Here is a 57671-nt window from a genome sequence, read left to right on the forward strand (position 1 = left end):
TTTACCCGCCATTCCCAGATCGTCAAATCCACGTTTCGCAACCCGAATTCAACCGACACCGAGAAATGGTGAGGGCACCCGAACGCGAGCACACGATCGTTGATCGTGGGATCTCGTAAGGGTTTCCGTCAGGACGGCCGCTCCGGGCCCCTCGCGGGTCCCGTCTCGCTCGCCCGTCTCCCTGGCGGCTCGGAAAACATTACCTGCCCATCCCCGCAACACCAAACCCGGGGCGGCGCGACGGCCGTCACATTCCCCCAAAGGGTGGAAGGAGCGAGCCCGCCCGCCAGGAAGACGCCCACGGGAAGCGAGGCGCGGGGAAGCAAAGCGCGCAGGGAGGCCAGACGCGGGGAAGCGAAACGGGGTGAGGCCAGGCGCGGTGAGGCCAGGCACGGAAGCGGGACGCGGGGAGGCCAAGGGTGAGGCCGGGCCCAAGGGAGGCCAGGCGCGGGGAAACGAGGCGCCCGCGAGGTCAAGCGTGAGAGGCCGGACCCAAGGAGGGCCGGACGCGAGGCAGACCGCATGCGAGCGGAGGCCGGGCGCGCGGGAGGACGGATGAGGGGTCAGCGACGGGCGGCGAGGGCCAGACGTACGCGGTTCGGGCTGTTGGTCTTGGTCATCAGGGCGGTGATGTGGGTTTTCACCGTGGTGATGCCGATGTGCAGGTGGTCGGCGATCTCGGTGTTGGTGAGGCCCTCGGCGACCAGGTCCAGGACCTCCTGCTCCCGCACGGTGAGCCCGGCGATGCGGGGTGCGGGGTCCGATCGGGCGTCGACCGCGCGGCGGACCAGGCGCCGCAGCACCTCCTGGCTGAACGGGCTCTCCCCGGCGGCGGCCTGGCGGATCCCGTTGAGCAACTCGGCCGGCGGGGCGTCCTTGAGCAGGAAGCCGCAGGCGCCGGCCTGCAACGCCGGGTAGAGGTGGTCGTCGTCGCCGAAGGTGGTCAGGACCAGGACCCGGGTGGACGGGCGCTCGGACATGATCCGGCTGGTGGCGGTGATGCCGTCGACGCCGGGCATGCGCAGGTCCATCACCACGACGTCGGGCACCAGCTGGGCGGCGAGGGTCACCGCGGTGCGGCCGTCGCCGGCCTCACCGACCACCTCCATGCCGTCCTCGGCGTCGAGGAGCATGCGCAGGCCGGCGCGGATCAGTTGCTGATCATCCACCAGCAGGACCCGGATCAATCGATCTCCTCGGCAGGGGCGGGACCGGCCGCAGGAGCGGGACCGGTGGTGAACGACGCCGCGGGGCCGATCGAGGCGGAGAGCGGCGGACCGGACGAGCCGGCCGTGGCGGTCGGGGAGTCGGCCGGCAGCACTGTCGCCACCTGCCAGCCGGTGCCGGACGGGCCGGCGGTGAGGGACCCGCCGAGCACCTCCACGCGCTCTCGCATCCCGGTCAGCCCATGCCCGCCACCCGGCATCCGGTCCGCCCTGGCCGAGGAGGAGCCGGGCGAGGAGAAAGCCGAGGAGGAGGAGGAGGAGGAGGAGGGACCCGGCGAGGAGGAAACTGGATAGGAATCCGGCGAGAAGGAACCGGCCGGAGCGGAGGAGGCCGCCGAGAGCGGGGACCCCGACTCCCCCACCCCACGCCCCCCGTCGTCCACCACCGACCAGTGCAGATCCGCCCCGTCCATCACCACCCGCAGCGACGCCCGCGCCGCCGGCCCGGCATGCTTCGCCACGTTCGTCAGTCCTTCCTGGGTGAGCCGCAACAGCGCCAAGCCTCGCACCGCGTCCAGCTCCACCACCCGTGGATCGATCTCCGCCTCCACCACCACCCCGGCCAGCCGGGCGGTCTCCACCGCCCCGGCCAGCGCCGCCGGCAGCGCCGACGGATCAATAGCGGTCAGCGACGCGTCCCCGCGCCCGCTGTCCGGGTCTCGCAGCACGGCCACCAGCCGGCGCAGGTCGGCCAGCGCCGCCGTCCCGGTCCGGTGCACGTCGTCGAAGACCTCCGCGGTCCGCGGATCGAGGTCGGGCAGCACGTGCTGGGCCACCCCGACCCGCAGCACCATCGAGGCCACGTGGTGGGCGACCACGTCGTGCAGCTCCCGGGCGATCGCGCTGCGCTCGTCGGCCCGGGCGGCCCGGTGCTCCGACTCGCGGCGCCGCTGCTCCTCGGCGGCCCGCCGCTCGGCCTGCTCGCCGAGTTCCCGGGTGGTCCGGACGACCAGGCCGAGCAGCACCGGCAGGCCCAGGCTGATCGCCAGGCCGATGACCGCCTGCATGATCAGCGACGGTGAGGACGGCAGGTCGAAGATCAGGTAGACCGAGGCCACCAGGCAGACGCCGGCCACCAGGTACCGCGTGCGGGGCGCCCACAGGGCCAGCTCGCCGACCGCCCACGCGGTGCCGACCTGGTTGATCGTCGAGTCGTCCAGGGTGGCCAGCGCGATGGCGAACAGCGTGGTCTGCACCAGCAGGTTGATCGGCTGGCGGCGGTGCAGCAGCAGCGCGGAGGCGAAGGCGGGCACCGCGAGCGCCCACTGCAGCGGGGTCGGCGGATGGTCGGTGTGGTTGATCACGAGAAGGTAGGCCAGGCCGCTGAGATCCAGCAGCGCCGAGCGCGTCAGGGTGTCCCGCGCGTCGAGGAACTTGGCCATGGCGTTCAGCCTAGGTCCTGCCGCCAGCGGGTGCGGACGGCCAGGTAGGCGGCGAGCCCGAGCGGTCCGAACAGGATGGTGAGCACCAGGATCGGCGCGAGTACCAGGTGCGGCACGCCCCGGTCGCGGGCGTCCAGCCAGATCCACCGGCCGACGAAGAGGTCGAAGGCGACCATGTGGGCCCAGCCGGCGGTCGCGCCGTCCGCGCTGCCGAGCAGGTCGGCGACCCCGCCCAGGGTGGGGTTGAGGACCGCCGGCAGCACGTCGTCGAGGTTCGACAGGACGACCGCCGCGTAGATCAGCACCACCGGGAGCACGATCAGCGGCGAGGCGATGATCCGCCGGGTCCAGGACCAGCCGGGCGCCACGATCATCAGCGCCCAGAACGGCGCGGCCAGCAGGAATGTCAGGTTGAACAGGAAGGCTGTCACGCTGGGCCTCCTCGGGCGTGCTCTCCTGGTCCTTGCTTCGCCGCGGTGCAGTCGATCACGCCGTCACCATCTCTCGCTCGCGGCTCCTCGACAAGACCAGACCGACGCCGGTCGCGGTGGCCGCGGCCAGGGCCGCGAGCGCGAGGAGGGTGATCCCATCCGGTCGCAGCAGCGGTTGCGCCCGCATGGCCTGCCAGGTCAGGAGCAGGACCAGGCTGGCGTACGCCAAGCCGCTCACCAGCACCAGCCGGGCCCGCGCCCGCGCGTCCAGCCGCCCCGCACCCCAGCGGACCAGCGCGAACGCCAGCAGCGGCAGCACCTGCATCGCGTGCAGCCCGACGAAGTGCCCGATCCGCAGGTCCCCGCCGACGGTGCTCCATCCGGTCAGCGGCATCCCGGGCCCGCCGTCCGGCACGCCGACGCTGTGCGCCCCGGTGACGCCGTCGACTCCGGTCTGCTGGCTGGTCATCGGAAACGCGACCAGCATCCCGAGCAGCGCGATGAACAGGCCGAGACGGATGGCGTACGCGGAAGCCTTGTCCTTGATCCGCTGACGCAGCGCCCCGATGCCGATCACCAGGTGCGCCAGGAAGAGCACCATGATGGAAGCGCCCATGATCGACCACAGCGTGGCGTTCAGTGCGGTGGTCTGGTTGTAGTGGCTGGTGGTGCCGCGGATGACCTGGGCCGTGATGATCGCCAGCTCGATCACCGAGACGCCGACGATGACGGTGGCGGCCCACTCGGCGAGCCGGCTGCGCCGGGGCAGCACGGACAGCAGCCAGGCCAGCGTCCACCCGTAGAGGGCGAACGAGACGGCGAACTTGAACGGCTTGAGCCAGATCGGCACCCCGGTCAGGATCCGGTCGTCGGCGAACAGGCCGATCCCGGCGAGCACGGCCAGCCCGGCCGCCGCCCAGGTGAGCGTCAGCAGCGGCCGATGCCAGCGAGCCGGCGCGGAGACTTCGATGGTCGTCATGGCCTCAGACTCGTCCCGCGCGAGCCCGGAAACGCCCGTCCGCGGGCCGCACTCCCGGCCGCTCGTCCGAGGTCGGCTCCTCCTCTGGTAGGAGAGGGTGATACTGACCCGGTGCACCCCGCATCCCCTGGCGCCGCCCCCGGCCTGACCGACTTCCCGCTCGACGACACCGGACGGCGCAGCAGCACGTCCCTGGGCCGCGCGGTGGTCGCCGACGCGTTGCGCCCGATCGACCCGGCGGCTGCCGCGGCCGCCGAGCGCGAGCCCGACTGGCGGCGCGGCTACCTGCGGCATTTCCGGGCGCTGGTGGAGGCCGGGCTGAGCGCCGACGGCAGCGCCGGCTACCCGATCGCCGAGGCCGGGCTGGCCTCGGTGCAGGCCCGGATGCGCTACCGGCTGCGCGACGGCGAGGAGTTCAGCCTGGCCCAGGTGCTGCTGGCGGAGCCGCGGCATCCGTACGACACGGTCGAGATGGCCGGCTCGGGGAAACCCGACCGGGATCTGTCCGACCTGGTGCGCCGGCTGGACGGGTGGGTGGCGGCCGGGGTGGTCGAGGAGTCGTGCGCGGACGCGGTGCGCGAGGTGGCCGCCAACCCGGACTGGCTGGACCTGGACGACTTCCGGTTCGCGCTGCTCGGGGCGGGCGCCGAGATGGGCCCGCTGAAGGCACTGCTGGACTGGGGCGCCACCGTGCTGGCGATCGACCTGCCGCTGGCCGAGCTGTGGGAGCGGATCCGGGCGACGGTGGCCGGGTCGGCGGGGCGGGTGCTGGCGCCGTCGGTCGCCGAGGACGAGACGCCCGGCGCGGACCTCAGCGCGGCGCTGCCCACCATCGCGCACTGGCTGCTCGGCTTCGACGGGCAGCTGGTGCTCGGCAACTACGGGTACGCGCCGGGCAACGCGTACCCCCGACTGGCCGCCGCGGTGGACGCCCTGTCGGTGCACGTCCGGCAGCAGCGGCCGGACACCGCGCTGACCGTGCTGGCCACCCCGACCGACGTGTACGCGGTCCCGGCCGAGGCCGTCCACCAGGCGCGCAGCCGGTACGACGCGCGCACCCGCCGGGCCCGGCTGACCACCCCGCTCTCCGGTGGCCGCCTGCTGCTGCCGAACTATCCGGTGCCGGTCTCGCCCGGGATCAACGACAGCCTGGTCCCGCAGCAGGGGCCGAACTACGCGCTGGCGAAGCGGATCCACCGCTGGCGGGCCACCCTGGCGCGGCGGGACGGGCTGGTCAGCTTCGCGGTGGCGCCGCCGACCCGGACCCGGTCGGTGCTGCGCAACCGGTTGCTCAAGGCGGCGTACGCCGGCGCGCACCTGTTCGACGTCGAGGTGTTCGACCCGGCCGTGGCGAGCCGGCTGATGGCCGTGCTGATGGTCCACCAGCTGCGGAAACCGCGCGCGGCGGATCCGGCGGCGTGGCGGGACGAGACGGTCGCGGCGGCGCACGGCGGGCTGTGGCGGGCCGCCTATCACCCCCGGACGGCGCTGCCGATCGCCGCCGTGCGCGGGTTCCTGTAACAGAGCATGCCTAGGCTCGGGCAATGATCACGGCCGGTCTGCTGCTCGCCGCCGGGGAGGGGCGTCGCTACGGGATGCCCAAGGCGCTGATCGCGTACCGGAATCGGCTCCTGGTGGAGCACGCGGCCGGGACCCTGCAGCGGGCCGGCTGTGGACGGACCTTGGTGGTTCTCGGCGCCCGCGCCGAGGAGGTCCGGAGCCGGGCGGAGCTGCCGGAGACCGTGGTCAATCCGGACTGGGCGAGCGGCATGGGCTCGTCGCTGCGGGCCGGGCTGGCCGCGCTGAGCAGCGACGAGAGCGTCGGCGCGGCGGTGGTCCTGCTGGTCGACATGCCCGGCGTGACCGATGCGGCGGTGCGCCGGGTGATCGCGCACGCGGCGCCGGACGCGTGCGCGATGGGTGGTTACCGGGGGCGGCGCGGGCACCCGGTGCTGCTCGGGCGGGAGCACTGGGCGGGTGTGGCGGCGGTCGCGACCGGCGATCGGGGCGCACGGGATTACCTGCGCGCGCACGAGGTACTGGTGGTCGAGGTCGGCGACGTCGCCGACGACACCGATCTGGACCGTCCGGGAGATCTCGATGCGTGACGTGCTCGCCGATCTGCTGCGCTGGTGGTCCGCGGGGCAGCCGGCCGGGCTGGCGATCGTGACCGGGACCTGGGCGAGCGCGCCGCGGCAGGTGGGCGCGGCGATGGCGGTCGGGCCGGACGGCGTGGCGGTCGGCAGCGTGTCCGGCGGGTGCGTGGAGGCGGCGGTCTACGAGCTGTGCCGGGAGGTGGCCCGGACCGGCCGATTCCGCACGGCGAGTTTCGGGGTGACCGACGATCTGGCGCTCGAGGCCGGTCTGCCGTGCGGCGGGACGATCGAGGTGACGGTCGGGCGAGTGGACAAGGCTACATTTCCCGATCTACCGGTGCTGGTGGCAGCGGTCGAGGCCGGCGAAGAGATCGCGCTCGACATCGCTGCCGGGTACACCGTCGGGAAGACCGGCACGATCGTCTTCCGGCCGCCACCGCGGATGCTGGTCTTCGGCGCCACCGACCACGCGGCCGCGGTCGCCCGGATCGGCGGCTTCCTCGGCTACCACGTGACGGTCTGCGACGCCCGGCCGGTCTTCGCGACGGAACGCCGCTTCCCCGGGGCGGACCGGGTGGTGGTCGACTGGCCGCACCGCTACCTGGCCGCCGAGGCCGAGGCCGGCCGGATCGACGACCGGACCGTGCTCTGCGTGCTCACCCACGACCCGAAGTTCGACGTGCCCACCCTGGAGCTGGCGCTGCGCCTGGACGTCGGTTACGTCGGCGCGATGGGCTCCCGGCGCACCCACGAGGACCGGCTGGCCCGGCTGCGCGAGGCCGGGCTGACCGAGCCGGAGCTGGACCGGCTCTGCTCGCCGATCGGCCTGGACCTGGGCGCGCACAGCCCGGAGGAGACCGCGGTGAGCATCGCCGCGGAGATCGTCGCGCTGCGCCGGGGCGGCTCCGGGCAACGGCTGTCGCGGACCGGCGGACCGGTCCACAAGACCGTCGGGCCGGCCGGCATCCTTTCCGGCCCGGCCACACCCTAGGCACCCTGGACGGCGACCTCGTCGCGAGTTCACCAGCGCCACCGTCACCTACAAGTGGCCGGCCAGCTCGCGCAGGGAGCGGATGCGGTGCGGTTCGCCCGCCGGACCGGCGCCCAGCCGGTCCAAATGCACCGCCCGCAGCCCGGCCGACCGCGCGGCCAGCACGTCCAGATCGTGCCTGTCCCCCACGCTGAGCGTCTCCTCCGGCCGCAGGCCCCAGCGGGCGACCGCCCCGCTGAACGCACCCGGATCGGGCTTGGCCATCCCCAGATCGTCGGGAGTCCACACGGGCCCGAGATCGGCCAGGCCCATCCGGGCGAGTTTCGCCCTCTGCTGCGCCGCCGAACCGTTGGTGAGCACCGCGACGCGAAGGCCGGCCTGGTCGACGGCGGCCAATGCCTCGGCCACGTCGTCGTAGGACCGGTAGGCGTTCTGGTATTCGACCAGATAGCCGCGGAAGACGTCGTCCAGCGCCGCGTCGGGGCCGGCGAAACCGAAGTCCCGCAGCCGTCGCCGGCGCTGCTCCGGAAAATCGATCTCGCGCCGCCGCCAGGCGGCCAGGTGCGTCTCGGCGACCGTGTGCCAGCGCTCCACCATCGCCGGGTCGGCGGTCATCCCGACCGTGGGCAGCCAGGCGGTCAGCGCCGTGAGCACCGAGCCGTCGTGGTCACCGAGCGTGCCGTCCAGATCGAAGAGCACCCCGCGCAGCATCACACCGTCCTTGATCGCAGCCTGCGCAGCATTCTCGCGTCCCCGAAACCGACCGCGCGCGCCGCCGCCTCCACGGTGACCCCGTGCCCGATCAGGTACTCCGCCCGTTCCAGGCGCAACAGCTGCTGGTAGCGCAGCGGGGTACGGCCGGTCGCTGCGGTGAACAGCCGGGTCAGCGTGCGTTCGCTGACCCCGGCGCCGACCGCCAGCTCGGTCAGCGGCAGCGGCTCGGCGAACGCCGCGTCGATCCGGTCCTGGACCCGGTGCACCACGTCGCTGAGGTGGTCGCGGTGCCGCAGCATCGCGCTGGCCTGCCGCTCGTCGCCGTTGCGCCGGGCGTAGACCACCATCTCCCGGGCCACTCCGGCGGCCACCGCCGGGCCGTGCCGCTGCGCCACCAGGTGCAGGGCCAGGTCGATGCCGCTGGCGATACCGGCCGAGGTGACCACCCGGTCGTCCGAGACGTAGAGCACGTCGCGGATCACCGTGGCCCGCGGATGGCTGCGGGACAGGGACTCCTGCAGGTCGTGATGGGTGGTGCAGCGGCGGCCGTCGAGCAGCCCGGCCCGGCCGAGCGCGTCGGCGCCGGAGCAGACGCTGGCCACCGTGCCGCCGGCGGCGTGATGCTCGCGCAGCCGGCCCAGCGTGCCGGGGCCGAAGAAGCCGAAACCGGTGCGCCACCCCGGAACGATCACCAGGTCGTCCGGGGTGAGCGCGGGCCAGTCCACCTCGGCCTGCAGGACGACGCCCTGCCAGGTGGGGACGCTCGGCGACTCGGCGACGTAGCGCAGCGAGTATCCCGGCGCGGTGGAGAAGACCTGGGCCGGGCCGGCCAGGTCGAGCAGGTGGATCTGCGGGGTGAGCACGAAGACCACCATGCTCACGATCCGGTCATCCCTTCTCGACCTCGGCCACCGTCGCGATCGTGGCGAACCGGCCGGCCAGCGCGTACTCGGTGCGGGTCACCACGTCCTCGGCGGCCAGCGTACGCGGGTCGGCGAGCAGCTCGGCGACGCTCCGGTCCTCGGGGGCGTCCCGGTGCGGGATCGGGAAGGTGGCGGTGGCGTCGGTGACGAAGGTGACGTCGTAGCCGAGGTCGGAGGCGACCCGGGCGGTCGTCTCGACGCACTGCTCGGTGCGCAGGCCGCAGACGGTGACCCCGCGGACACCCGCCACGGTGAGACGATGCTGCAGGTCGGTGCCGGTGAAGGCGTTGTGCACGGTCTTGGTCAGGACGGGCTCGCCGTCGGCCGGGGTCAGCTCCGCCATCAGCCGGACGAAGCCGTTGGCCGGGTCGAAGGTGCCGCCGCTGCCCGGCTCCGAGTGCAACACCCAGATCACGCTTCGCCCGGTGGTGCGGGCGTGGTCCACCAACCGCTGGACGTTCGGCACGACGTCCGGATTGTTGACGGTTTCCCACAGCGGCCGCGCCCGGAACGATTCCTGCACGTCGATGACGATCAGAGCTTCGGTCATGCCTCCATCGAACGCGCCGCCGGGCCGCCGGAACAGGCACCATCCAGCCCGCTCCCGGAACGATCCGGTCAGCGCCGCCGGCGGGCCGCCGAACGGTCGCGGGCCCGCTCGATCAGCGGCAGGACGTCCGCCGGATCCGGGTTGATCATCGAGCCCCAGCCCTGGACCGCGTAGACCGGGTGCGGGAACCACTGCCCGGCGACGGTGAAGTCGATCGTCGACTGGTGTGCGGCGAACTGCTCCGGGCCATATCCGAAAAGGGTCCGGAATCGGGCTCTGCCGAGCTCGACATTGAGCCGGAAGACGCCGGGACGGTGGAGGCCGGAACGCTCGTCGAAGCCGGGGACATCCCGCACGACGATCGTGGCGAACGGGCGCATCCGCTCGTCGCCGACGAAGAAGAAACGGTCGCCCCAGGCGGCCTCGGGGGCGCCGGTGCCGGGACCGGCGATGACGGCGGTGACGTCCGGAAGGCCGGCGATGCGGTCGGTCAGCGCGTCGAGCGGGTCGATTCCCATGACCTTTACCGTATCGTTGAGTCGCCCTGTGAAGGTTTCACCGCTGATCGCCCAGGACAGGTATGCCGAAGTCTCAACGCACCAGTTTCCGCCCGGTGGACCTCGCCCGGCGGCACGGGTTGTCCGCCCAGGCGATCCGGAACTACGAGCGGGACGGGGTGATTCCGCCGGCCGAGCGGACATCGACCGGATATCGCGCCTACGGCGAGGCGCACATGGCCGCGGTGGGCGCTTTTCTCGCGCTGGCTCTCGCGTACGGCCACGGGCCGGCCGCCGTGATCATGCGCGCCGTGCTCGCCGGCGACCTGGAAACCGCATTTGCCACCATCGACGCGGGGCATGCCCGGCTGATCCGGGACCGGGAAACGCTGACCGCCGTCGAGGCCGCCACCGACGTCCTGAAGAAAGGTGACGCTCCCCGGGCGGCGCGTCCGCTTCCGGTCGGCGCGCTCGCCCACCGGCTCGGGGTCACGCCGGCCACGCTGCGCAAATGGGAGCAGGCCGGGATCCTGGTGCCGGCCCGGGACCGGGTCAGCCACCAGCGGCTCTACTCGGCCGACGACGTCCGCGACGCTGACCTGGCCCATCTGCTCCGGCGCGGTGGTTACGGGCTGCCGCACATCGCCACCGTGCTCGATCAGGTGCGGACCGCGGGCAGCCCGGAAGCGCTGGCCGTCTCACTCACCGACTGGCGGGCGCGGCTCATCGGGCGGGGTCAGGCGATGCTGACCGCGGCGGCCCGGCTGTCCGATTTCGTCGCCCTCGATCCGTCATCCGGCCGGGGCCGGACATAGTGCCGCCCCGCCCGCGGGGGTTCGGGCGAGGCGGCTGGCATCATCCGCGATCAGTGCGGGTAATCCCGATAGCTGCCGGTGTAGTAATCGCCGACCTGCTGCCGGTACGAAGCCGATTCGAAGGTCTCCTTGTCGTACTCCGGAGAATCCTTGATCTGCTCCTTCGTCCGGTCCACATAGACCTTGCGGTCGTTGTGGTCGACGTTCTGCACCGTGCCCGCCGGCAGCAGCACCTTGCGGCCGAAAATCCACGGCCCGGTGTCCACCACCAGATAGGCGCCACCGACGTCGTAACTGGCCCGGTCGATGGAACCGATATGCCCATCGGTCGCCTCGACCTTGTAATCGACCAGGTCCACGCCGACCCGCCCGGCGTCGTCGACCACGTCGGAGTCCGCCGGCTGACTCGTGCCGGAAAGACTCGCCGGATCCCGCCAGGACCACGGAGTGAACGGCGTAGGTTGCATCACGGCCTCCTCGACATAGACGAATGTGCCGCTGCTCTTTTGCCTACCCGCTGGCCGCGGCTCCAATCACGACTGGCACGAACAACGCCTCACCTGCGGCTGTCGCCCAGGCGATGCACACCTTCGGACTCGGATCCGCGCTGATCACTGATCGTCGCTCCCGCCAGGGACCCTTCCGGGCCGGGCTGGCCGCTGGCGCGTCCAGAACGCCCGGCCCTCCAGGGCGACGCCCGCGGCTGGCCACGATCGCCGGAACCCCAACCCCTCCCCGCACGCCCGCTGCGCATTCCCGTCCAGCCGCGGGGCCGTCTCCTCCGGGGCCAGTGCTTCGACTCTGCCCTGCCGCGCGGCGGCCTTCCTCGCGGGCGCGCGAGGCCGGACCGGGTCGGCGCCCGGCCGCGACTCCCGGGATCGGCTGGGCCTCGACCCGGTCCGGTTTCCCGCGCCACTGGCACGAAAGTCCTTCCCTGGAAGACGTGGGGGCTGATCTCCGGAAGGGGCCGCGGACAGTGAAGAGGGCGGGGATCGTTCTGGACGCGCAGCGGCCAGATCCCCGCCCTCGGCCCGCGCGGGAGCATGCGATCCGCACCCCGCTGGGCCTGCGTATATGTGCCTTTGAATGGTGGCTTTCGCGGTTGATGCCGGTCTTCGGCCCGCGCGGGAGCATGCGATCCGGACCCGAGCGGGCCTGCGCCGGTGAGGGTCAGCGGTTGATGTCGGAGCCGGACAGGGCGGCCAGGTCGGCTCGGGTGGGCGCGTTGTCGCAGTCGCCGGGGACGGTGACGGCGAAGGCGCCGGCGGTGATGGCGGTCTGCAAGCGTTGGGCCGCAGGGGCGCCGGCCAGGCGGTCGGCGAGGTAGCCGGCTACGAAAGCGTCGCCGGCGCCGACCGGGTCGACGGCGGTGATCGGGAGCGCCGGCAAGGTGTGCCGGGCGTCGTCGATCAGGGCGGCGCAGCCGCGGGCGCCGTCCTTGACGATGACCTCGGCGGGCCCCAGCTTGGCCAGGCCGTCGACCGGGTCGGTGGCGTCCAGGAAGATGGCGGCCTCGTCCGGGCCGGCGAAGACGATGTCCGCCAAGGCGACCAGGTCACGCAGGACCGGGGCGGCGTCGAAGCGGGACCAGAGTTTGCCGCGGTAGTTCACGTCCAGCGAGACCGGGACGCCCGCGGCTCGGGCGGCCTCCACCGCGGCGAAGACGGTGGCCCGGGCGGTGTCGCCGAGAGCCGGGGTGATGCCGGTGACGTGCAGGATCCCGGCCCGCTCCAGCTCGGACAGCGGCAGGTCGGCCGGGGTGAGCCGGGAACCGGCGCTGCCCGCGCGGTGGTAGTCGGCGTGGATGAACTGGGCGGACCGGCGGTAACGCAGCATGAGGCCGGTGGGGGCGGGGTCCGGTACGGCGATCGCCCGGACACCGGCGGCGCGCAACCGGCCCGCGATCAGCGCGCCGGTGGAGTCCGGCCCGAGCCGGCCCAGCCAGGTGGCGGAGCCGCCGAGGCGGGCCACGCCGACCGCGACGTTGCTCTCCGCGCCGCCGACCGCCAGGGTGAAACCGCGGGCGTGCTCCAGGGTTCCGATCCCCTCGGCGACGAAGATGCCCATCGCCTCACCGAACGTGAAGAGGCCGCCGTCAGCGCCTGAGCCTGGCCGCTCCCCCGGAGCGGGCTCGTCGCGCTCGCCCGGTGTGGTGGCGGCGGGGGCGAGCGGGCGCGCAGTGGACGGCACGGGCGGAAGGGGGGCGGAGGGGGTGGTCATGAGCGGGCGAAGGTGACGGCGTCGACGGCGTGTTTCGCTCGGGCGGCCAGGGCGGTGAGGCTGCCGCCGGTGGCGGCGTCGCCGATCAGTGGGCCGCCGAGGCCGACGGCGGCGGCGCCGGCGGTCAGCCAGTCGGAGATGTCGTCCAGGCCGATGCCGCCGGTGGGCAGGATGCGGACCTGGGGCAGCGGGCCGCGGAGATCCTTCAGGTACGTCGGCGTGAGACCGCCGGCCGGGAAGAGCTTGACCAGCGGGGCGCCGGCGCGGTGGGCGGCGAAGACCTCGGTCGGCGTGTAGGCGCCCGGATAGCACGGCACGGACTGGCCGCCCAGCGTGTCCAGCACCGGCGAGACCAGGAACGCGGCGCCGGCGTCGACGGCGGCCTTGGCGTCGTCCGGGGTGAGGACGGTGCCGGCGCCGATGACCGTGCCGGCCGGGAGCTGGCGGCGCAGGCCGGAGATCGCGTCGAGGGCGCCCCGCGAGGTCAGGGTGACCTCGATCGCGGTGATGCCGGCGGACACCAGCACGTCGGCGACGGCGGCGAAGGCGCCGGCGGTCGGGGCGCGCAGGATCGCGACGATGCCGCTCTCGACGATGGCGGAGGAGACAGGATCGAGCGGAGCACGGTGATCGGTCACCCTTCGATCCTGCCCGATGTGAGGGCGTTCCGGCCAGGGGGCAGTGCCGGTTTCTCATCCCACAGGAAAGCGCATTCCCACTGTTGAAGGCGTACGGTGGGATCGCGGGGACGGCGAGCCCCGCCTACTTGCGGTCGGTGTCGGACGGGGTGAGGGCGGCCCAGCGGGGCAGGCGGCGGCTCCGCGCGCTGCCGTTCAACGTGTGCGGGGGTGGCGTCTCGCGGATGCCCAGCTCCTCCCGGATGGCCGCCTCGAACTCCTGCATCACCAGCGGCACCTGGGCGAGCAGCTCGCGGAAGTGGGTCTCCGGGCGCACCCCGGTGACATTGGCCGGGTTCATCTGGCTGTGCAGCCGCTCCAGCTGCAGGTGCACGGCGAGGGCCGCGCTGCGCACCGGCCCGGAGGCGAGCAACCGCACCGGCATCAGCGCCGGGCCGATCTCGTCGACATAGGCCAGCACCCCCGGTGGCTTCTCCCCCGCCTCGAAGCTCGCCCGCAGCCGCACCGTGGCCCGCTCGAACGCGGCCAGCAGCTGCACATAGGCCGCGGTGCGCTCCTCATACCACCGGCGGGTGCGCCGCCGGCGGCTCAGCAGATCGTTGTCACGGGCGGCGACGATCCGCACCGCCGCGGCGCCGGCCAGGGCGAACACGGCAGCCACCAGGGGCAGTCCCCACCACGGGATCTGAGACACAGGACTACCGTATCGAGCCCGCGCCGGGCGGTCTGTCAACCACGCCCGCCGCATCGACGGCGCGCAGTGCGATCTCCGCCACCCGCTCGGTTCCGAGCAGCTCAGCCCCTGGCCCCGCTCAGCAGGCCGGCGTGCGCGGCACCGTGCCGTCAGCGATCACCGGGTGCTCGGCAGCAGTCTCTCGGTGAGGTTCCTGGGCGGGGCCGCGTGCCGGCTCAGCCGATCCACACCTCGATCCCGTCCAGGAACCGGGCCAGCCCGAACTCGAAGAGCACCCCGAGGTCGAACTCGAAGTCCGGGGTGTGCAGGAACAGCTCGGTGAAGTTCGGCATCGGCTGGAACTCCAGGAACCGCCGGAACGCGTCCTCCTGGGAGTCCATCCACTCGTCGTCGGTCAGGCCGGTGTCCCGCCGGGCGACGGCCTCCGGCTCCAGCGCGCTGGCCACCCCGCGGATGAAGCTGAACAGCAGCACCTCGACCAGCATCCGGTCGGTCACGCCGAGCCGGGTCCGGGCCAGCGCCCCCATGATCAGCTCACCCAGCCGCATCGCGTTCGGCGTCATCTGCGGCCGGGTCAGCGACATGGTCACGCCCAGCCACGGATGCCGCTGGAAGATCTCCCACAGCCCGCGGGCGCAGCCCTCCAGGTCGGCCCGCCAGTCGCCGGAGTAGCGCGGCGGCACCCGCAGCTCGCCGAGCGCCACATCGATCATGGCCAGCTCCAGGTCCTCCCGGCTGGGCACGTGCCGGTAGAGCGACATGGTGGCGACGTCCAGCTCGGCGGCGATCCGGCGCATCGAGAGGTCGGCCATGCCGTGCCGGTCGGCGATCGTCATCGCGGCCGCGACGATCCGCTCCCGGCTCAGGTCGGTGTCCCGGCGCGGGGCCGGGCCGGCGACCACGGTGCCGACGCCGGGGCGGGCCACGGTCAGGCCGGCCTCGCGCAGCGCGGCGTGCGCCTTGGTCGCGGTGGCGATCGCCACGCCCCACTCGCGGGTGATCGCCCGGGCCGACGGCACCCGGTCCCCCGGCCGCAGCTCGCCCGCCTCGATCATCTCCCGGATCGCCGCCACGATCTTCGTGTACGCCGCGTCCACCTAGTACACCCGCCCTCCCGTACTAGTGCGGTTCGCCTTCTCGCCGGGCGCGTCCTACCGTCCCTAGTACATCGATATACAGGGTACGCAGAGGAGCGGGGAGATGCGGGTTCTGATTTCCGGTAGCAGCATCGCGGGACCGGCCAGCGCGTTCTGGCTGCACCGGGCGGGCGCCGAGGTGACCGTGGTGGAGAAGTCCCGGGCGCCCCGCCCGGGCGGGCACGCGGTGGACATCCGCGGCGTGGCCCGGCAGGTGGTCGAGTGGATGGGGGTCCGCGAGGCGATCCGGGACCGCCAGGTGGACGAGCGCGGCTGGATGCTGGTGAACGCGAGGAACCGGCCGATGGGCCGGATGCCCGCCGACGCGTTCGGCGGCGAGGGCATCGTCGCGGAGATCGAGATCGCCCGGGGCGATCTCGCCGAGGTGCTGCGGGACGCGACCGCGGGCTTCACCGACTATCGGTACGGCGACCGGATCACCGCGCTCGACCAGGACCCGGCCGGCGTCGACGTGACCTTCGCCAGTGGCCTGCGGGAACGGTACGACCTGGTGATCGGCGCCGACGGCGTGCACTCCGGAGTCCGCTCGCTGGCCTTCGGCCCGGAGTCGGACCACCTCAAGTACCTGGGCCTCTACTCGGCCTACTTCACCGTCACCGATCCCGGCGACCTGGACAACTGGTACCTGATGTACAACGAGCCGGGAGTGGTCGCCGGCCTGCGCCCGGAGCGCGGCGGCACCGCCAAGGCGCACCTCGGCTTCCGGGAGCCGCAGGCCCGCTACGAGCGGCTCTCCCCGGACGAGGAGCGCCGGGTGGTCGCCGAGCGGCTGGCCGGCGCCGGCTGGAAGGTCCCGGAGCTGCTGCGGCAGATGCCGGACGCGCCGGACTTCTTCTTCGACTCGATCAACCAGGTGCACGTGAAGCGGTGGTGGCGGGGCCGGGTCGCACTGGTCGGCGACGCCGGTTACTGCGGGTCGCCGCTGGCCGGGCTGGGCACCAGCATGAGCCTGGTCGGCGCCTACGTGCTGGCCGGTGAGCTGGCCACCGGGACCGATCCGGAGCGGGCCTTCGCGGCGTACCAGGAGACCATGGCCGATTACGTGGCGGCCGGGCTGGAACTGCCGCCGGGCGGGGCGGCCGGGCTCGCCCCGCACTCCCGGTTGATGATCCGCGCCCGGGCCACGTCCATGTCGATGATGACCCGGTGGCCGATGCGGCAGCTGCTGGCCAAGCAGTTCGGCAAGGCCGAGGCGATCACGCTGCGCGACTACGGCCTGCTCACCCCGGCCGGTCAGTCCAGGTAGACCAGCCCGTCGATGATCACCTTCGGACGGGCGGCGGTGCCCTCCGGCTCCACCCGCACGGTGTGCGACCCGCTGTCCGGCCACGACCTGGTCCACACCGCGCGGCGGTACAGCGGGGCGGTGGCGCGGGTGTCGACGTACCCCTGGAACTCCCCGTCGACGAAGACCTTCACCCGGCCGGTGGTCGTCGTGCGGCCCACCACCAGGGCCGCCGAGCGGCCGGTGAAGGTCCACGTCAGGGTGGAGCCGGCGGTGGCGGCCGAGGCCGCCGCGCCGCCCAGGTGACCGGTGTCCGAGGAGGCCCGCCAGCTCCCGGTCCGCGTCGCCTCGGTCTCCTGCAACACCTGCGGGGTACGCCCGAGCGTCGCCTCCCGGCGGTTACCCGCATGATCGGTCGCGGTCACCGTCCAGCTGCTCGCGACACCGATCGGCGCCGTGCCGGTCACGCTGCGGATGCTTCCGCCCAGCAACGCCTCGCTCCGCCCGCTGACCTGCACCCCGCGCAGCCCGGCCGGGTCGGTGGCGGTCCAGGACAGCCGGACCGGCGTGCTCGGGCCGACCGTCCCGGCGGTCAGGTCGGCCTGCGGCAGCGTGGTGAAGTCCGGCGGGGTCACGTCGGCGACCACCGGGATCGAGACGGTCGCGGTCCGGCCGGACAGGTGCACCGCCCGGATCGCCACGGTGTGCGCGCCGGGGGCGAGACTCAGCTCGCCGAGCCGGGTCCAGTTGGCCCGGGACAACGCCAGCCGGCCGTCCACGTAGACGTCGAACCGGTTGATCATCCGGGTCGAGGTGGCCAGGTCCCAGAGCGGCACCAGCCGCCCGGTGGTCCAGTAGGTCCCGGACCACAGCCAGGCGCGGGACACCTTGGCCACGTGCAGCCCGCTCGGGCCGGCGCCGGCCAGCCGCCGGATCGCCGGGAGCTGGGCGTAGAGGGCGTTGCCCGGGCACTCGGTCAGCCCGGCGTCCCGGTGGCCGGAGATCCGGTTCAGCGTCACCCGGCGGCCCACCTTGTACTTCGGGCCGCCGCCGGAGGTGACCACCACCCGGCCGGCCGGCGCGTTGCCGTGCGCGCCCAGCTTGTACGCGGCCAGCTGGGCCACCGACAGCCGGGCCGCCGAGGAGAGCGTGGCGGCCCGGTAGTCGCCGATCACCGCGACCGCGCTGGCGTTGGTGTTGAAGCCCAGGGTGTGCGCGCCGAGCACGTTGCGGGTCACCCCGCCGCGCCGGCCCTCGAAGACGGTGCCGCACTTGTCGACCAGGAAGTTGTAGCCGATGTCGTTCCAGCCCTTGCTCTTCACCTGGTAGGCCTCGATGCCGCGGACCACGCTGGTCGAGGTCCGGCAGCTGTAGCCGTTGCCGGTCGCCGTGTGGTGCACGAAGAACACCTCGACCGGGCCGGTGTAGCTGGGCGCCTCCTTGACGATCTTCTCGTTCGCGCCCCAGGCGGCCCGGGTCATCAGCTTGGGCACCGGGCGGGGCGGGATCTCCACGCCGGCGGTCCGGCGGGGCTTGGTCAGGGCGGCCGGGACCATCGTCGTCTTCTCCAGCCGGGTGCCCTGCGGTTCGCCCGGCTCGGTCTTCTCCGGCCCGGCCTTGTCCGGCCCGGCCTTCTCCGGCCCGGTCTTCTCCGGTTCGTAGGCGTCCGGGTTGATCAGGTCGACTCGCAGGCCGGCCGGCAGCGCCGACACCCCGCCGGCGGCGATCACCCGGGCCTGCACGCCGTTCGACGGTCCGACCCAGAGCGGGTCACTGGCGCCGCGAACCCCGGGGCCCTCGGTGCCCCCGGACTCGTCCGGCGCGTCGGTCTCCAGCACCTGCCACGGCGTCCAGCTCCGGCCGCCGACCGGCCGGGTCCGCACCTCGATCGTCCCGGTCGCCGTCGCGCGCGGATCGTCCCAGGTCACGCCGACCAGGCTGAACCGCTTGGTGTGCCGCTCCGGCAGCACGGCGGCCTGGCTGCCGGTCTCCGCGACCAGCCGCATCCCGCCGGTCAGCGCGAACGTCTGCAGGAGCGGCGGCGCGGCAGCCGGGGCGAGACCGACGATCGCCAGGGCGATCGCCGGGGTGGCCGCGACCATCGCGGTGACAAGGCGGTTCCGGCGCATGCAAAACTCCCCGGCCACCGGCGGAAGGGGTCGATTCGGGAGCGAACCGGCGACCATCTGCCACCTTGCCGGGGGCGGGAGTGGCTTGTGGCTATTTCTGTGAAAAAGGCTCGATTTGCCGGGCGCATCGGGGCCCGGCCGGTCGCGAGCCGGCACCACCGTGGACGGGCGGTTTAGCGCCGCGAAGCCGTGGGGTAAAGCGTCGCCGCCCCATCCCCACGGTTTCGAGGAGCTTCCATGTCCATCCAGGGCGTCTTCTATCTCATCGCGGTGATCCTGCTGGTCCTCGCCGCGCTGCCGATCCCCAGCCGCGGCTTCAGCCTGGCGCTGCTCGGGGCGGCCTTCGCCCTGCTGGGCTACGCCTGGCCGGCCATCACCGGCTGAGTCACGGGTGCTGCGGGCGTACCGCAAGAGTCGGACAGCGGCCGGAAGCGGACAGCGAACCGCGACCGGCCGCATGCCGATGCCACCCGGTCACGACCGGCCGCGGTTAGACGGTGCGCTTGTAGACCACCGCCTGCCACGGAGCCAGCGTCAGCGACTCCGCCGAGGCCGAGGATGAGGCCGCGGGCGACGGCGCGGATGCGGCCGAGGGCCCGGGTGGCAGGTTGGTGAGCAGCAGCTCGGCGCCGGACCAGGCGGCTGCGTCGTCGATCTCCGCCTGGACCGTGTCGCCGGTGAAGTTGCCGATCACCAGCAGTTCGGTGTGGCCGAGGCGGCGGGTGAAGGCGTAGAGCCGCTCGTCGTGCGGCAGCAGCATGGTGAAGTCGCCCTCGGCGACCGCCGGTTCGGTGTGCCGCAGCTCGATCAGCCGCCGGTAGTAGTGGAACACCGAGTCCGGGTCGGCCCGCTGGGCGGCCGCGTTGATCTGCGGGTAGTTCGGATTGGCCGGCAGCCACGGGGTGCCGGTGGTGAAGCCGGCGTGCGGCTTGTCGTCCCACTGCATCGGGGTGCGGGCGTTGTCCCGGCCGCGCGCCCGGAGCACGGTCAGCACCTCCTCCGGGGTGCGGCCCTCCAGCTCCAGGGCCTGCTTGTACTGCCCGAGCGCCTCGATGTCGCGGAAGTCCTCGATCCCGCCGAACGGGTAGTTCGTCATTCCGAGTTCTTCGCCCTGGTAGACGTAGGGCGTGCCGCGGTGCAGGTGGAGCACGGTGCCGAGCATCTTGGCCGAGGCGTCCCGGTACGCCGGCGAGTCGTCGCCGTAGCGGGAGACGACCCGGGGCTGGTCGTGGTTGTTCCAGTAGAGGCTGTTCCACCCGGCCTCGGCGAGCCCGGCCTGCCAGCGGCCCAGGATCGCCTTCAGCTTGGTCAGCTGCAGCGGCTGCAGCAGCCACGGGTCCGGCCCGCGGTCCACCCAGACGTGGTCGAACTGGAAGACCATGTCGACCTCGTGCCGGTCCGGGTCGGTGTGCAGGATCGCCTCCTCCACGGTGACCCCGGGCATCTCGCCGACGGTGAGCAGCCCCTCCCGGCCGGCGAAGACCTCCCGGTGCATCTCCTGGAGGAACTCGTGCAGCCGGGGACCGCCGATGAACCCGGCCGAGCCGTCGGCGTAGGCGGATCCGGCCGACAGCCGGCCGTCCGGCAGCGGCAGCACCTTGGAGATCATGTTGATCACGTCCATCCGGAAGCCGTCCACGCCCCGGTCCAGCCACCAGCGCATCATCGCGTAGACCGCCTGCCGGACCTCCGGGTTCTCCCAGTTCAGGTCGGGCTGCTTGCGGGAGAACAGGTGCAGGTAGTACTCGCCGGTCTTCTCGTCGAACTCCCAGGCCGGGCCGCCGAAGACGGATCCCCAGTTGGTCGGCTCGGCGCCCGGGGTGCCCGGCTCCATGCCCTCGCGGGCCGGCCGCCACCAGTACCAGTCGCGTTTCGGGTTGTCCTTGGACGAGCGGCTCTCCTGGAACCAGGGGTGCTCGTCCGAGCTGTGGTTCACCACCAAGTCCATGATCAGCTTCATGCCGCGGGCGTGCGCCCCGGCGAGCAGCTCGTCGAAGATCTCCAGGGTGCCGAACATCGGCTCGATGTCCTGGTAGTCGCTGATGTCGTAACCGTTGTCGTCCTGCGGCGAGGGATAGATCGGCGACAACCAGAGCACGTCGACGCCCAGTTCGGCCAAGTGGTCGAGGTGGCCGATGATCCCGCGCAGATCACCCATCCCGTCGCCGTCCGAGTCCGCGAAGCTCCGCGGGTAGATCTGGTAGACGACCGCCTTCTTCCACCACGAATCCGTCATGGCTCTTCTCTAACACGAGAACGGGCCCGGTAAACGGCAGGCATACTGACCACGTGTTTATTACCAAAATTAGGCTTTTGTCATGAAGGTGGCGTTGCTGGGGCCGATCGCCTGGCGCACTCCCCCGCTGCACTACGGCCCGTGGGAACTGATCACCAGCCTGCTCGCCGAGGGACTGACCGAGCGGGGCGTCGACGTCACCCTGTTCGCCACCCTGGACTCGGTCACCAAGGCCACCCTGGACGGCGTCGTGCCGACCGGCTACGAGGAGTCCGACGAGATCGACGGCCGGGTCTGGGAGGCCATCCACGTCAGCCACGCGCTGGAACGCTCCGGCGAGTTCGACCTGATCCACAACCACCTGGACTGGCTGCCGCTGGCGTTCTCGGCGCACTGCGCGGCGCCGATGCTGACCACCGTGCACGGCTTCTCCGGGGCGAACATCCTCCCGGCGTACCGGCGGGCGAAGTCGCTGTTCGTGTCCATCTCCGACAGCGACCGGTCGCCCGATCTGGACTATCTCGCCACCGTGCACCACGGCGTGGACCTCGACGGCCTGCCGTTCCACCCGGACGGCGGGGACGACCTGATCCTGTTCGGGCGGATCCACCCGGACAAGGGGACCGACCTGGCCATCGAGATCGCCCGGCGGGCCGGCCGGCGGCTGGTGATCTGCGGGATCGTGCAGGACCGGGCGTTCTTCGAGGCGGAGGTGGAGCCGCTGATCGACGGGGAGCGGGTGGTCTACCTCGGTTCGGTGGGGCCGGAGGAGCGCGGGGCGATTCTCGGCTCCGGCGCGGCGCTGCTGCACCCGATCCGGTTCGCCGAGCCGTTCGGGCTGTCGGTGGTGGAGTCGATGGCGTGCGGGACGCCGGTGATCGCGTACCGGAAGGGGTCCATGCCCGAAGTGGTCGACGAGGGCGTCACGGGACGGCTGGTCGACTCGGTGGAGGGCGCGGTCGCTGCGGTCGAGGGGATCGGAAGCCTCGACCGGGGGGTTTGTTCCGCGCGAGCCAGGGAACGCTTCTCGGCCGCTCGGATGGTCGATGAATATTTGGCGATTTACCGAAAAATCCTCAGCTGAAAAGCTAAGTCTTGTTAACGTCGCAATGTGAATTGCGCGTTAATCGGGAGCTTTTCCCGGAACGCCCCGCGCTGCGGGGAGGCAGCCGGCTGAGAGCAGAAAGGCCCAGGTCATGCCCGCGACATACGGGTTTTTGAGTACGTATCCCCCCACCCAATGCGGTTTGGCGACATTCAATGCCGCACTCGCCACCCACCTGAGCGCCGGAACGCCCGGTGCCGCCGTGGGATCCGGCGTGGTACGCCTGCTCAGCCAGGACAACACCGGTGGAGGGATCGCGCTCGACCGGGCCGCACCGCGGGTCGTGCACACGTGGCACACCGACGCGCCGGGCGGCTGGAGCGCCGCGGCCGCCGCGCTCAACCGGTTCGACGTGGCGATCATCCAGCACGAGTACGGGATCTACCCGGGCGACGCCGGTGCCGAGGTGCTGCCGCTGCTGCGCGACCTCAAGATCCCGGCGATCGTGGTGCTGCACACCGTGCTCAGCCACCCGGACCCGCTGCAGCGCGCGGTGCTGGAGCAGATCGCCGACTCCGCGGCCGCCGTGGTGACCATGACCGACACCGCCCGGCAGCGGCTGACCGCGAACTACGCGGTGAACCCCCGCAAGATCACCGTGATCCCGCACGGCGCCGGCAGCCACGCCGGGGTGCCCCGCGAGGACCACGACCGGCCGAACCTGCTGACCTGGGGGCTGCTCGGCCCGGGCAAGGGCATCGAGTGGGCGCTGCGGGCCCTGGCCCTGCTCGGCGACCTGCAGCCGGCGCCGGTCTACACGGTCGCCGGCCGGACCCATCCGAAGGTGCTCGAGCAGCAGGGCGACGTCTACCGGTCCTCGCTGGTCGCGCTCGCCGCCGAGCTCGCCGTGACGGACGCGGTGAAGTGGGTGGACGCGTACCTGGAGCCGGCCCAGCTGTCCAAACTGATCCGGTCGGCGGACGCGGTGGTGCTGCCGTACGACTCCACCGAGCAGGTCACCTCGGGCGTGCTGATCGAAGCGGTCGGAGCCGGCGTGCCGGTGGTGGCGACCGAGTTCCCGCACGCGGTGGAACTGCTCGCCGACGGCCCCGGGTTGCTCGTGCCGCATCAGGACCCGGAGGCGATGGCACTGGCCATCCGGCACGTGCTGGCCGAGCCGGGGCTGCCCGGACGACTGGCCGGACTGGCCGGCGGTCCGACGCTGCGCTGGCCGGCGGTGGCCGCCCGCTACCAGGCGCTGGCCGGCCGGCTGCTGGCCGACCGAGCGCCGCTGGCCGCGGCCACGATCCCGGCATGAGCCTTTCGCTGCGGCTGATCCCGCCGCCGATCCGGCTCACCGACGTTCCCGAACCACGGTTCGACCACGTGCTCCGGCTCTCCGACGACACCGGGCTGCTGGAGCACGCCCGGACCGCGATCGCCCGGCGCGAGCACGGCTACTGCGTCGACGACGTCAGCCGGGGGCTGCTGGTCGCCAGCCGGGAGCCCCGGCCATCCGCCGAGCTGGTCCGGGCCGCCGAGCGTTACCTGGCCTTCCTCACCCACGCGCAGGGCGCCGACGGGGCGTTCCGCAACCGGATGAGCTACGACCGGCGCTGGCAGGACGAGCCGTCGCTGGGCGACTGGTGGGGCCGGGCGCTGTGGGGGCTGGGCACCGCCGCCGCCCGGAGCCACGCGCCGTGGATCCGCGCCGAGGCCCGGTACGCCTTCCACCTGGGCGCCCACCGGCGCTCGCCGTGGCCGCGGGCGATGGCCTTCGCCGGCCTGGGCGCCGCCGAGGTGCTCCGGGCCGACCCGCGCGACCGGGCCGCCGCCGAGCTGCTCGCCGACGCCGCCACGGTGATCGGCCTGCCCGGCTCCGACCCGGAGTGGGTGTGGCCGGAACGCGAACTCACCTACGCCAACCCGGCGCTGGCCGAGGTGGTGATCGCGGCCGGCGACCTGCTCGGCGACGAGGCGTTGCTCGGCGACGGCCTGCGGATGCTCGCCTGGCTCTGCGAGATGCAGGATCACCACGGCCACCTCTCCACGGTGCCGGTCGGCGGCTGGCGTCCGGGGGTCCCCCGGCACCGGCACGACCAGCAGCCGATCGAGGCGGCGGCCACCGCGGACGCCTGCGCCACGGCGGCCGCGGTGACCGGCGACGAGCGCTGGGACGCCCCGCTCTTCCAGTCGATCGCCTGGTTCCTGGGCGACAACGACACCGGAACGGTGATGTGGGACAGCGAGACTTGTGGTTGTTATGACGGATTGACGGCTGATGGTCCTAATCTGAACCAAGGAGCCGAATCCACTCTCGCGCTCGTCTCCACGCTGCAGCACGCCCGCACGCTGGCACATCGGAGCGCGACCCGACCGTCAGGCGGCCTAGGTTGACAGCAACCGTGAACACCACCGACATCACCCGTCACAACATCACCATGGCGCCTGACGGCCGCCGCGTGGTGATCAAGCTGTTCGTGCCCGGCGAGGACGCGCACGCCACGCACAACCGCACGGCCTGCATGATCGAGCGGATGCTGCAGCTCGACGAGAACGACATCAGCACGCTTCTCGACGACGTGCTGACCCGTTTCTCCGGCCGGCACCACGACGTCCTGGCCACCTTCCAGCACCACTACGAGGTGGTCCAGCACCGGGTGCCCCCGGAGATCGAGCTGTCCCCGCAGGCCCGGACGCTGATCGGGGCGTACTTCAGCCACGAGTTCTCGGTCGAGGCCGCGGCGCTCTGCAACCCGTCGATCGTGCCGCACCCGGACCAGTCCGACCTGGCGCCGGGTGAGCTGCGGGCGGCGCTGAGCCTGCGGCAGATCGGCGAGGGGCACATCTCGTCGATCGGCTTCTGCAGCGTGATCCTCGGGCCGGGCGCGGCGATCCGCCTGGAGGACCGGGACGGCCCGCTCGCGATCGGCCAGCGGGTCGGCGCCAAGCACATGAAGCACCAGCTGTTCGCCGCGCTCGGCGACGAGGACATCGACAACGAGTGCTCGGCGTACATCCTGGGCACGCTGCCGGACCGGTACGACGACCAGGTCTTCGAGGACGTCCTCTCGCACCTGCCGCCGGAGATCCTGGCCCGGCCGACCACCCCGATGACGCTGGACCTGATCCGGCGGATCGTGATGGACGACTACGCGGTCACCTTCCCGCCGACCATGCCGCTGCACCAGCGGGTGCTCTGGCCGGCCACGCCGAGCGAGAGCCGGGGCATGGAGGACGCCCGGTTCGTCCAGGTGATCGACCCGGACGGGCGGCCGGCGTACCAGGCGACCTACACCGCGTACGACGGGTACAACATCGCCGGCCGGGTGATCTACACCCGGGACCTGCGGCACTTCGAGGTGACCGCGCTGCACGGGCCGGCCGCCCGGAACAAGGGCATGGCGCTGTTCCCGCGCTACATCAAGGGCAAGAAGATGGCGCTCTGCCGCTCCGACGGCGAGACGCTCGGCCTGGCCGTCCGCGACGACCAGCACCGCTGGCAGCCGGCCGGGCCGCTGCTGGTGCCGCACCGCGGCTGGGACCTGATCCAGGTGGGCAACTGCGGGTCACCGATCGAGACCGAGGCCGGGTGGCTGGTGCTCACCCACGGCGTCGGGCCGATGCGCCGGTACGCGATCGGCGCCATGCTGCTCGACCTGGACGACCCGTCCCGGGTGATCGCCGACCTCCCGCACGGCCTGATCGACCCGGACGAGAGCGAACGGGAGGGGTACGTGCCGAACGTGCTCTACTCCTGCGGCGGCCTGGTCCACGACGGCCGGTTCTGGCTGCCGTACGCCTCCAGCGACGTCCGGATCGCGTTCGCCAGCATGCCGCTGGACCGCCTGCTGCACCGCATGGTCCCGATCGAACGGTGATCAGACCGTCCCGGCCACCACCCAGATGGTCAGGACGGCGAGGAAGTCACCGCGGGCGCCGGCCGCCGCCACGCAGGCCAGCCACTCGTCGCGCAGGGCGGGCGGGGTCTGCCAGGAGTCCACCGGCACCCGCGGGTTGACCATCGGGAGCACCACCGCCGCCGATTCGGGACTGCCGAACAGGCAGGTGACCGGGGTCGCGGTCAGGTTCGACAGACCGGCCGCGACCAGGCGGCGGCGCAGCGTCCGGCCCATGTTCCGCTCCGGCGGGGTGAAGTGACCCCGCGCGTAGCGCCACACGCTGTCCCAGAGCCGGGGCGGCATCCCGTCGAAGGCGAGCGAGTCCCAGTCGGTGTCGATCAGGCAGATCCGGCCGCCCGGCCGGGTCACCCGGCACAGCTCGCCGATCGCCCGCTCCGCGTCGTCCACGTGCTGGAGCACCCGCTCGCACCAGACCCCGTCCACGCAGCCGTCCGGCAGGTCCAGATCGCCGACGTCGCCGATCACGTAGCGCACGTTGCTGTTGTCGTGCCGGCCGACCGCGGCCGCGGTGATCGCCGCGGAGCAGTCCAGCGCGATCACCTCGCCGCGCGGCCCGACCTCGGCGGCCAGCTTGCGGGCCATCTCGCCGCTCCCGGAACCCGCGTCCAGCAGCCGCGCGCCGAGCGCCGGGCGGAGCGCGTCGAACCCGGTCCGGCGGACCCGCCGGATCTCCGGGTGCCGGCCCATCTCGGTCAGCGCGGTGAGCACGATCTCCGACATCGGGGCGGTCAGTCCGTCGATGTCGGAAAACGGCGTACGTTCCTTCTGCGCGGGTTCCATGCCGCGATTGTTCTCCTGGCGCACACCGATTCGACGGCCGTCGTCATCCATCCGACAGGGGGCTCCACCTGCTTTTCTTTTGATCGGTTCCAGTACCGTGAGGCGCTTGTGAACGAGGAGCACCCGATGACCACACCGCACCGGCCGGACGCGCCCGACTGGATCACCTACCCGATCCGGGCGATCGCGCTGATCGTGGTGTTCCCCTTCCGGCTGCTCTGGGAGCTGGGCGTGCTGGTCAACCGGTTCGTCCTGGTCCCGGTCGGCCGGGCGCTCGGCTGGCTGCTGCGCACCTTCCTGGTGGTCCCGCTGCTCTGGCTGCTCCGCCAACTGCTGCAGTGGATCCTGCTGCCGCTCTGGCACGCCCTGCGCTGGGCGGTCGCGGCGCTGGTCACCGGGGTCGCCTGGGTGCTCCGGATGCTGCTGCGCTGGCTGCTCCGGCCGATCGCGATGGCGATCGTGTGGCTGCTCACCCCGGTGCTGCGGGCGATCTACAACTGGGTGCTGGCGCCGATCGGGCACGCGCTCGCCTGGCTGCTGGTGGCGCTCTACCGCTGGGTGCTCACCCCGATCGGGCACGCGGTCGTCTGGGCGGTGCACGCGTCGTACCGATGGATCCTCCGGCCGATCGGCCTGGCGATCGCCTGGACCGTCCGCGCGGTCTACCACGGGGTGCTGGTGCCGATCGGCCGGGCGATCGCCTGGGCGTCCCTGATGATCTACCGCTTCGTGCTCCGGCCGCTTGGCATCGCGATCCGGTTCACCTGGCACTACACCGTCGGCGCGGTGTTCCGCGGGATCGCCGCGGCCGGCCGGTGGCTGAGCGACGAGGTGTTCCGTCCGGTCGGCCGGGCGATTCGCACGACGTTCGATCTCTGAAACGCCTCACTACCACATTTCGTGACCGAGCGTCATGCGGCGGTCATCACAAGTCACGTGCGGGATCACCCGCAACAGCCGCGCAACCGATATGAAAAACTTCCGGCATGATCGAGCAGGTGCGATTCGGGCTGGTGGGGTTCGGCAGCGGCGGGCGGATCTTCCACGCCCCGCTGATCGCCTCCGCGGAGAACATCGAGTTCGTCGGTGTGGTCACCACTTCCGACGAGCGCCGCAAGCAGGTCACCGAGCAGTTGCCCGGGGTCGCGACCTACGACTCGATCGCCGCGCTGGCCGCCGACGGCGTCCAGGCGGTGACCATCTCCACCCCCGCGTCCACCCACGCCGACCTGGCTCTCGAGGCGATCCGGCTGGGCCTGGCGGTGGTCGTCGACAAGCCGTTCACGCTGGACGCGCCGACCTCCCGCGAGCTGGTCAAGAGCGCCGAGGCGGCCGGCGTCCCGTTGACCGTCTACCAGAACAGGCGCTGGGACTCCGACTTCCTGACCATCCGGAAGCTGATCGACAAGGGCTCGCTCGGCACCATCCGCCGCTTCGAGTCGCGGATGGAGCGCTGGGCCCCGGACCGCCTGCCCAAGGCGTCCGGCGGCGGCACCCTGCTGGACTTCGGCTCGCACCTGGTCGACCAGGCGTTGCAGCTGCACGGCCCGGCCCAGCGGGTCTACGCCGAGATGCGCGGCGAGAGCGAGCTGGACGACGACTTCTTCCTGGCCATGCACCACCTCAGCGGCGTCGAGTCGCACCTGTGGGGCAGCTGGCGGCAGGCCGGTCCGGGCCCGCGTTTCCGGGTCACCGGCACCGCCGGCACGTTCATCACCCCCGAGCTGGACTGCCAGGAGGAGATGCTCAAGGCCGGCAAGACCCCGGCGAAACTCGGCGAGCGCTGGGGCGTCGAGCACCAGCACCGCTGGGGCCACCTGTGGCGCGGCGCGACCGGCGCCCCGGTGGAGAGCTGCCGCGGCCGCTGGGACTCGTTCTACCCGGCCTTCGCCGAGGCGGTCCGCGGCGCCGGCCCGCTCCCGGTCGACCCGTGGGACACCGTGCGCGCCATGGAGGTCCTCGACGCGGCCCGGGTCAGCGCCAGCACCGGCCGCTCCGTCACCCTTTAGGTCAACCCCGCTTTCCGGTACGCCGTAAGCACCCGCCGTCCGGGTCCCGCGCGGGCTCCGGACCGGCTACGTGCCGCCCAGTCCCGCACGGGCCCGGACCGGCTACGCGCCGCCCAGCCCCGCACGAGCTCCGAACCGGCTACGCGCCGCCCAGTCCCGCGCGGACTCCGGACCGACTGCGCGCCGCCCAGTGCCGCACGGGCTCCGAACCGACTGTGCGCCGCCCAGCCCCGCGCCGGCTCCGAACCGGCTACGCGCCGCCCAGCCCCGCGCCGGCTCCGAACCGACTGCGCGCCGCCCAGCCCCGCACGGGCTCCGAACCGGCTACGCGCCGCCCAGCCCCGCGCGGGCTCCGGACCGCTGCGCGCCGCCCGGTCCCGGGCTGGGCCTCACGGGTCCCTCAGAGCGGCTGAGACACCCCTGGCCCCCTGCCGGTCGACTGAGGATGGTCATTGCCGGCGCGGTGGCGGGTTGTCCACACCAGCGAGCTGTCCACAGCCCGGCCGCGGGTGGCCGCATTTTCGCGCGATACTGTCTTCGGGCAGGCCCCCCTGGGCGGGCGGGGACTGGGAAGTTGCCCTGCCGTCCCGGGCCGCACCGATTCGGACACCACGATCAGAGGCGCCTGCGAGCAGCCGGAACCGACCCACCTGTCCCGGCTGGCCTGTGCAGGTGCCTCAAGACCGGCCAGACACCCGTGAGGGCCAGCCGGGAGAGGGAGCGCGTCACGGGCCGGGCCCCGAGCGGGCCTCGCGGAGAGCCCGACCACGGGACCGGCCGCGCGGCGGGCGCTAAGGGCGTACCGGAAACGGGTTTCAGCGGGGGATGAAAATGAGGCGGTCGCGGAACAGGGCGAGGCGCTCCGGGGTGATGCCGTCGCAGTAGACGACCAGTTCGTCGGGGGTGCTGAAGCCGCCGCGGGCCTCCCGGGCGGCGACGATCTGGTCGGCGAGCGACAGGTCGAGCTGCAGGCCGCCGGCGATCCACTCGGCGGAGACGTGGTTGACGTCGATCAGGCCACCGTCGTCGTACTGCCGGTGCGGCAGGTCGGGGCGGCCGATCAGCAGCTCGGAGGCGAGCGCCGGCTGGGATGCCTGCAGTTGCCGGGCCTCCTCGCGGCGCCGGGCCCGCCAGCGGGCCGCGGCCAGCGCCGGGTCCTCCTGCGGCATCGGGACGGGGTAGGGCATCACCGGCACCTGCGGTCCGGTCGGCCCGGTCGCCGCCGCCCAGCGGACCCGGGACGCGACGACCGCGGTGTGCACGATGCCGACCACGTAGATCAGCATCAGCAGCGCCACCACCCAGGTGCCCTCGCTGTCGGGCTGCCCCTGGCTGCGGCTGGAGCTGTAGAACGAGACGCCGGCGCAGAGCCCGAGCGTGGCGGCGAGGTAGCCGAAGGCGGCGATGGTGTGGAACCGGGAACGCAGCCGGCGACCGCCGATGAGCACCATCAGGAACGTGCCGTAACCGCAGGTGAAGAGCGGGACGAGGAACCACCACCAGGTCGGCTCGGGCGGCCGCTGGGCCATCCGCGGGTCAGGCTGCATACCCCGACCCTAATCCGGCCACTCAAGGTGATCCATGAAGCGGCGCGTGCCCGCGTCCGGACGACGGACGCGGGCACGCTGTTCCGCGGGAGCGGTCAGTTGCGGACGATGGTGAAGGTGGACGTCGGGTTCTCGATGTCCTTGTAGTTGTTGCTCAGGGTCAGGTTGGTGAAGGTGGCCGAGCCGACCGCCGGGCCCTGACCGGCTTCCGGCAGCGGGTTCGCCCAGATGCCGTAACCGCTCTTGGCGTCGAAGGCGTCACCGCTCTTCTGCGCGCCGGTGATGGTCACGTTGGTGAAGACCGTGTCCTTGATCGGGTTCACCGGCTGACCGCCGATGTACTGGGTCTGGAACATGATCCCGGAGTAGGTCGGGTCGACGATGTCGGTGTTGCTGACCCGGATCCCCTGGAACACCTTGGACGCGCTGAACATCCAGATCGCCGGGAACACCTGCTGGCCCCAGAAGTGGCCACCGGCCCGGACCACCGAGATGTTGTCCAGCACGGTCGGCGGGTTGGCGCCGAAGCCGTTCATCGGGTAGCCGAAGTCGAGCGAGCTGACCGTGATCCCGGAGTAGCACAGCGTGTCCGCGATGTAGATGTTCTTGAAGGTGTTCGCGTAGCCGCCGTAGACCGCGATGCCGGCCGCCCGCCAGGTGAGCAGGCTGGTCAGGTTGGAGAAGGTGTTGTTGATCTCGTCCGAGCCGCCGGCGTCGATCGCCGAGAACAGCGCGAAGCTGTCGTCGCCGGTCGCCCGGGACTCGTTGTTGTCGACCAGGTTGCCGGTGCTGCCGTTGGTCATGTTCACGCCGTCGGCGAAGGTGTTCCGGACCCGCGAATTCTTGATCACCATGTTGTCGGTGTTCGCGCCCCAGTACAGGCAGACCACGTGCTCGGCCCAGATGTTGTCGATCGTCACGTTGGCGACGTTGGCGAAGTCGAAGACCTTGCCCGGGCCGTCGATCCGGATCGTGTAGTTGCCCCAGAACGAGAAGTTGGCGAACGTCGAGCCGTTGGCCGTGGCGTCGGCCCGGAAGCCGGCGTCCGTCTCGGTCTGCGTCTCCGGGGTGTGGAAGCGGGTGTACCACGGTCCCGCGCCGAGCACCTTGATCGACTTGCCGTAGACCTGGAACTTGTTCGACGTCTGGTAGTCACCGGCGGGCAGGTAGACGCCCAGCTTGGTGCTGTCCTGCCGGGCCGCGTCCAGGGCGGCCTGCACCGACTGCTGGTCGAAGCCGGCCGGCACCACGTACTTCGCGGCGTCCGGGTTGGCGATCGGCGCGACCTGCTCCAGCTGGATGAAGTCGATCGCGATGCTGCCGCTGTTGCCGGAGTCCTTCTGCAGCTTGATCGTGCTGCCGGCCGGGAACGAGCCGGTCAGCATGACGTTCGCCTCGTCGTAGATGTGCCGCGGCCCGGAGCCGGAGTTCTGCGGCGCCGTCTCGTTGCCGTAGAGCCAGGCGTACTTCGAGGTGAGCGGCAGGGTCTTGTTCAGCGACCCGTTCACGTAGACGTTGATCGAGCTGGTCGTGCCGTCCGGGATGGAGAACCGGGCGACCACCGTGTTGGTGGCGTTGCGGGTGGTCCAGGCCACCGACGCGCCGGTCTGGTTCAGCGTGACCGCCTTGCGGCCGGACGCCTCCCCGGCGAGGTCGCCGATGGTCCGGTTGGGGCCGACGACCGCCGCGCCGCCACCGACCGTGCCGTCCTCGGCCTCGTACATGTCGTACGGCATGTTCGCGCCGCGACCCACGAAGAACGGTTTCTCGCTGGTGTTGTTGCCCTGTTTCACCGGCAGCTCGTTGGTGTCCGCGGCGACCGCGGTCCGGACCGTGTACTTGCCGTTCACCGCGGTCCAGGTGCCCAGGCTGATCGACGGCGACGAGGCGCCGGCCGCCAGGGTGCCGGTGTACGACCCGGTGAACGTCTTGACCGTGGTGGACCCGTTCAGGACCGTCACCGTGACGGCGTGCGCGCCGCTGCCGGTGGCCGCGGTGCCCTGGTTCTTCAGGACCACCGAGAAGCTCACCGTGTTGCCGGCCGACGGGTTGCCCGGCGACCAGGAGACCGCCGAGGCGACCAGGTCGGAGCTGCTGACCGGGGCCACGACCAGGTTCGACGGGCTGGTGTAGGAGTTGTTGGCGTCGTCGGTCTCGATGATCGTGTTCGCCTCGTCGACCTTGGCGCTGACCGCGTAGATGCCCGCGTCCTTCGCGCCGACGTTCGCCGAGACGGTGGTGGACGCGCCGGCGGCGAGGGCGCCGACGGTGGCCGAGCCGACCTTGGTCGTACCGAGATAGAGGTTGACCGAGGAGGCCGGCGAAGCGGCCGTGCCCGCGTTGCGGACCGTGGCGGACAGGGTGATCGCGTCGGTCTCGACCGGCGCGGCCGGCGAGGTGCTGAGGCCGGTGACGGTCAGGTCCGGGTTGACCGCCGGGGTGCCGATCACCTGGAACTCGGCGACCTGGCCGCTGGGCGCGCCGGTGTTCGCGGTGAAGGAGAGCCGGACGTCCGCGGTGGTCGCGGAGACCGGGATGGTCACGGTGTTCCCGGAGGCGGGATTGAAGGTGTACGCCGCCGAGCCCACGATCGTGGTGTAGCCGGACGCCGACTGCTCCCGGCCGAGCACCGCGAAGGTCTGCTGCCGGGTGCCCCAGTCGGTGGCCGGGTTGAGCTTGACCACCACCGAGGAGACCGTCGCGTTGGCGCCCAGCTTCACCGTCAGGTTGGCCGGGTACGCGCTGCCCTCCCAGTAGGTCGCGGTGTCGTTGTCGTTTGCGTTGGCCGCCACGAAGGTGAAGACCGTCGAGGACGCCTCGATCGGCTTGCCCACCGCGAGGTTGGTCCCGGTCTGCGGGGCCCCGGTCCGGGTCACCGTGTTGCTGGCCGCCGACTCGTTGCCGGCCGCGTCGCGCGCCTTGACGTAGTAGGACACCGTCGCGGTGTCGGCGACGCTGTCGGTGTACGTGGTCCCGGTGACCGTGGTCTTCAGCGCGCCGTTGGCGTAGACGTGGTAGCCGGTCACGCCCACGTTGTCGGTCGACGCGCCCCAGCTGAGCCGGATCTGCCCGGCGGCCGGCGTGGTGTAGGACAGCGTGCCGGGCGTGGTCGGTGCCTGCGAGTCGCCGGTCGCGCCGGTCCGGGTCACCGTGTTGCTGTTCCCGGAGACGTTGCCGGCCGCGTCCTTGGCCCGCATGTAGTACTGCACGGTCGCCGAGTCCGGCTGGCTGTCCGTGTAGGTCAGCACGTTGCCGGCCACGCTCGTCCGCAGAACGCCGTTGGCGTAGACGTCGTAGCCGGTCACGCCCACGTTGTCGGTCGACGCGGACCAGTTCAGCCGGATCTGGCCGCTGGCCGGCTGGGTGTAGGTCAGGTTGCCGGGCGCGCTCGGCGCCTGGCTGTCCCCGGCGACCGGGCCGTAGAGCTCCAGCTCGGAGAGCTGCCCGGCGGGCCACGCGGTGTTGCCGGTGAAGGTCAGCCGGACGAACCGGGCGCTGGCCGCGGTGAAGTCGACCGTGACGGTGTTACCGCTCGCCGGGTTGAAGGTGTAGCCGGCGCTGGACTTGAGGTCACTGAACGAGGTGCCGTTCGTGCTGCCCTGGATCGACAGCGTCTCGGTGCGGGTGCCCCAGGCGGTGGCCGGGGGCAGCTTCAGGACCGCCTGGTTGACCTGGGTGGACGTGCCCAGGTCGACCTGCAGCCACTGCGGGAAGGCGTTGTTGTTGCTCTCCCAGTAGGTGTTCGCGTTGCCGTCGCCGGCGTTGCCGGCCGGGTAGACGTCGGTGTAGCTGCTGGCGCTGAAGGTCTTGCCGGCCGCGAGGTTGGGCCCGGCGGCCTGCGCCGCGGGGGCGTGCATCAACGCGGCTACCACGCCGGCGGCGGCGGCCGCGGCTATCAGCCTGAATCTGGACATGCGGGAGCGCACCTTTCCTTCGAGAGGTGTTACGGGGGCCGCCGGGCGACCTGGTGGATGGCCGCCCGGCGGGGTCTTCTCAGGAGGCGTAGGCCTCGAGCTCGGAGAGCTGGCCAGCCGGCCAGCCGGTGTTCCCCGTGAAGGTGAGACGCAGGTAGCGGGCGGAGGCGGTCACCGGGATGGTGACCGTGTTCCCGCTCGCCGGGTTGAAGGTGTAGCCGGCGCTCGCCTTGACCGTGCCGTAGGACGAGCCGTCGGTGCTGCCCAGCACGGACAGCGTCTGGGTGCGGGTGGCCCAGGCCGCGGCCGGCGGCAGCTTGACGACGATCCGGGTCAGCGCCCGGCTCTGGCCCAGGTCGACCGTGACCGACTGCGGGAAGGCGTTGCTGCTGCTCTCCCAGTAGCTGTTGGCGTTGCCGTCGGTCAGGTTGGCCGGGGTGTAGACGTCGGCCTGGCTGGTCGCGGTGACCGTCTTTCCGGCAGCGAGGTTGCCCGCCGGAGGCGGCGTCGTGGTCGGCGGGGTGGTCGGCGGCGTGGTGGTGCCACCGGTCGCGTACAGCTCCAGCTCGGCGAGCTGCGCGGCGGGCCAGCCCGTGTTGGCCGTGAAGGTCAGCCGGACGTATCGACGACTTCCGGTGGTCAGCGGGACGGTCGCGCTGTTGCCGGTCGCCGGGTCGAGGGTGACCCCGGTGGCGCCGGCCAGCGACGTCCAGGAGGACCCGTCGGTGCTTCCGGAGACCGCGACGGTCTCGGTCCGCTTCTCCCAGCCTGCCGGCAGCTTCAGTACGGCCCGTCCGACCGTCTGCGCGGATCCGAGGTCCACCGTGTACGTCTGCGGGAACGCGTTGTTCGCGCTCTCCCAGTACGTCGCCGCGTTGCCGTCCACCGCGTTCGCGCCCGGGTAGGGGCCGTTCGCGGAGGAGACCGTGACCGCCTTGCCCTGAGCCAGGTTGCCGTTGGCGGGCGGCGGCGTCGTGGAGGTGCTGGGCGACGGCGTCGGCGAGGACGAGGCCGGCGGGGTGGACGGGGTCGTGGTGCTGTTGCCCCACTTCGGCGCCGGCCACGGCCCGCAGTACGGCGTCGAGGTCTGCCAGCCCGAGTTCCCGCCCCCGTCGGTGATCGCCAGGCCGGCGCCGGTGCAGTTGTAGGTCGGCGGGTTCTGCGCGATCCCGGTCGCCTTCACGTTGGTGAAGGTGGCGGTGGCCGGGGCCTGCGCCTGCAGCGCGAACGTGCCGGCGCCGGCGATGGTCACGTTGGTCAGGTTCAGCCCGCTGGTGCCGTTGCCGATCCACTGGATCGCGGAGTAGGAGCTGTCCAGGATGTCGGTGTCGGTGACGTTGATCGTCGCCCCGGTGATCGCGCCCTGGTCCGGCCAGAACCACAGCGCGCCGATCCCGAAGTTCCAGTTGTAGTCGGAGTTGCCGGTCCGGATCAGGGTGTTGCGGGCCAGCGTCCAGGTGCCGGCCACCGCGGTCGGCCCGGTGACCCCGGGGTACCGGTTGGCGACGTGCAGGCCGCCGCCGTTGGTGACCGTCTCGGCCATCACGTTGTCGCTGATCGTGATGTCCCGGCCGCCGTAGCTGACGATGTTGTTCGCCAGGATCGGCGCGACCACGGTGTTGTGGGTGAACGAGTTGCCGACGTTCGCGGTGTTCTCCGCCCACATGGCCAGCCCGTCGTCACCGGTGTTGCGGACGAACGTGTTGGTGACCGTGGAGTTGGTGACGCCGATGTGGAAGTTCACGCCGTCCGCGGTCTGGTCCAGGATCCGGCTGTTCCGGATCGTGAACCTGTCCATCGGGCCGTCCATCCAGGCCCCGACCTTGGTGTGCTGCATCCAGACGTTGTCGATCGCCGAGTTCGACATGGCGCCGCCGAACGCGTTGACCTGGTCCTCGTCGACCCGCTCCTGGATGTCACCGATCACCGCGAGGTCCTTGACCGTGACGTTCTGGCTCGGGCCGCCCTGGCCGGCGTACTTGCCGTAGATGCCGGCCGCCAGGTTGCGCTGGCTGGGGTGCCGGCCGCCGAGCACGGTGTACCAGGGACCGGCCCCGGCGAGCGTGACCCGATCCACGATCACGTGGCTGTACAGCGTGTAGTCGCCCGGCGGGAGGTAGACGACCCGCCCGGCCGCCGAGCCGGCGTTGACCGCGGCCTGGATCTTCGCGGTGGAGTCGGTGGCGCCGGTCGGGTCCGCGCCGTAGTCGGCGACCGCGTCGATGGCGCCGGACGGCTTGCCGATCGGGCCCGGAACGTTCTCGAAGTCGGCCAGGTCGATGGTGAAGCTGGGCGACTGCGCGGTCGAGCTGACCTGGATCCGGATCTTGGTACCGGCCTGGTAGGTGGTCCCGAAGAGCGCCCGGGCCTCGTCGTAGAAGTGGTGCGGCCGGCCGTCCCCGGGGTTGTTGGTGAACGGGTAGTAGCCGTAGTACCAGGCGTACTTCGAGGTGACCGGCACCGCCTTGATCAGCGTCGAGCCGGTGCGCAGGTCCAGCGAACCGCTCTTGCCGTCCGGCACGCTGTACCGGAAGGTGACCGCGTTGGCCGGCTTGGTCAGGGTGAACTCGACGTACTCACCCGCCGCGTCGAGGGTGACCGCCTCCCGGCCGGAGGCCTCGGAGGAGAGCGTGCCGTAGGTCCGGTCGGTGCCGGTCGAGGTGCCGTTGGTCGCCGCCTTCTCCGCCTCGATCTCGGTGAACGGCACGGTCGCGCCCCGCCCGGCGATGTCGAACGGGGAGAGTCCGGCGGCCTGCGCCGGGGTGGAGGTCCAGGTCACTGCGGTGACCGCGGCGGCCGTGAGGACGGCGGCCAGGGTTGCTGTCGGGGCGGTGCGGTTGGCCATGGGTCCCTTCCTTGGTGTGGCCAGCCCCCGTGTTCGGTGATGTGTCCGTCCTGCTCGGCGGGCGTCCCCGGCGGTGGAACCGGGGACCGCCCGCACCGGTCAGAAGCGCAGCCAGACCGCGGTGTCCTGGGGGAGGAGGTCACCGTCGAGGGGGCCGCTGGCGAGCAGGATGGTCTTGTGCTCCGGCATGGGGATGGCGGCGCCGGAGAGGTTGAGCACGCACGCGACGTCGCCGCGGCAGTAGGCGAGCACGTCGGCGCCGGCCTCGAGCCAGGTCATCGCGGGATCGTTGATGTGCTCGCGGCGCAACCGGATCGCGGTGCGGTAGAGCTCCAGCATCGAGTTCGGGTCGCCGGTCTGCGCCTCGACCGTGCGGTCCTTCCACTCGGCCGGCTGGGGCAGCCAGGAGGTGCCGGTGGTGAAGGCGTACGGCGGCTCGTCCCCGGACCAGGGCAGCGGCACCCGGCAGCCGTCCCGGGTGTGCCCGCGCCGGGCGTACATCGGATCCTGGATCTGATCTTCAGGAATGTTCTCGTTCTCCCACAGCCCGAGCTCCTCGCCCTGGTAGACGTAGGTGGACCCGGGCAGCGAAAGGGTGAGCAGCGCGGCCGCCCGGGCCCGCCGGGTGCCCAGTTCCAGGTCGACCGGGGAGCCGTCGAGGTTGTTCTCGAAGCTGAACGTGGTGTCGGCCCGGCCGTACCGGGTGACGTGCCGGGTGACGTCGTGGTTGGACAGCACCCAGGTGGGCGGGGCGCCGACCTTGGCGTGCGCGTCCAGGGTCCGGTCGATGCAGGCGCGCATCAGGTCGGGGTCCCAGGCGCAGCCGAGGAAGTCGAAGTTGAACGCCGCGTGCAGCTCGTCCGGCCGCAGATAGTTGGTGAACCGTTCGACGTCCGGCATCCAGACCTCGCCGATCAGCGCCCGGCCCTGGTAGTCGTCGGCCACCCGGCGCCAGGCCCGGTAGACGTCGTGCACCGCGTCCAGGTCGTGGAACGGGTGCGGCTCGCCCTCCACCACCTCGGGCAGCGCGGTGTCCTTGAACAGCAGCGCGGCCGAGTCGATCCGGATCCCGTCGGCGCCCCGGTCGAACCAGAACCGGAGGATGTCCTCGAACTCCGCCTGGACGTCCGGGTGCTCCCAGTTGAGGTCGGGCTGCTCCGGGGTGAACAGGTGCAGGTACCACGACCCGTCCGGCGCCTTCGACCAGGTGGTCCCGCCGAACTCCCCGGTCCAGCCGGTGGGCATCTGCTCGCCGTTCTCGCCCCGCCCCGGGCGGAACCAGAAGTAGTCCCGCTCGGGCGCGTCCGGCGAGGCGATCGCGGCCTGGAACCACGGGTGCTCGGAGGAGATGTGGTTCGGCACGATGTCGACGATCATCCGGATCCCGGCCGCGTGCGCCTCGGCGATCAGCGCCTCGGCGCCGGCCAGGTCGCCGAAGACCGGGTCGACGTCCCGGAAGTCCGCCACGTCGTAACCGGCGTCCGCCATCGGCGACGGGTACCACGGGCTCATCCAGATCGCGTCCACCCCGAGGTCGCGGAGGTGGCCCAGGCGTGCCCGGATGCCGCCGATGTCACCGACGCCGTCACCGTCGGAGTCGGCGAAACTCCGGGGGTACACCTGGTAGATGACCGCGTCGCGCCACCACGCACTGTCTTTTGCGGACACGAAAACTCGCTTTCTGCGTATTAATGCAGCATTTTTTGCGCTTCAGCGGGTGAGCGCCGGCTGTCGGCGACGGCGCTCTAGCCCTTGACGCTGCCTGCGGTCAGGCCGGACATGATGTTCCGCTGGAAGATCAGGAAGATGATCACCGTGGGAATGGCGGCGATCACCGAGGCGGCGATCACCTCGTTCACCGACGAGCCGCCGGAGAAGGCCACGATGCCCACGCTGACCGTGCGGGTCGAGCCGTCCGGCATGACCAGCTTCGGCCAGAGGAAGTCCTTCCAGACGTAGGTGACCGAGAAGATCGAGACGACGCCGAGGATCGGACGCGACATCGGCAGGATGATCGACCAGAGGGTGCGCAGCGGGCCGGCGCCGTCCACCTGGGCGGCCGCCATCAGGTCGTCCGGGATGGAGTCGAAGAACCGTTTCAACAGGAAGATGTTGAACGCGTTGGCGACCAGCGGCAGCCAGATCGCGAGCGGCTGGTTGATCAGGCTGGTGTGCACGAGCGGCAGGTCGATCACCGTCACGTACTGCGGCACGATCAGCACGATCACCGGGATCATCAGGGTGGCGAGCATCGCGCCGAGCACCACGTTGCCCAGGACCGGGCGCAGCTTGGACAGCGAGTACGCCGCCGCCGTGTCGAACACCAGCTGGAACAGCACCGCGCCGAGGGCGTAGTAGAAGGTGTTGAACAGCAGCTTGGAGAGGTTGAGGTTGCTCCACGCATTGGTGTAGTTGCTGAAGTTCGGGTCCTGCGGCCAGAGCGTCGGCGGGGTCTGGGCGATCTCCTGGCCGGTCTTCAGCGCGCCGGTGACCATCCAGTACAGCGGGCCGATGAACACCAGGGTGAAGCTGACGACGACCAGGCTCAGCAACGTCCAGTAGACGACCTTGCCCTTGCCCCGCTGCAACTGCGCCTGCGAGATGAGCGTGCGGGTGCCGGAATTCTGCGACATGCGGGTCCGTCCTCAGTCGTTCCTCGTGGTGAGCCGCAGGTAGATCCCCGAGAAGGCGGCCAGCGCCAGCAGGGTGATCACCCCGAGCGCCGCGGCGCCGTTGAGGTCGTTCTGGTAGAAGCCGTGCTGATAGATCAGGTACGCCACGGTGGTCGCCGAGTCCTGCGTGCCGGCGCCGTTGGCGAGGATCAGCGGCTCGATGAAGACCTGCATGGTGGCGACGATCTGCATCATGGCGAGCAGGCCGAGGATCAGCTTGGTCTGCGGGATCGTCACGTTCCAGATCCGGCGCCAGAGCCCGGCGCCGTCCAGCTCGGCCGCCTCGTACAACTCCCCCGGGATGTTCTGCAGCGAGGCCAGGTAGATCAGCACGGCGCTGCCCATGTTCATCCAGGTGGAGGCGATCACCATGGCCGGCATCGTGGCGTCCGGCGACTGCATCCACTGCGAGGTGGGCAGGTGCAGCGCCTTGAGGATCGCGTTGAACAGGCCGGCGTCGCTCGGGTCGTACGCGTAGAACTTGAAGAGGAAGAGCGCCGAGGCGGGCGGCAGCATCACCGGCAGGTACACCAGGACGCGCAGGTAACCCTTCGCGTGCCGCAGCTCGTTGAGCAGGATCGCCACGAAGAACGGCACCGCGTACCCGATGATCAGGGCCAGCAGGGTGAAATAGATGGTGTTGCGCCAGGCGGGCCAGAAACTCGGGTCGGCGATGATCCGGGTGTAGTTGTCCCAGCCGACCCAGGTGGTCACGCCACGCCTGGTCTTCTGGAAGCTCATGATGATCCCGCGGATCATCGGATACCAGGTGAAGAGGGCGAAGCAGAAGATCGCGCCGATCAGGAAGGCGTATCCGGTGACGTTGTCACGGATCTTGCGGCTGCGCCGCCCGCTCTTCCGGGCCGGTACTGCGCTGCGGGTCAACTGGTCGGTCGTGCCCGGGGCGGTCATGGTCGCCAACGAAAAACTCCTGCGGTGAGTCGGAGGGATGCGGGCCGGTCGGCGACCGGCCCGCACTCCCCGCGGAATCAGCTACCGGCGGCGATCAGCTGGTTGACCTTGTCCTCGGCGGTCTTCAGCAGCTGGTCGATGTTGGCGTTCGGGTTGGTCAGCACCCCGGACATCGCCGAGTCGATGACCGCGTAGATGGCCTGGGCGTTGGCCGGCTCGCCCTTGATCGGCAGCTGCTGGTTCTCGAACAGCGTGTAGATCGACGGGTCCACGTTGGCGTTCGCCTTGCGCAGGTCGAACTCGGCCTTCGCGGTCTCGCTGCCCTTGGCGAACAGCAGCGGCTGCGGCAGGCCGACCGGGTAGTTCTGCGGCTTGGCCCGCGGGTAGTCGAACTGGCCCTTGCCGACCGTCAGCTTCTGGAAGGCGACCCACTTGAGGCCGGCCTTGACCTGCGCGTCGGTCAGGCCCTTCTTGAAGAAGTAGCCGTCACCGCCACCGAGGGTGGCCTTGGCCAGACCGTCCTGGCCGGGCAGCGGGGCCACCGCCCAGTCCTCGTACTTGCCCTTGAACTGGGAGACGATCTGCTGGGTGGTGTCCGGGGCGCCGACGAACATGCCGACCTTGCCGGCCGCCGCGTTGGTCAGCAGGTCGCCCCACTGCAGCAGCTGGCGGGAGCCCATGCTGTTGTCGGTGTACCGCATGTCCTTGAGGTTCTGCAGGACCTGCTTGCCCATCGCGTTGTTGAAGTCGGCCTTCTTGCCGTCCTCGGTGAGCACCTGGCCGCCCTGCGAGTAGATCTCGGCGGTGAAGTGCCAGCCGCCGGTGTTGCCGGCGCTGTACTCGGCGTAACCTGCCACGCCCGGCGCGGCGGTGGCGATCTTCTTGGCCGCGGCCCGGACCTCGGGCCAGGTCTTCGGCGGGTTCGCCGGGTCCAGGCCGGCCTTCTGGAACAGGACCTTGTTGTAGACCAGGCCCATCGAGTAGTTCTTGATCGGCAGCGCGTAGGTCTTGCCGCCGTCGGTGAACACCGCCTTGAGCGCCGGGTCGACGTCCTTCCAGGTCGGGACGTTCTCGTCGGTCAGGTACGGGGTGATGTCCATGGCCTGGCCGGAGTCCAGCACCTGCTGCAGGTCGGTCATGTAGCCGTAGAAGACGTCGGTGGTGGTGCCACCGGCGAGCCGGGCGGTGAAGTCCGGCGGGTTGTTGCACTGGGTGCCGACGCTGACGCTCTTGATCTGGACGTCCGGGTTCGCCTTCTCGAACGCGGCGACGTCCGCGTTCCAGTTGGCCACCAGCTCCTTCTCGGTGCCGACCGGCATGCAGTCCACCGTGATGATCGTCTTGCCGTCGGCGCTGGTGCTCTCGTCGTCGCTCTTCGTGGAGCACGCCGCGAGGCTGAGTCCCAGGCCGGCCGCGAGCGCGAACGCCACGGCCTTCCGGTACTGCGGTGCGGACATCTGTCCATCCCTTCGGGAACGGTTATCCATGTATTCGCTTCAGGTGCGAGGTCATCGATGCGTGTGGTCGCAGAGGTGGTCATCTCTGTGAGTGGAGTCACCGTAGCGAGGCCTACTGATTTCCGCAAGGTTTCGATCAGCCACTGAAAAGACGCGACTTTGAGATGGCAGATGTTGACAAGCGCTGGTCAAGCGATGGTTTGCCGGGTTTACGGCCAACTATGGCCATGAAAAAACGGCTGCCGACCGCAAGTAGCGGTCGGCAGCCGTTGGAGAGGTTGCGTTCAGGTGAAGGAAATTGCAGCGCCGAACACGATCAGCGCGGGGCCGGACCGGTCGATCCGCGGACCACCAGCTCCGGCTCGAAGAGCAGCTCGTCGCGGACCACCCCGGCCTCCTCGATCTGCGTCACCAGCAGGTCGACCGCCGACTGGCCCATCGTCTCGATCGGCTGCCGGACCGTGGTCAGCGGCGGATCGGTGCAGGTCATGAACGCCGAGTCGTCGAAGCCGACCACCGAGACGTCGGCCGGGACGGCGTGCCCGAGGCGGCGCGCCGCCCGGATCGTGCCGAGCGCCATCACGTCACTGGCGCAGATGATGCCGGTGGCGCCGCGCTCGATCAGCTTGGTGGCGGCCACCCGGGCGCCCTCCATCGAGAAGCTGGAGCGCTCCACCCATCCGCGACCGGGAGAAAGCTCGGTGTCGGTCCAGCCGGCCGCCTGGATCATCGCGGCCAGCTTGCGGCGGGACGGGATGTGCCCCTCCGGGCCGAGCACCATCCCGATCCGCTCGTGCCCGAGCGAGCGCAGGTGCCCGTACGCCTGCTCGACGGCCACCGCGTCGTCGGTCGACACCCGGGGGAAGCCCAGCTCGTCGACGCCCGCGTTGACCAGCACCACCGGCAGGCCGCGGTCGGTGAGCCGGCGGTAGTGCTCGTGCGAGGCGTCGGCCAGCGCGTACGACCCACCGGCGAAGATCACGCCGGAGACCTGGTGGTCGAGCAGCATCTCCACGTAGTCCGACTCGGGGACGCCACCGATGGTCCGGGCGCAGAGCGCCGGGGTGAAGCCGCGCTGGGCGAGCGAGGCGGTCACCACCTCGGCCAGCGCCGGGAAGATCGGGTTCTGCAGCTCGGGGAGCACCAGGCCGACCAGCCGGCCGCGCTCACCCCGCAGTTTGGTGGGGCGCTCGTAGCCCAGGACATCGAGGGCGGTGAGGACCGACGCGCGGGTGGCCTCGGAGACGCCGCTGCGCCCGTTGAGCACCCGGCTGACGGTCGCCTCGCTGACCCCGGCCTTCTTCGCCACCTCGGCAAGACGTTTGGTCACGACGGAATCCTACGTCAAGTCATTGCAAAAACTGAACCGGTCCTTGCGGTCAGTTCCGGAACCGATGACAGAGATTTCTGACCAACGGCGACCACCCGATCAAGTTTCCGCCATGTTTCACCGGCGGTGACCGATCGAGGGCCGATCGGCCGAGACTGATCCGGTTAAGTCGTCGCGCTGTGTGCTGACTCCGCTTTCGGCACGGTTCCATAACGGACCGGATCAGCGAAAACGGCCCGCGACGAGCGGGCCGGATGGGATGTTGTGAGTTACCGGCAAGAAAGGGATCAGCACGAGATGACCGACTGGGATCAGAACGACAGCTGGTCGTCCGGGGGCGGCCAGGACGACTGGTCGGCACAGGCGCAGGACCGGCAGCGCGACTCGGTGCACCGGTTGGCCAACGTGAGCAACGACATGGCCACCGCCACCCAGGCCGCCGTGCACGCCGCGGAGACGGCGGTACAGGTGATCCAGCGGCTCGAGGCGAGCAGCACCGAGATCGGCAAGGTGGTCCAGCTGATCGCCACCATCGCCAAGCAGACCAACCTGCTCGCGCTCAACGCCACCATCGAGGCGGCCCGGGCCGGCGAGGCGGGCCGCGGCTTCGCCGTGGTGGCCAGCGAGGTCAAGGACCTGGCCAACGAGACCGCCACCGCGACCAGCGAGATCGGCACGCAGGTCGGCGGCATCCGCACCGACACGCAGAACGCGGTCGAGGCGATCCAGGAGATGCAGGGCCTGATCGAGGAACTCGACCGCTGCCAGAAGGTGATCAGCGGGATCGTGGTGGAGCAGCAGGCCGGCTGAGGAAGACTGTCCGGCATGGCAGGCAAGCGCACCGCCCGGGCCAGGTCGTGTCCGTGCGGCTCCCCGGCGTACGAGAATTGTTGCGGACCGCTCCACGCCGGCAACCCGGCGGCGGACCCGGAGTCCCTGATGCGATCGCGCTTCAGCGCGTTCGCCCTGGACCGGTCCGACTACGTGCTGGACACCTGGCATCCGGACACCCGGCCGACCGGCATCGAGAGTGACCCCGGCCTGCGCTGGGTACGCCTGGAGGTGCAGGAGAGCACCGGCGGCGGGGTCTTCGACGCCGAGGGGTTCGTCACCTTCCAGGCGCATTTCCGGGACGACGGGCAGGCCGGCGTGATGACCGAACGCAGCAGGTTCGTCCGCCACGATGGCCGATGGGTCTACTGGGGGCCGGTGTGATCTCCTGAAGTCGAAAAGGTAGGTGATCACCATGTCGGCAACGAGGCCGATCGAGGACGGGATCGTCCGGGACTTCAAGGTCAATCTTTCGTACGGCGAGTACCTGCACCTGGACGAGGTGCTGAACGCCCAGCACCCGGTCAGCGTGCCCGAGCACCACGACGAGCTGCTCTTCATCCTGCAGCACCAGACGTCCGAGCTGTGGTTGAAACTGATCATCCACGAGCTGCGCGCGGTGCTCCAGCACCTGGCCAAGGACGATCTGAAACCGGCGCTCAAGGGCCTGGCCCGGGTCAAGCACATCCAGCGCACGCTGACCGAGCAGTGGTCGGTGCTGGCCACCCTGACCCCGACCGAGTACGCCCAGTTCCGCAGCTTCCTGGGCACCTCGTCCGGCTTCCAGTCCTACCAGTACCGCGCGGTCGAGTTCCTGCTCGGCAACAAGGACCGCCGCATGCTGCAGATCTTCAACGACCAGCCGGCGGCTCGCGCGCTGCTCGACGACCTGCTCGGCACGCCGAGCGTCTACGACGAGTTCCTGCGTTACCTGGCCCGGCACGGACACCCGATCCCGGTGGAGATCCTGGACCGGGACGTCACCGAGGCCTGGTCGTTCTCCGAGGCACTGGTCCCGGTCTTCCAGACCATCTACGAGAAGGCCGAGCAGCACTGGGAGGTGTACGAGGCCTGCGAGGAACTCGTCGACCTGGAGGAGAACTTCCAGTTCTGGCGGTTCCGCCACCTCAAGACGGTGGAGCGGACGATCGGCTTCAAGCGCGGGACCGGCGGCTCCAGCGGGGTCGGCTTCCTGAAGGCGGCTCTCGATCTGACATTCTTCCCGGAGCTCTACGCCGTCCGCACCGAGATCGGAGTCCCTCGTTGAGCCTCGCAGACCGGGCCGCCGCCCTGGACGCCGCCGATCCGCTGGCCGCGTTCCGGGACAGATTCCTGCCGGCCCCGTCGGTCGTCTCCTACCTCGACGGGAACTCGCTCGGCCGGCCGCTCGAGGCGACCGCCCGGCTGATCGACGACTTCGTCCGCGACCAGTGGGGCGGCCGGCTGATCCAGGGCTGGACCGACGGCTGGCTGGAGTGGCCGCTGGTGCTCGGCGACCGGCTCGGTGCGGTGGCGCTGGGCGCGGCGCCCGGGCAGACCGTGGTCGCCGACTCCACCACGGTGCTGCTCTACAAGCTGGCGCGGGCCGCGGTGGACGCCCGGCCGGGGCGGCGCACGGTGGTCCTGGACACCGACAACTTCCCCACCGACCGCTATGTCCTGGAGGGCATCGCGGCGGAGCGGGGGCTTCTCCTCCATTGGGTCGAGACTGACCAGGCCACCGGAATTCGTCCCGACCAGGTCGCTGAGGCGGTCGATGAGGACACCGCGCTGGTGCTGTTCTCGCACGTCGCGTACCGCTCCGGGTGGCTCGCCGACGTGCCGGAGATCAACCGGATCGCGCACGAGGCCGGTGCGCTGACGCTGTGGGACCTGTGCCACTCGGCCGGCTCGGTGCCGGTGCAGCTCGACGAGTGGGGCGTGGACCTCGCGGTCGGCTGCTCCTACAAGTACCTCAACGGTGGCCCCGGCGCGCCCGCCTTCGGCTACCTGCGGCACTCGCTGCAGGACTCGCTCAAACAGCCGATCCAGGGCTGGATGGGGCACCGGGCGTCGTTCGAGATGGGCCACGGCTACGAGGCCGCCCCCGGCATCCGCGCCCTGCTCAGCGGCACCCCGCCGATCCTCGCGATGGTCCCGATGCACGCCAACCTGGACCTGCTCGCCGAGGCCGGGATCGACGCGGTCCGGGCGAAGTCGCTGCAGCTCACCGACTACGTGCTGGAACTCGCCGACGAGTGGCTGGCGCCGCTCGGCGTCGAGGTGGTCAGCCCGCGCGACCCGGCCCGCCGAGGCGGGCACATCACGCTGCGCCGGGCCGGCTTCGAGCAGTTGCTGGCCCCGCTCTGGGAGAGCGGGGTGATCCCGGACTACCGCCGGCCGGACGGGCTGCGGATCGGGCCGGCGCCGCTGAGCACCAGCTTCACCGAGGTCCACGACGGCCTGGCGATCCTGCGCGACCTCGCCGAGAAACACCGGTGAGCACCGATCACAACCCGGGACCATGTGGCGGTGCGGGCTGCGGCGGGTCCGGGTGCTTCTCGCGTACGGCCCGGGCCGGCCGTGACTGCGAACCGCGCCCGACCGTGACCGAGGTCCCGGACCCGCGCGAGGACCAGCGCATCCGGTGGCTGGCCGCCGACACCATCTGGTGGGGCGGCCGGCTCCGCGCCGGCGTGGCACTGCGCGTCGGCGCGGACGGCAAGGTCAAGCCGGTCCCGGCGGAGATGGCCCCGGCCGACGGCACGCGCCGGCTGCCGGGCACCCTGCTGCCCGGCCTGGTCGACGCGCACGTCCACTCCGCCCTGGTCGACCTCGGCACGGTCCGGGCCGGCGGCATCGCCGCGGTCTGGGACCTGGGCGGCAACCCGGCCGCGGTCGCCGCCCTCGCCACCCGCGCCGCCGCCCCGGCTGTCTCTTCGTTGCCGCGGATCCGCTATGCCGGACCGTTTCTGATCGCTCCCGGCGGCTATCCGAGCGACCGAGCCTGGGCCCCGGCCGGCAGCTGGCGGGAGATCGCCTCGGAGACGGACGCGGGCGCGGCGGTGGCCGACGCCTGGTCGGCCGGCGCCACCCTGATCAAGGTCACCGCGCACGCCGGCGGCCCGCTGCTGCCCCAGCCGGTCCTGCGCGCGCTGGTCGACGCCGCCCACGCGTCCGGCCTGCCGGTCGTGGTGCACGCCGAGGGCCCGGGCACGGTGACCGCGGCCGTCGAAGCGGGCGCCGACATCCTGGCCCACACCCCGTGGACCGAGACTCTGCCGGACAGCCTGATCCGCGCCTGCGCCAGCCGGATGACCTGGCTGAGCACCCTGGACATCCACGGCTGGGGCGACCCGGACCCGGCCCGCGAGGTGGCGATCGGCAACCTGCGCCGCTTCGTCGAGCAGGGCGGCAAGGTCCGCTACGGCACCGACCTGGGCAACGGCCCGCTCCCACCCGGCGTCAACCCGCGCGAGCTGCGCGCCCTGCGCGCCGCCGGCCTCACACCGGACGAGATCCTCACCGCGATGACCGAGCCGGACGCCCCCGAGATCACCTGGGTCCCGGGCGGCCTGGACCTGTCCCCGGCCGCCTTCGCCGACTCGCTGGCCACCGCCCGAGTCCTCGACGACTCCGTCCGCCCCCGCTGATCGCGGCGCACGGCTCACCGCGACGGTCACGGTCCCGGCTGTGCCGCACGGGTCCCTCAACACACCCGAGACACCCATGAAACCCAGCCCGGACCGCCGCCCCCTCACGACCTCGGCTGTGCCTCACGGGTCCCTCAACACGCCCCAGACACCCATGAAACCCAGCCCGGACCGCCGCCCGCTCACGACGCCAGCTGTGCCTCACGGGTCCCTCAACACGCCCGAGACACCCATGGGACCCAGCCGGGACCGTGACCGGACCGCTGCCCGGTCGCGGGCTCGGGCTGGTTGTCAGGGGTGCCTCGGAGGCCGTGAGACACCCCTGACGGCCAGCCGGCTTCCGTGAGCCGGCGGCGGTCAGGGGTGTTTACGGCCTCGGGTCAGGCGGCTGGGGTGTGGACCGGGCGGTGGGCGCCGAGGAGCGGGTCCACCTCGTACATGCGGGCTTCGGCTAGGTCGAAGTACATGCCGGTGAGGCGGAGGCGGCCGGCTGCCTCGGCGGCGCGGACCACCGGGTGGGTGCGGAGGTTGGCCAGCTGCTGGAGGACGTTGTCGGTGCAGCAGCGTTCCTCGTCGGCCGGGTCGGTGAACTCGGTGCCGGCCAGCGCCAGCCAGTCACCCAGCGACGAACCCGGAGCCGCGGCGCCGGAGATCAGGGCCCGGACCGCCCCGCACCCGGAGTGTCCGCAGACGGTGATGGTGGTGACCCCGAGGACGTCGACCGCGTACTCGATGGCGGCCCCCACCGAGGCGTCCCCGGACGACCGGCCGTGTGCCGGGACCAGGTTGCCGACGTTGCGGACGCAGAACAGGTCGCCGGGACCGCTGCCGGTGATCAGGTTGGGCACCACCCGGGAGTCGGCGCAGGTGATGAAGAGCTGCTCCGGGCGCTGACCGTCCCGGGCCAGGGTGGCCAGGTGCGGGCGGACCAGCGGGGCCACGGTGCGTTCGAACTCGGCGATGCCGGCCGCCATCGCGTCCCGGCGCTGCAGGTCCAGGCTCTGCCAGCGGGACCAGGAGCCGAGCAGGCGAGGCGTGCTCTTCGCCTCGCCGAGCCGCCCGGAGGTGGCCCGGGAGAACCAGGAGTCGTGCACCTCGCGGATCCGCACCTGGCCGCCGGCCTTCTGGTAGGCCTCCCGCCAGTCCCGGATGGTCTCGAACGCGCCGTGGTCGAGGTAGTCCAGGTGCAGCTCGACGTCCACCTCCTCGCCCTCCGGCAGGGCGGCGAACTCCCGGGCCAGCCGGGCCGACTCGATGAACGCCAGGGTGCCGCTGATGGTGACCAGCCACTGCCCGGGGGCCCGCTGGACGGTCCGGATCTCGCAGCGGGTGAGCCGCCAGAGGATCAGCACGGCCGCGGTGACCATGCCGAGCGCGACCCCGGTGAGCAGGTCGACGGCGACCACGCCGAGCGCGGTGACCAGATAGGTGGGCAGCTCCCGGTGCCGGGCGTAGGTGCGGATCTGGGCCAGGCTGACCAGCCGCAACCCGACCACGATCAGCACCGCGGCGAGCACCGCCATCGGGATGCGTTCCAGCAGGCCGGCGCAGAGCAGCACGAACCCGGCCACCCAGACGCCGTGCATGATCGCCGACGCGCGGGTCCGGGCGCCGGCCGCCACGTTGGTCGAGCTGCGCACGATCACGCCGGTCACCGGCAGGCCGCCGAGCAGGCCGGAGACGGTGTTCGCGGTGCCCTGGGCGACCAGCTCGCGGTTCAGGTTCGCGCGCGGGCCGTCGTGCATCCGGTCCACCGCGACCGCGGAGAGCAGCGACTCGACGCTGGCGACCAGCGCGATGGTGAGCACCGCGACGGTGATCTGGCGCAGCGGCGCGTCCGGCCAGACCGGGGTGACCAGCTCGGCGAGTGGTTCGTCGGGGAGCCGGACGCGGGCCACGTCGGCGCCGGTGACGTGGGCCAGCACGGTCACGCTGACCACCGCGACCAGGGCGGCCGGCAGCAGCGAGATCCGGACCAGCCGGGGCCAGAGGATCAGGATGGCGATGGTGAGCAGGCCGAGCCCGGCGGACAGGCCGTGGTGGGTGGCGATCTGTGCGGGCAGGTCGCGCAGGTTGTGCCAGGCGGAGCTCTGCGGCGCGCCGCCGAGCAGCACGTGCACCTGGCTGAGCGCGATCACCAGGCCGATGCCGGCCAGCATGCCGTGCACCACGGCGGGAGACAGGGCCAGGGCGGCGCGGCCCAGGCGGGACGCGCCGAGCAGGATCTGGACGAGCCCGGCGACGGCCACGATGGCGGCGGTGCCGGCGAAGCCGAAGTCGGCCACGGCGCCGGCCACGATCACGGTGAGGCCGGCGGCGGGGCCGCTGACCTGGAGTGGGGCGCCGCCCAGGGCGCCCGCGACGACGCCGCCGACGACGGCGGCGACCAGCCCCGCGAAGAGCGGGGCTCCGGATGCCGCGGCGATACCCAGCGACAACGGGATGGCGATCAGGAACACGACGATGGACGCCGGCAAGTCCCGGCGCAACAACTGCGTCAAGTCGGACATTTCGTAAATGTACCGAAGAATGGTTACGCCGCCTTTACGGCAGGCGCACATCCAGGGAAAACACAGCTATTTGCCGACCAGTTCCCAGGAAATGGGAGGAAATCGCACAAGGTGTGCGGCGACGTCGGCGAAATGAGAAAAGGGCCCTGCCGGGCCCCTTTCTTCAGCGAAGCGTCACGCCTTCCAGACGTCCTTGTTCGACTCGTACATGTCGCGCAGGATCATCGGCACGTCGTAGGTCACCTTCCAGTCCGGGTAGTGCTCCTCGAACCGGGCCGTGCTGCTGATCCACCACTGGTGGTCGCCCGTCCGGTTCTCCGGCACGTACTCGGTGTCGGCGGGCAGCCCGGCGATCTCCGAGGCCAGCTGGAACGCCTCCAGCACGCTGCAGTTGGAGGTGCGGCCGCCGCCCATGTTGTAGATCTCGGCGACCCGCGGCGCCTTCTGGAACGCCTCGAACGCGGCGACCAGGTCGTGCGAGTGGATCGCGTCCCGGACCTGCTTGCCCTTGTACCCGAAGATCCGGTACTTGCGCTGCTCCATCACGCACCGCATCACGTACGCCAGGAAGCCGTGCAGCTCGGCGGCCGAGTGACCGGGACCGGTCAGCGTGCCGCCCCGGAACACCGCGGTCGGCATGTCGAAGTAGCGGCCGTACTCCTGCACCATCACGTCGGCGGCGACCTTGCTGGCCCCGAAGATCGAGTGCAGGCTGTTGTCGATCGTCATCGTCTCGTCGATGCCCTGGAACCACTGGTGGTCCTCCGGCAGCTCCCAGCGGGTCTCCTGCTCGACCAGCGGCAACGAGTTCGGCGTGTCGCCGTACACCTTGTTGGTCGAGGTGAAGATGAACGGCGCGTCGATCGCGTGGCGGCGGGCCGACTCCAGCATGTTCAGCGTGCCGACCGCGTTCACGTCGAAGTCCGTGTACGGCTCGCGGGCCGCCCAGTCGTGGCTCGGCTGCGCCGCGGCGTGGATCACCAGGCCGATGTTCTTCCCGTACTGGGCGAAGAGCCGGCCCAGGCCCTCGCGGTCCCGGATGTCCAGCGAGTAGTGCGTGTACCGGTCACCGATCTCCTTGGTCATCCGCTCCAGGTTCCACTTGGTGGAGCCGTCGGCGCCGAAGAAGTAACCCCGCATGTCGTTGTCGACCCCGACCACGTCCATGCCGAGGGCGGCGAAGTGGCGGACCGACTCGGAACCGATCAGACCGGCCGAGCCGGTGATGACGACGACGCTGCCCATCAGAACCTCCGCAGGAGTGGGTGCCGACGCCGAGGTTACCGGTAGCGACGAACGGCGCCGCCCACCGGTCGGGACGTAGTGACCGGCATGCTTGGCAAGAGCACGAAATGGGCACGTCACACATCTGCCACATCTGATGGAAACGCTGGCCTCCCCCCGAACAGAGAGGTGGTCGTGATGACGGAGTCCGTGCCGACCCTGCAACCCGTGCCGTCCGGCGACGCCGAGTCGCTCACGCTCGGTGCCGAGGAGGAGCTGCACGTCGTCGACCTGACCACCCGGGAGCTGGTGCCCCGGGCGCCCGAGGTGCTCGACCGGCTCGACCCGGCACACTTCTCGGCCGAGCTGCACCGCTCGGTGGTGGAGACGAACACCCCGGTCAGCACCACCCTGGACGGCCTGCGCGCGGGCATCACCGACCGCCGCCGGACCGCGGCCGCGGTGGCCGGGTCGCTCGGCCTGGGCCTGGTCGCGGCCGGCACCGTCCCGCTGGTCGACCTGGACGCGCTGGCCATCACCCCGACCCACCGGTACCGCCGGATGCTGCACGAGTACCAGATGCTGGTCCGCGAGCAGCTGATCTGCGGCGCGCAGGTGCACGTCGGGGTGCCCGACCGGGAGGAGGCGGTCGCGGTGGCGCAGCGGGTCAGCCCGGCGCTGCCGGTCCTGCTCGCCCTGTCGGCCAGCTCGCCCTACTGGATGGGTGAGGACTCCGGGTACGCCAGCGTCCGCTCGCTGGTCTGGTCACGCTGGCCGACCGCCGGCGACAGCGGCGTGCTGCGCTCCGCGGCCGAGCACGAGCAGCTGGTCGGTGACCTGATCGCGTCCGGGACGATCAGCGACCCGAAGATGGTCTACTTCGACGTCCGGCCGTCGGCGCACGTGCCGACCGTGGAGCTGCGGGTCACCGACGCCTGCCCGGACGTGGACACCGTGGTGCTGCTGGCCGGCCTGTTCCGCGCCCTGGTCCGGCGGGCCCGCGACGAGCACCGGGCCGGCCTGCCCCTGCCCACCCCGCGGCCACCGCTGCACCGGGCGGCGATGTGGCGCGCCGCCCGCTCCGGGCTGGAGGGCGACCTGCTCGACCTGCCCCGCTCGCCCGGCCCGGTGCCGGCCTCGGTCGCGGTCGAGCACCTGGTCGCCGACCTGCGCCCGGACCTGGAGGCGCTGGGCGACTGGGAGCAGGTGTGCGACCTGTCCGCGCGGACGCTGAGCCGGGGCAGCTCGGCGTCCCGGCAGCGGCGGGCGCTGACCCGGCGTGGCCGGATCGCCGACGTGGTCGACCTGCTGGTCACCGAGACCGGCGGCGAGGCGCACCGGCCCGGGACGGCGGCACCCACCCGGCTGGTCCCGTACGCGCAGGAGGGCGACGAGGCGTTCCCGGGCCCGGTGGCGGCGGAGTACGCCGGGATCGTCCCGGTGCTCACCGCGCTCGGCGCCACCGGCCTGCGGCACCGGGAGGACGCCCGGGACGAGGAGCAGCGGGCCAACGGGGTGACGTTCAGCGTGGCCGGCGAGGCGGCCACCCGGCTGTTCCCGTTCGACCTGGTCCCCCGGGTGGTCCCGGCGGACGACTGGGCGGCGCTGACCGGCGGGCTGACCCAGCGGGTCCGGGCGCTGAACGCGTTCCTGGCCGACGTCTACGACAGCCGGCAGATCGTGGCCGACGGGATCGTGCCGGAGTGGGTCATCGACGGCTCGCCGGAGCTGCGGGCCAGCGGCGCGCTCTCGTCCGGGCCGGGCGTGCGCGCCCAGGTGGCCGGCGTCGACCTGGTCCGGGACGGCGACGGCCGGTGGTGCGTGCTGGAGGACAACCTGCGGGTGCCGTCCGGGATCGCCTACGCCATGCAGAACCGCCGGCTGACCGAGAGCATCCTGCCCGAGCTGCCCCGGCCCGGGGGCCTGATCCCGGTGGACGACACGCCCCGGCTGCTCAAGGAGGCGCTGCTGGCCTCGGCCGCCGGTGACGATCCGGCGCTGGTGGTGCTCAGCCAGGGCCCGGACGACTCGGCCTGGTTCGAGCACCGGATGCTGGCCGAGGCGATGGACGTGCCGGTGGTGCGCAGCACCGAGCTGTTCGTCGACGGCGGCCGGGTGTACCGGCTGCGGGACGGCAAGCGCTACCCGGTGGACGTGATCTACCTGCGGATGGGCGAGGACAGCCTGGTCCACTCCCCCGGCGCGGACGGGATGCCGCTCGGGCCGAGCCTGGTCGCGGCACTGCACGCGCGGACCGTCACGCTGGCGAATGCGCTGGGCAACGGGATCGGCGACGACAAGGCGGTCTACGCGTACGTGTCCCGCATGATCGAGTACTACCTGAACGAGAAGCCGCTGCTGGACGACGTGCCGACGTACCTGTGCGGGGTGCCGGAGCAGCGCGCCGAGGTGCTGTCCCGGCTGGACGAGCTGGTCTGCAAGCCGGTCGACGGGTACGGCGGGGACCGGATCGTGATCGGCCCGCACGCCTCCGCCGACGAGCTGGACGCGCTGCGCCGGCAGATCCGCACCGCCCCGCACCGCTGGGTGGCGCAGGACCTGGTCCGGCTCTCCACCCACCCGGTCTTCGACGGGGACCGGCTCGCACCCCGGCACGTGGACCTGCGCGCGTTCGTGTTCACCGCCGGCGACCGCCCGGTGGTCGCCCCGGCCGCGCTGACCCGGGTCGCGCCGGCCGGTTCGATGATCGTCAACTCGTCGCGCGGCGGGGGCTCCAAAGACACCTGGTTGCTGGCCTGAGGAGGTTTGTACATGTGCGGAATCGCCGGTGAGATCCGGTACGGCGAGCGTCCCGCGGACGTCGAGGCGGTCCGGCGGATGCTGCCCGCCCTGGAGTCGCGCGGCCCGGACGGCGAGGGGCTCTGGGAGCACGGCCGGCTCGTCTTCGGCCACCGCCGCCTGAAGATCATCGATCTGAGCGACGCCGGCCGGCAACCGATGACCGACGAGGAACTCGGGCTGACCGTGGTCTTCAACGGCTGCGTCTACAACTATCGGGAACTGCGCGACGAGCTGGAGAAGGCGGGCTACCGGTTCTTCTCCGGCTCGGACACCGAGGTGATCCTCAAGGCCTATCACCGGTGGGGCGCGGACTGCGTCACCCGGTTCTTCGGGATGTTCGCGTTCGCGGTGGCCGAGCACGACACCGGGACCGTCACGCTGGCCCGGGACCGGCTCGGGATCAAGCCGCTCTACCTGGCCGAGACGCCCGGGCGGCTGCGCTTCGCGTCCACGCTGCCGGCCCTGCTGGCCGCCGGCGGGGTGGACACCACGCTGGACAAGGTGGCGCTGCAGCACTACATGACGTTCCACTCGGTGGTGCCGGCGCCGCGCACGATCGTCGCCGGGATCCGGAAACTGCCGCCGGCCACCGTGCGGGTGGTCCGGGCGGACGGGACGGCGACGGACCGGGTCTACTGGACGGCGGCCGCTCATCGTACGAAAACCATGTCGGGCCCGGAGTGGGCCGCAGCCGTGCGGGAGACGCTGGGTCTCGCGGTCCGGCGGCGGATGGTCGCCGACGTGCCGGTCGGGGTGCTGCTCTCCGGCGGCCTGGACTCCAGCTTCATCGTCGCCCTCCTGGCCCAGCAGGGGCAGCGGGGGCTGACCACGTTCAGCATCGGGTTCGAGTCCGGTGGCGGGGAGAGCGGTGACGAGTTCACCTACTCGGACCTGATCGCCAAGGAGTTCGGCACCGACCACCACCAGATCAGCATCGGGCGGGATCGGTTCCTGCCGGCCGTGGACCGGACCGTGGCGGCGATGAGCGAGCCGATGGTCAGCCACGACTGCGTCGCCTTCCACCTGCTCAGCGAGGACGTCGCCAAGCACGTCACGGTCGTCCAGTCGGGACAGGGCGCGGACGAGATCCTGGCCGGCTACAGCTGGTATCCGCCGCTCGCCGGGGTGCCCCGGGACCGGGCCGTCGAGGCCTACGCCGCGGAGTTCTTCGACCGGACGCACGCCGAACTGGCCGGGCAGCTCAGCCCGGCCTGGCACCTGGACCGGGACCACGCCACCGCGTTCGTGGCGGAGCACTTCGGGCAGCCCGGGGCGGAGACCGCGGTGGACGCGGCGCTGCGCCTCGACTCGCAGGTGATGCTGGTCGACGATCCGGTCAAGCGGGTGGACAACATGACCATGGCGTGGGGACTGGAGGCCCGGGTGCCGTTCCTCGACCACGAGCTGGTCGAGCTGGCCGCGGCCTGCCCGCCCGAGCTGAAGCTCGCCTCGGGCGGCAAGGGTGTGCTCAAGGACGCGGCCCGCGGGCTGGTGCCGGACGAGGTGATCGACCGGACGAAGGGATATTTCCCGGTGCCCGGCATCCGCCACCTGGAAGGCCCGATGCTGGCCAAGGTGCGCGACGCGCTGCACGCGCCGGAGGCCCGGGCCCGCGGGCTGTTCCGGCCGGAGTACGTCGCGGCCCTGCTGGCCGACCCGAACACGCCGCGGACCACACTCGGGGCGAACCAGCTGTGGCAGCTCGCGCTGCTGGAGATGTGGTTGCAGGACAAGAAGCTGTAGGAGGCTGGTTTTGCTCGATCGCGCCGACGTCACGCTCCTGCCGGCGTTCTCCTCGCTGCCGGCGACCATCGCCGGGACCTGGTCGCCGGCGCTGTCCCCGGACGGCCGGCACGCGGCCTACGTCTCCGACCGCAGCGGCACCCCGGCCGTCTGGGTGCAGCCGGTCGGCAGCGAGCTGGCCTTCCACATCCCGTTCCCGGAGCCGGTGAGCGCGGTCGCCTGGTCGTCCGGCGGCGGGTGGCTGGCCTGCCAGCTCGCCCCCGGCGGCGCGCCCCGGCAGGAGGTGTGGCTGGTCCGCCCGGACGGGTCCGACCCGCACCAGGTGGCCGGGTTCGGCAGCGACACCGCGGACACCATGCGGTGGCTGCCCGGGCGGCCGCTGCTGGCACTCACCGAGAACCTGACCGACGCGATCGTGATCGACGTGGTGGCCGGGACGCGCACGGTGATCGCGTCCGGCGAGCTGATCTCGCTCTGCGACGTGGACGCGAGCGGGCGCGGCGCGCTGCTCCGGCAGGGACCGCGCGGGGCGCGGTGGATCCTTTTCAAGGACCTGCTTTCCGGTACGGAGGAAGCGCTCGCCCCGGGTGAGCAGGCGGTGTTCAGCCCCGGTGGCGGATGCGTCTACGTGCGCAGCGAGGACGGGGAGTTCCCGGCCCTGGTCCGGCTCGCCGGCGGCGCGGCCTCCCCCGACGCGCTCGCCGCCGGGCGCGCTTTCGCCGGCGGGACGGCGGACGTGCTCGCCGCCGGGGCCGCCGAGGTGGAGTCGTTCGCGGTGACCTCGGACGGGCGGACCGCGGCGGTGCTCTGGAACGTGCGCGGCGGCGAGTCCGCCCTGGAACTGGTCGACCTCGACCACGCCGGGCCGGCCGCGCCGGTGACCGTGCCGCTGCCCGGGCCGGTGGTCTCCGGGCTGGCCTGGAGCTTCGACGGGTCGACGCTGGCCTTCACCGCGGAGGGGCCCGGGCAGCCGCACGGCGTCTGGGCCTGCGACCGGGACGGCAAGAACCCGCGGGCGATCTCGGCCGAGCCGGCCGACGCCGACGCCGTCCGGCCGTCGCTGGAGAAGGTGACCGCGCACGACGGGCTGGCGCTGACCGGGTGGCTGTTCACGCCGGCCGGGACCGGGCCGTACCCGACGGTGATCTGGCTGCACGGCGGGCCGGAGGCGCAGGAGCGGCCCGGGCACGGTCCGCTCTTCCAGGCGCTGGTGCGGCAGGGCATCGCGGTCTTCGCGCCGAACGTGCGGGGGTCGTCCGGGTCCGGGCGGACCTACGTCAACGCGGACAACGGGCCGCTGCGCTACGACGCGATCGAGGACGTCCGGTCGTGCGTCCGGCATCTGCGGGACGCCGGGCTGGCCGGGCGGATCGGGGTGATGGGACGCTCCTACGGGGGTTACCTGACGCTGGCGGCGCTGTGCGCCTTCCCGGACCTGTTCGACGTCGGCATCGACATCTGCGGCATGTCCAACTTCTTCACTTTCTATCAGCACACCGAGCCGTGGATCGCGGCGGCGGCGATCAGCAAGTACGGCGACCCGGTGGCGGACGCGGCCCTGCTGCACGACCTCTCCCCGATCCACCGGATCG

46 protein-coding genes (1 of these 46 running past the window's edge) are annotated in these 57671 nt (G+C 71.6%); 20 read left to right on the top strand and 26 right to left on the bottom strand.

From position 1 onward, the window contains the following. Positions 1 to 563: 563 nt before the first annotated feature. From BJY16_RS00005 to BJY16_RS00020, 4 genes are read right to left on the bottom strand one after another with little or no spacing between them, the layout of a single operon-like run. The gene (locus tag BJY16_RS00005) at positions 564 to 1187 is read right to left on the bottom strand and encodes a response regulator transcription factor (protein ID WP_185037079.1); all 624 of its coding nucleotides are present in this window, start codon (positions 1185 to 1187) and stop codon (positions 564 to 566) included. Then, on the bottom strand, positions 1184 to 2608 hold the full coding sequence (locus BJY16_RS00010; protein ID WP_185037080.1) for a sensor histidine kinase: 1425 nt from the start codon (positions 2606 to 2608) through the stop codon (positions 1184 to 1186). The genes BJY16_RS00005 and BJY16_RS00010 overlap by 4 nt, the downstream gene beginning before the upstream one ends. 5 nt (positions 2609 to 2613) lie before the next feature. Beyond that, positions 2614 to 3039: an ABA4-like family protein gene (locus tag BJY16_RS00015; protein WP_185037081.1), complete on the bottom strand. Its 426-nt coding sequence runs from the start codon at positions 3037 to 3039 to the stop codon at positions 2614 to 2616. Positions 3040 to 3094: 55 nt separating this feature from the next. Then, entirely contained in the window at positions 3095 to 4018 is a 924-nt protein-coding gene (locus BJY16_RS00020; protein ID WP_185037082.1) for a hypothetical protein, read from the bottom strand. Positions 4019 to 4129: 111 nt separating this feature from the next. Between BJY16_RS00020 and BJY16_RS00025 the strand changes: the two genes are divergently transcribed. The 3 genes from BJY16_RS00025 to BJY16_RS00035 are packed head-to-tail and all read left to right on the top strand — an operon-like array spanning position 4130 to position 7105. Then, the gene (locus BJY16_RS00025) at positions 4130 to 5539 is read left to right on the top strand and encodes a hypothetical protein (RefSeq protein WP_239178063.1); all 1410 of its coding nucleotides are present in this window, start codon (positions 4130 to 4132) and stop codon (positions 5537 to 5539) included. Between the two features lie 23 nt (positions 5540 to 5562). Further along, entirely contained in the window at positions 5563 to 6126 is a 564-nt protein-coding gene (locus BJY16_RS00030) for a nucleotidyltransferase family protein (RefSeq protein ID WP_185037083.1), read from the top strand. Next, positions 6119 to 7105 carry an XdhC family protein gene (locus tag BJY16_RS00035; protein ID WP_185037084.1) on the top strand — a complete coding sequence of 329 codons (987 nt, stop codon included), beginning with the start codon at positions 6119 to 6121 and terminating at the stop codon, positions 7103 to 7105. Before BJY16_RS00030 ends, BJY16_RS00035 begins: the two co-directional genes overlap by 8 nt. Positions 7106 to 7153: 48 nt before the next feature. Here BJY16_RS00035 and BJY16_RS00040 read toward each other — a convergent pair whose 3' ends face one another. From BJY16_RS00040 to BJY16_RS00055, 4 genes are all read right to left on the bottom strand, one after another. Further along, positions 7154 to 7816, bottom strand: a complete 663-nt coding sequence (locus tag BJY16_RS00040) for an HAD family hydrolase (protein ID WP_221501843.1) — start codon at positions 7814 to 7816, stop codon at positions 7154 to 7156. Continuing rightward, on the bottom strand, positions 7816 to 8700 hold the full coding sequence (locus BJY16_RS00045; RefSeq protein WP_185037086.1) for a GlxA family transcriptional regulator: 885 nt from the start codon (positions 8698 to 8700) through the stop codon (positions 7816 to 7818). The genes BJY16_RS00040 and BJY16_RS00045 overlap by 1 nt, the downstream gene beginning before the upstream one ends. A gap of 7 nt (positions 8701 to 8707) precedes the next feature. Then, positions 8708 to 9292, bottom strand: a complete 585-nt coding sequence (locus BJY16_RS00050) for a cysteine hydrolase family protein (RefSeq protein ID WP_185037087.1) — start codon at positions 9290 to 9292, stop codon at positions 8708 to 8710. Positions 9293 to 9360: 68 nt separating this feature from the next. After that, a complete protein-coding gene (locus tag BJY16_RS00055) occupies positions 9361 to 9810 on the bottom strand; it encodes a DUF6194 family protein (RefSeq protein WP_185037088.1) in 450 nt (149 codons plus the stop codon). 62 nt (positions 9811 to 9872) lie between these two features. Between BJY16_RS00055 and BJY16_RS00060 the strand changes: the two genes are divergently transcribed. Then, positions 9873 to 10604 carry a MerR family transcriptional regulator gene (locus BJY16_RS00060; protein WP_185037089.1) on the top strand — a complete coding sequence of 244 codons (732 nt, stop codon included), beginning with the start codon at positions 9873 to 9875 and terminating at the stop codon, positions 10602 to 10604. A 50-nt stretch (positions 10605 to 10654) separates the two neighbouring features. On the opposite strand, the gene BJY16_RS00065 is transcribed toward BJY16_RS00060, so the two are convergent. The 5 genes from BJY16_RS00065 to BJY16_RS48215 form a co-directional block, all read right to left on the bottom strand. Next, a complete protein-coding gene (locus tag BJY16_RS00065) occupies positions 10655 to 11071 on the bottom strand; it encodes a PRC-barrel domain-containing protein (protein WP_185037090.1) in 417 nt (138 codons plus the stop codon). Positions 11072 to 11774: 703 nt separating this feature from the next. Then, entirely contained in the window at positions 11775 to 12671 is an 897-nt protein-coding gene (locus tag BJY16_RS00070) for a sugar kinase (protein WP_239177969.1), read from the bottom strand. Between the two features lie 149 nt (positions 12672 to 12820). After that, positions 12821 to 13462: a bifunctional 4-hydroxy-2-oxoglutarate aldolase/2-dehydro-3-deoxy-phosphogluconate aldolase gene (locus tag BJY16_RS00075; protein ID WP_185037092.1), complete on the bottom strand. Its 642-nt coding sequence runs from the start codon at positions 13460 to 13462 to the stop codon at positions 12821 to 12823. A gap of 124 nt (positions 13463 to 13586) precedes the next feature. Then, a complete protein-coding gene (locus BJY16_RS00080) occupies positions 13587 to 14156 on the bottom strand; it encodes a hypothetical protein (RefSeq protein WP_239177970.1) in 570 nt (189 codons plus the stop codon). A gap of 215 nt (positions 14157 to 14371) precedes the next feature. Further along, positions 14372 to 15253 (bottom strand): TetR/AcrR family transcriptional regulator C-terminal domain-containing protein, encoded by an 882-nt coding sequence (locus BJY16_RS48215; protein WP_239177971.1) that lies wholly within the window; start codon positions 15251 to 15253, stop codon positions 14372 to 14374. 103 nt (positions 15254 to 15356) lie between these two features. On the opposite strand from BJY16_RS48215, the gene BJY16_RS00090 reads away from it, so the two are divergent. Then, positions 15357 to 16559, top strand: a complete 1203-nt coding sequence (locus BJY16_RS00090) for an FAD-dependent monooxygenase (protein ID WP_185037094.1) — start codon at positions 15357 to 15359, stop codon at positions 16557 to 16559. Here BJY16_RS00090 and BJY16_RS00095 read toward each other — a convergent pair. Beyond that, positions 16547 to 18667 (bottom strand): peptidoglycan recognition protein family protein, encoded by a 2121-nt coding sequence (locus BJY16_RS00095; protein ID WP_185037095.1) that lies wholly within the window; start codon positions 18665 to 18667, stop codon positions 16547 to 16549. The genes BJY16_RS00090 and BJY16_RS00095 overlap by 13 nt on opposite strands. A gap of 237 nt (positions 18668 to 18904) precedes the next feature. Between BJY16_RS00095 and BJY16_RS00100 the strand changes: the two genes are divergently transcribed. Then, the gene (locus BJY16_RS00100) at positions 18905 to 19051 is read left to right on the top strand and encodes a hypothetical protein (RefSeq protein WP_185037096.1); all 147 of its coding nucleotides are present in this window, start codon (positions 18905 to 18907) and stop codon (positions 19049 to 19051) included. A gap of 106 nt (positions 19052 to 19157) precedes the next feature. Here the strand turns inward: BJY16_RS00100 and BJY16_RS00105 are convergent, their stop codons facing one another. After that, positions 19158 to 20903, bottom strand: a complete 1746-nt coding sequence (locus tag BJY16_RS00105) for a glycoside hydrolase family 13 protein (RefSeq protein WP_185037097.1) — start codon at positions 20901 to 20903, stop codon at positions 19158 to 19160. Positions 20904 to 20985: 82 nt separating this feature from the next. Between BJY16_RS00105 and BJY16_RS00110 the strand changes: the two genes are divergently transcribed. From BJY16_RS00110 to BJY16_RS00125, 4 genes are all read left to right on the top strand, one after another. Then, positions 20986 to 21987, top strand: a complete 1002-nt coding sequence (locus tag BJY16_RS00110) for a glycosyltransferase family 4 protein (RefSeq protein WP_185037098.1) — start codon at positions 20986 to 20988, stop codon at positions 21985 to 21987. Between the two features lie 112 nt (positions 21988 to 22099). After that, a complete protein-coding gene (locus BJY16_RS00115) occupies positions 22100 to 23266 on the top strand; it encodes a glycosyltransferase (protein ID WP_185037099.1) in 1167 nt (388 codons plus the stop codon). Next, the gene (locus BJY16_RS00120; RefSeq protein WP_185037100.1) at positions 23263 to 24345 is read left to right on the top strand and encodes a glycosyltransferase; all 1083 of its coding nucleotides are present in this window, start codon (positions 23263 to 23265) and stop codon (positions 24343 to 24345) included. Before BJY16_RS00115 ends, BJY16_RS00120 begins: the two co-directional genes overlap by 4 nt. 44 nt (positions 24346 to 24389) lie before the next feature. Next, positions 24390 to 25829 (top strand): glycoside hydrolase family 130 protein, encoded by a 1440-nt coding sequence (locus tag BJY16_RS00125; RefSeq protein ID WP_239177975.1) that lies wholly within the window; start codon positions 24390 to 24392, stop codon positions 25827 to 25829. On the opposite strand, the gene BJY16_RS00130 is transcribed toward BJY16_RS00125, so the two are convergent. Continuing rightward, positions 25830 to 26651, bottom strand: a complete 822-nt coding sequence (locus tag BJY16_RS00130; protein ID WP_185037102.1) for a methyltransferase domain-containing protein — start codon at positions 26649 to 26651, stop codon at positions 25830 to 25832. A gap of 126 nt (positions 26652 to 26777) precedes the next feature. Here BJY16_RS00130 and BJY16_RS00135 point away from each other — a divergent pair, with 126 nt between their 5' ends. Beyond that, positions 26778 to 27530 (top strand): hypothetical protein, encoded by a 753-nt coding sequence (locus BJY16_RS00135; RefSeq protein ID WP_185037103.1) that lies wholly within the window; start codon positions 26778 to 26780, stop codon positions 27528 to 27530. Positions 27531 to 27637: 107 nt separating this feature from the next. Beyond that, positions 27638 to 28660: a Gfo/Idh/MocA family protein gene (locus BJY16_RS00140; protein WP_185037104.1), complete on the top strand. Its 1023-nt coding sequence runs from the start codon at positions 27638 to 27640 to the stop codon at positions 28658 to 28660. Positions 28661 to 29475: 815 nt separating this feature from the next. On the opposite strand, the gene BJY16_RS00145 is transcribed toward BJY16_RS00140, so the two are convergent. The 8 genes from BJY16_RS00145 to BJY16_RS00180 all read right to left on the bottom strand — a co-directional run bounded on the left by BJY16_RS00145 (position 29476) and on the right by BJY16_RS00180 (position 43337). Next, complete coding sequence (locus tag BJY16_RS00145) at positions 29476 to 30207, bottom strand: ComEA family DNA-binding protein (RefSeq protein ID WP_185037105.1); 732 nt, start codon at positions 30205 to 30207, stop codon at positions 29476 to 29478. A gap of 95 nt (positions 30208 to 30302) precedes the next feature. Then, positions 30303 to 34121 carry a discoidin domain-containing protein gene (locus BJY16_RS00150; RefSeq protein WP_221501845.1) on the bottom strand — a complete coding sequence of 1273 codons (3819 nt, stop codon included), beginning with the start codon at positions 34119 to 34121 and terminating at the stop codon, positions 30303 to 30305. A gap of 79 nt (positions 34122 to 34200) precedes the next feature. Then, complete coding sequence (locus tag BJY16_RS00155) at positions 34201 to 36966, bottom strand: discoidin domain-containing protein (RefSeq protein ID WP_185037106.1); 2766 nt, start codon at positions 36964 to 36966, stop codon at positions 34201 to 34203. Positions 36967 to 37065: 99 nt separating this feature from the next. Then, positions 37066 to 38634 (bottom strand): glycoside hydrolase family 13 protein, encoded by a 1569-nt coding sequence (locus BJY16_RS00160; protein ID WP_185037107.1) that lies wholly within the window; start codon positions 38632 to 38634, stop codon positions 37066 to 37068. A 77-nt stretch (positions 38635 to 38711) separates the two neighbouring features. After that, entirely contained in the window at positions 38712 to 39599 is an 888-nt protein-coding gene (locus BJY16_RS00165; RefSeq protein ID WP_185037108.1) for a carbohydrate ABC transporter permease, read from the bottom strand. Between the two features lie 12 nt (positions 39600 to 39611). After that, positions 39612 to 40559 (bottom strand): carbohydrate ABC transporter permease, encoded by a 948-nt coding sequence (locus BJY16_RS00170; protein WP_203759324.1) that lies wholly within the window; start codon positions 40557 to 40559, stop codon positions 39612 to 39614. 68 nt (positions 40560 to 40627) lie between these two features. Continuing rightward, positions 40628 to 42007, bottom strand: coding sequence for an ABC transporter substrate-binding protein (locus tag BJY16_RS00175; protein ID WP_185037109.1), 1380 nt, complete (start codon positions 42005 to 42007; stop codon positions 40628 to 40630). Positions 42008 to 42323: 316 nt separating this feature from the next. Then, entirely contained in the window at positions 42324 to 43337 is a 1014-nt protein-coding gene (locus BJY16_RS00180; protein ID WP_185037110.1) for a LacI family DNA-binding transcriptional regulator, read from the bottom strand. A gap of 297 nt (positions 43338 to 43634) precedes the next feature. Between BJY16_RS00180 and BJY16_RS00185 the strand changes: the two genes are divergently transcribed. The 5 genes from BJY16_RS00185 to BJY16_RS00205 all read left to right on the top strand — a co-directional run bounded on the left by BJY16_RS00185 (position 43635) and on the right by BJY16_RS00205 (position 47800). Further along, a complete protein-coding gene (locus BJY16_RS00185) occupies positions 43635 to 44147 on the top strand; it encodes a methyl-accepting chemotaxis protein (RefSeq protein ID WP_185037111.1) in 513 nt (170 codons plus the stop codon). A gap of 126 nt (positions 44148 to 44273) precedes the next feature. Beyond that, on the top strand, positions 44274 to 44552 hold the full coding sequence (locus BJY16_RS00190; protein WP_307836101.1) for a YchJ family protein: 279 nt from the start codon (positions 44274 to 44276) through the stop codon (positions 44550 to 44552). Positions 44553 to 44583: 31 nt separating this feature from the next. Further along, positions 44584 to 45435, top strand: coding sequence for a tryptophan 2,3-dioxygenase (gene kynA, locus BJY16_RS00195; protein ID WP_185037113.1), 852 nt, complete (start codon positions 44584 to 44586; stop codon positions 45433 to 45435). Further along, positions 45432 to 46649, top strand: a complete 1218-nt coding sequence (gene kynU, locus BJY16_RS00200) for a kynureninase (RefSeq protein WP_185037114.1) — start codon at positions 45432 to 45434, stop codon at positions 46647 to 46649. The genes kynA and kynU overlap by 4 nt, the downstream gene beginning before the upstream one ends. Before the next feature lie 104 nt (positions 46650 to 46753). Then, positions 46754 to 47800: an amidohydrolase family protein gene (locus BJY16_RS00205; RefSeq protein WP_239177973.1), complete on the top strand. Its 1047-nt coding sequence runs from the start codon at positions 46754 to 46756 to the stop codon at positions 47798 to 47800. Between the two features lie 380 nt (positions 47801 to 48180). Here BJY16_RS00205 and BJY16_RS00210 read toward each other — a convergent pair whose 3' ends face one another. Together BJY16_RS00210 and BJY16_RS00215 are read right to left on the bottom strand one after the other, a co-directional pair. Beyond that, a complete protein-coding gene (locus BJY16_RS00210; RefSeq protein WP_185037115.1) occupies positions 48181 to 50310 on the bottom strand; it encodes a bifunctional SulP family inorganic anion transporter/carbonic anhydrase in 2130 nt (709 codons plus the stop codon). A 174-nt stretch (positions 50311 to 50484) separates the two neighbouring features. Beyond that, the gene (locus tag BJY16_RS00215; protein WP_185037116.1) at positions 50485 to 51555 is read right to left on the bottom strand and encodes an NAD-dependent epimerase/dehydratase family protein; all 1071 of its coding nucleotides are present in this window, start codon (positions 51553 to 51555) and stop codon (positions 50485 to 50487) included. A 177-nt stretch (positions 51556 to 51732) separates the two neighbouring features. Between BJY16_RS00215 and BJY16_RS00220 the strand changes: the two genes are divergently transcribed. The 3 genes in view from BJY16_RS00220 to BJY16_RS00230 are tightly spaced (at most 12 nt apart) and all read left to right on the top strand, a layout consistent with a single transcriptional unit that may run on beyond the window. Further along, complete coding sequence (locus BJY16_RS00220) at positions 51733 to 54294, top strand: carboxylate--amine ligase/circularly permuted type 2 ATP-grasp protein (RefSeq protein WP_185037117.1); 2562 nt, start codon at positions 51733 to 51735, stop codon at positions 54292 to 54294. 12 nt (positions 54295 to 54306) lie between these two features. Then, complete coding sequence (locus BJY16_RS00225; RefSeq protein ID WP_185037118.1) at positions 54307 to 56079, top strand: N-acetylglutaminylglutamine amidotransferase; 1773 nt, start codon at positions 54307 to 54309, stop codon at positions 56077 to 56079. A gap of 10 nt (positions 56080 to 56089) precedes the next feature. Beyond that, positions 56090 to 57671, top strand: the 5' portion of a protein-coding gene (locus BJY16_RS00230) for an alpha/beta fold hydrolase (RefSeq protein ID WP_185037119.1). Its footprint extends 242 nt past the window's final position; the window shows 1582 of its 1824 coding nt (coding positions 1–1582); the start codon lies at positions 56090 to 56092; the stop codon falls past the right edge of the window.

Source organism: Actinoplanes octamycinicus (assembly GCF_014205225.1).
Classification (GTDB): Bacteria; Actinomycetota; Actinomycetes; order Mycobacteriales; family Micromonosporaceae; genus Actinoplanes; species Actinoplanes octamycinicus.

What these genes read in the sequence shown, in the direction of transcription:
- BJY16_RS00210 (WP_185037115.1), bottom strand. Translation starts at nt 50,310, where the DNA reads ATGTCCGACTTGACGCAGTTGTTGCGCCGGGACTTGCCGGCGTCCATC.
- BJY16_RS00125 (WP_239177975.1), top strand. Translation starts at nt 24,390, where the DNA reads ATGGCGCCTGACGGCCGCCGCGTGGTGATCAAGCTGTTCGTGCCCGGC.
- BJY16_RS00055 (WP_185037088.1), bottom strand. Translation starts at nt 9,810, where the DNA reads ATGGGAATCGACCCGCTCGACGCGCTGACCGACCGCATCGCCGGCCTT.
- BJY16_RS00105 (WP_185037097.1), bottom strand. Translation starts at nt 20,903, where the DNA reads ATGACGGATTCGTGGTGGAAGAAGGCGGTCGTCTACCAGATCTACCCG.
- BJY16_RS00035 (WP_185037084.1), top strand. Translation starts at nt 6,119, where the DNA reads ATGCGTGACGTGCTCGCCGATCTGCTGCGCTGGTGGTCCGCGGGGCAG.
- kynA (WP_185037113.1), top strand. Translation starts at nt 44,584, where the DNA reads ATGTCGGCAACGAGGCCGATCGAGGACGGGATCGTCCGGGACTTCAAG.
- BJY16_RS00185 (WP_185037111.1), top strand. Translation starts at nt 43,635, where the DNA reads ATGACCGACTGGGATCAGAACGACAGCTGGTCGTCCGGGGGCGGCCAG.
- BJY16_RS00135 (WP_185037103.1), top strand. Translation starts at nt 26,778, where the DNA reads ATGACCACACCGCACCGGCCGGACGCGCCCGACTGGATCACCTACCCG.
- BJY16_RS00225 (WP_185037118.1), top strand. Translation starts at nt 54,307, where the DNA reads ATGTGCGGAATCGCCGGTGAGATCCGGTACGGCGAGCGTCCCGCGGAC.
- BJY16_RS00130 (WP_185037102.1), bottom strand. Translation starts at nt 26,651, where the DNA reads ATGGAACCCGCGCAGAAGGAACGTACGCCGTTTTCCGACATCGACGGA.
- BJY16_RS00220 (WP_185037117.1), top strand. Translation starts at nt 51,733, where the DNA reads ATGACGGAGTCCGTGCCGACCCTGCAACCCGTGCCGTCCGGCGACGCC.
- BJY16_RS00095 (WP_185037095.1), bottom strand. Translation starts at nt 18,667, where the DNA reads ATGCGCCGGAACCGCCTTGTCACCGCGATGGTCGCGGCCACCCCGGCG.
- BJY16_RS00155 (WP_185037106.1), bottom strand. Translation starts at nt 36,966, where the DNA reads ATGGCCAACCGCACCGCCCCGACAGCAACCCTGGCCGCCGTCCTCACG.
- BJY16_RS00120 (WP_185037100.1), top strand. Translation starts at nt 23,263, where the DNA reads ATGAGCCTTTCGCTGCGGCTGATCCCGCCGCCGATCCGGCTCACCGAC.
- BJY16_RS00150 (WP_221501845.1), bottom strand. Translation starts at nt 34,121, where the DNA reads ATGTCCAGATTCAGGCTGATAGCCGCGGCCGCCGCCGCCGGCGTGGTA.
- BJY16_RS00145 (WP_185037105.1), bottom strand. Translation starts at nt 30,207, where the DNA reads ATGCAGCCTGACCCGCGGATGGCCCAGCGGCCGCCCGAGCCGACCTGG.
- BJY16_RS00040 (WP_221501843.1), bottom strand. Translation starts at nt 7,816, where the DNA reads ATGCTGCGCGGGGTGCTCTTCGATCTGGACGGCACGCTCGGTGACCAC.
- BJY16_RS00070 (WP_239177969.1), bottom strand. Translation starts at nt 12,671, where the DNA reads ATGGGCATCTTCGTCGCCGAGGGGATCGGAACCCTGGAGCACGCCCGC.
- BJY16_RS00140 (WP_185037104.1), top strand. Translation starts at nt 27,638, where the DNA reads ATGATCGAGCAGGTGCGATTCGGGCTGGTGGGGTTCGGCAGCGGCGGG.
- BJY16_RS00175 (WP_185037109.1), bottom strand. Translation starts at nt 42,007, where the DNA reads ATGTCCGCACCGCAGTACCGGAAGGCCGTGGCGTTCGCGCTCGCGGCC.
- BJY16_RS00100 (WP_185037096.1), top strand. Translation starts at nt 18,905, where the DNA reads ATGTCCATCCAGGGCGTCTTCTATCTCATCGCGGTGATCCTGCTGGTC.
- BJY16_RS00020 (WP_185037082.1), bottom strand. Translation starts at nt 4,018, where the DNA reads ATGACGACCATCGAAGTCTCCGCGCCGGCTCGCTGGCATCGGCCGCTG.
- BJY16_RS00090 (WP_185037094.1), top strand. Translation starts at nt 15,357, where the DNA reads ATGCGGGTTCTGATTTCCGGTAGCAGCATCGCGGGACCGGCCAGCGCG.
- BJY16_RS00215 (WP_185037116.1), bottom strand. Translation starts at nt 51,555, where the DNA reads ATGGGCAGCGTCGTCGTCATCACCGGCTCGGCCGGTCTGATCGGTTCC.
- BJY16_RS00065 (WP_185037090.1), bottom strand. Translation starts at nt 11,071, where the DNA reads ATGCAACCTACGCCGTTCACTCCGTGGTCCTGGCGGGATCCGGCGAGT.
- BJY16_RS00115 (WP_185037099.1), top strand. Translation starts at nt 22,100, where the DNA reads ATGCCCGCGACATACGGGTTTTTGAGTACGTATCCCCCCACCCAATGC.
- BJY16_RS00060 (WP_185037089.1), top strand. Translation starts at nt 9,873, where the DNA reads ATGCCGAAGTCTCAACGCACCAGTTTCCGCCCGGTGGACCTCGCCCGG.
- BJY16_RS00030 (WP_185037083.1), top strand. Translation starts at nt 5,563, where the DNA reads ATGATCACGGCCGGTCTGCTGCTCGCCGCCGGGGAGGGGCGTCGCTAC.
- BJY16_RS00010 (WP_185037080.1), bottom strand. Translation starts at nt 2,608, where the DNA reads ATGGCCAAGTTCCTCGACGCGCGGGACACCCTGACGCGCTCGGCGCTG.
- BJY16_RS00050 (WP_185037087.1), bottom strand. Translation starts at nt 9,292, where the DNA reads ATGACCGAAGCTCTGATCGTCATCGACGTGCAGGAATCGTTCCGGGCG.
- BJY16_RS00165 (WP_185037108.1), bottom strand. Translation starts at nt 39,599, where the DNA reads ATGTCGCAGAATTCCGGCACCCGCACGCTCATCTCGCAGGCGCAGTTG.
- BJY16_RS00110 (WP_185037098.1), top strand. Translation starts at nt 20,986, where the DNA reads ATGAAGGTGGCGTTGCTGGGGCCGATCGCCTGGCGCACTCCCCCGCTG.